The following is a 57,671-nucleotide window of genomic DNA, read 5'->3' as shown; positions in this document are numbered from 1 at the left end:
GGAGTTATTCATTTTGCAGCCAGTAAGGCTGTAGGTGAAAGTATTGAAAACCCTTTATTGTATTATGAGAACAATCTCAATACGCTTATTTATATGCTTAAAGAAGTGCTTAACTTAAGTGCATCTAATTTTATTTTTAGTTCATCATGTACCGTTTATGGTCAGGCAGATGAAATGCCAATAACTGAAAATGCTCCAATAAAGCCAGCTGAGTCACCATATGGAAATACTAAGCAAATTGGAGAAGAAATTATAAAGGATACTTGTAAAGTAAATGATAATCTAAATGCTATTGCATTGCGTTATTTCAATCCAATTGGTGCTCATCCATCTACTAAAATTGGAGAATTGCCCATTGGTGTGCCACAAAATTTAGTGCCATTTATTACACAAACTGCAGCTGGACTACGTGAATGTTTATCTGTTTTTGGAAATGATTATACAACACCAGACGGAACATGTATAAGAGATTATATTCATGTAGTTGATTTAGCAAAAGCTCATGTGGTTGCTTTAGAACGTCTTTTAAATGATAATAATCAATCCAATTTTGAAACCTTTAATGTTGGTACAGGTGTAGGTAGTTCTGTATTAGAAGTTATTCGGTCTTTTGAGAATGTTTCAGGACAATCACTTAATTATAAGATTGCACCAAGGCGAGAAGGAGATGTAGTTAAAGCCTATGCAAATACTAAAAAAGCAAATACGATTTTAGGTTGGGAAGCCAAATCTTCACTTGATGATGCAATGTTATCTGCATGGAAATGGGAGAAAAATATTCGAAATATTGAAGATTGATTCTTGAAAATTATATAATAAAAAAAGCCTCTTCAATTTGAAGAGGCTTTTTTTAAAGTTATTATGAAGTTTGTTTTCTCCTTGAGGATATAAACCAAGTGTAGATTAACACAATCATTCCGAAAGTAACAGACATATCTGCCACATTAAAAATACCTGTTTTAAAAATGCCTCCTAAGTTTATATGGAAAAAATCAGTGACTTTGCCAAAAGCGAAACGGTCAAAAACATTGGCGATTCCTCCACCTGCAATACAACTTAATGCAATGGTACTCAATTTGTCTAAAGTCTTATTTACAATTATGTAATAGATAAGGTAACCTAGAACTAATGTTGGAAGAATTAATAACAGAACAAGTCTTAACGTATCGTTCATATCGCTTCCCATACCTAGAAAAGCACCCTTGTTTTCTACATATTGCATTAAGAATTTTTCTCCAATTAGTTGCTTGATTTCTAAATATTCAAAATTAGCACGAACGAGCACTTTTGAAACTTGATCAATTGCAATGTTGAAGATTATAAGCAAGGTAATGCTTACGTTTCTTGATAATTTCATAAAGTCTTAAGCGTTAGTTTCTAAAGTAGCTGAAGCAGTTTCAGATTCTCTATTGATTTTTTTAACAAGGCCTTGCAATACTTTTCCTGGTCCGACTTCAGTAAAATGACATGCTCCATCTGCAATCATTTGTTGTACAGATTGTGTCCAACGAACAGGAGCAGTTAATTGAGATATTAAATTTGCTTTAATTTCATTTTCATCAGTAATAGCAGAAGCCGTTACGTTTTGATAAATTGGACAGTTAGGTTTGCTAAACGTCGTGTTTTCTATTGCTGCAGCTAATTCTTCGCGAGCAGGTTCCATAAGAGGTGAATGAAATGCTCCACCAACAGGTAATACTAAAGCGCGACGTGCACCTTCTTCTTTAAGTGTTTCACATGCTCTATTAATGGCATCAACATCTCCTGAAATCACTAATTGACCAGGGCAATTATAATTTGCAGCTACTACAATACCTTCTGTATTTGTGCATACGTTTTCTACAATACTATCTTCCAGTCCTAAAACTGCAGCCATTGTACTTGGTTCTAATTCACAAGCTTTTTGCATCGCTTTTGCACGCTGTGAAACCAGTTTAAGTCCGTCCTCAAATGTTAAAGTACCTGCTGCAACTAGAGCCGAAAATTCTCCAAGAGAATGTCCAGCAACCATATCTGGTTTAAAGTTTTCACCAAGAGTTTTGGCTAGAATTACAGAATGTAAAAATATAGCTGGTTGCGTAACTTTGGTTTCTTTTAAATCTTCAGCTGAGCCTTCAAACATAATGTCTGTAATAGGAAAGCCTAAAATGTCATTTGCTTTTTCAAAGAATTCTTGTGCTAAAGGAGATTTTTCATAAAGGTCTAATCCCATTCCTGAGAACTGAGCACCTTGACCTGGAAATATATATGCGTTCATTTTAATCAAAATTTATGCTGTAAAAATAGGAATAATATTAAACTTATAAGTTAGAAGTTGCAGCTTCTGCACAACGTTCTCCATCCATGGCGGCAGAAACAATTCCACCAGCATAACCACCACCTTCACCACAAGGATATAGATTGGAGATTTCTGGATGAGCTAAACTCTCATTTCTTGGAATATTTACTGGTGACGAGGTTCTAGATTCTACACCTATTATATTAGCTTCTGCCGTATAATAGCCATGCATTTTTTCTCCAAATGCCTTAAACCCTTTTCGCAATGAACCTCCAATTAACTTTGGAAGTAGTGAGTGCAATGGTGCCGATTTTAAACCTGGTTGATAAGATGTTTCATTAAGGTCTGGAGATAATTTGCCTTCTACAAAATCGGTTAATCGTTGTGCTGGTGCAGATTGACTTCTTCCGCCAGCAGTAAAGGCTAATCGCTCTAAGCTTTTTTGATATTCTAAAGCTTTTAAAGCTCCAAAGTGTTCGTATTTATATAAATCTTTATCGACATTAATCTCAGTAACAATGCCTGAGTTGGCATACTTGTTATTTCGAGTTGAAGGCGACATTCCATTTACAACAACTTCACCATTTGCTGTTGCCGCAGGTACAATAAATCCACCAGGACACATACAAAAGGAATACACACCTCTGTCATTTACTTGTTGCACCAAACTATAAGCTGCAGCTGGTAATAATTCATCTCTTGGTTCACCTTCGCAGTGGTACTGAATACCATCAATTATTTCTTGAGGATGCTCAACACGAACTCCCATAGCAAATGATTTTGCTTTTAGTTGAATGTTTTTATCGTTCAATAAATAAAATATATCTCGAGCAGAATGTCCAGTTGCTAAAATGACTTTTTCAACATAGAGTTCATTTCCGTTTTTAAGCTGAATAGCAACGATTTTGTTGTCTTTAATGGTGAAGTCTGTAACTCTTGTTTCAAAATGAATTTCACCACCAAATTTCAGAATTGTTTCTCTTATATTCTGAACAACCTTAGGTAATTTATTAGTGCCAATATGAGGATGTGCATCGATCAATATTTGGTCTGGAGCACCATGAAATACTAGGTTCTCAAAAATTTTGCGAACATCTCCACGTTTTAAACTACGTGTATAAAGTTTGCCGTCACTATAGGTTCCCGCTCCACCTTCTCCAAAACAATAGTTTGAATCTTCATTAACAATGTGATCTTGATTTATAGCTTTTAAATCCCGACGACGATCTTGTACGTTTTTACCACGTTCTAAAATAATCGGTTTAAAGCCAAGTTCTATACAACGCAATGCTGCCCACATTCCTGCAGGACCAAATCCAATAATATGAATAGGTTTAGCTGTTGATACATCTTTGTAATCAAAAGTGTAATCTGAATTCTTTGGAACAGGCTCGTTGATGTAAACTTCAACTTTATAATTGAACATGATACGACGCTTGCGTGCATCAATTGATTTTCTAAGAATTTTAATTCCAGAAATCTGAGAAGGTTCAATATCCAGATCATAAGCTGCCTTATTAAGCAATCCGTCTGGTTTTCCTTCTTGATGTAAATTAATGCGAAGTTGCAATGCTTTTATCATACTGCGAAATTAGTTATATTTATTAGGTTTAAAAGTTTAACGAAAGAAATATAAAAACAAGATCGTATGGAATTTACATTAACAACTAAGATAAAGGCAACACCAAAACAGATTTATAAATCTTGGTTGAGCACACAGCGACATACTAAAATGATTGGTAGTCCGGCTTTTGTTTCAGATAAAGTAGGAGAAACTTTTACAGCAGGAGAGGGTTATATTAGTGGTAGTAATATCGAATTAGAACCATATAAAAGGATTGTTCAATCATGGAGAAGTAGTGATTTTAAAGATGATGAAAGTGATTCTCAAATAGAGATTTTACTTTCAGAAGAGGATGAAGAAACAACCTTAACTTTAAAACATACAAATGTGCCAGATTCTGGAGATCAATATAAAACCGGTTGGGAAGAACATTACTTTGCGCCTATGAAAGCTTATTTTGAAACTCTGAATAAAAATTAATTTCAATTAATAAATTATAAAAAAAAACACCTTTTCTATATATGAAAAGGTGTTTTTTTTAATGTGATGTTAGTAATGTTTTATTCTTCTAGACTTATACTTTTAATATTATCCTTAAAAACACGGTCTATCAAAATGTGTCTTGGATCAATAGCCGCTTTTACTGGTAATGAATCTAATTGAACCGTAATTGAAGATTTATCTTTATTAAATTTCACTCGTTTTTGCTGGTATAATCGTTTTTCATCACTATCCATAAAGAATCCAATGTCAATCCAATCATTTATCGCAACTTTTGTTTCGTTACCCAAACTGTCAGATTTTATTTTAGAACTTTCTATTTCCATTGTGATTTCAAACTTACCATTGTCTAGAGTTTTATAAGTAGCTTCTTTTAAACGGTTGTCATACAATGTGATTTCTTTAAACCAGTCTTTAATCAAATAGTTTAATGAATCTGGTACTTGCGGTTCTAAATAACGTAAGAAATCATGCGAACTAGGGTAAGGAGGTGCTTTGTAACGGTATTCTTCTAAAAAGCCTTTCATTGCTGTATTTACTTTCTCTTCTCCAATGTAATCTTGTAAAGCATACAAAATGACACTTCCTTTTCCGTAGTGAATATAGCCTTGGTTTTCTACTTGATATAAAGGTAATTCTTTTTCACGTTCACCACTACGTCCACGTAAATAGCGATCGTGATTGTATTTAAGGAATTCACGCATTTTCATAGGATTATCATTGATGTTTTTTAAAGTCATTAATGATGAATACTCTGAAAAACTTTCACTTAACATGGTGCTTCCTTGCATATAAGCGCCACAGACTTGATGTGCCCACCACTGGTGTCCCATTTCGTGTGCAATAACTGCATCAATAACATTATTCTCAGTTTCATCTTCGAGATTAATTATAAATCCGAAAGACTCTGCATATGGCATTGTTCCAGGAAATGCTTGTGCGAAATTTGAATACCTAGGAAACTCAATAATACGAGCTTGCTTGTGGTAATAAGGACCAAAATTTTGTGTAAAATATTTTAATGAACGTTCAACAGCATCAAGCATCATTTCAATATTTACATCATGCTTTTCATCATGATAGATTTCAATATCTATTCCATTCCATTTGCGTTTTGCTATTTCAAATTTAGCAGACATAAATGAATAGAAGTTGAATGAAGGCGTATCAGTTTTGTAGTGGAAGTAATTACGTCCATTCTCTTCCCATTTTTTAATTAATGAACCAGGAGCAATTGCAGTTTGTTCTTTTGAAGTTGACACTACAGTTTCAACATTTATATAGTCAGATTGTCCTCTAAAAATATAATTACCCATATGCAAGTCAGTAACACCTTCTGTAAGTTCAGGCATTCGTTCTTTTTCGGGTAAATCATATTTTTTACGAGTGTTTTTATCACTAATTTCATAGCTGTCATTATAACCCATAGTTGGTAAAATATCACCATTATTAATAAAGGTTCCATTCTTAACTATCATTGTGCTTCCTCTACCGTTAGCAAACCCTTTGGTAATATATTTGTTATTTACCGTCATTGTGATTTTTTCTCCTGGTAACAAAGGAGGACTCAATTTATAGATTGTAAATAAATACGTCGTGTCTTTATAAACTACTTTTGAGTTTGGAATAATTAGCTTTGTATCCCAACCAACATTATTATAAAAATGAAGTGAATCGATAGGTTGATCAGTCGTATTCGTTAATTCTAAATCAGCTTTTACATGGATATTTCTTTTATTAGGAAAAAGATCTAGGTAATATTTGGCATCAGTAACTTTAGGAGATACAATATCTTTGTATTTACTATATTTTTTTTCGTAATCTGCTGACAGTTGTTCTTGAGTATCACTAGAGTAGTAAGGGTTTAAAACTTGTGTGTTATAGTATACAAAAGAAGCAACGCCTAGCCAAGAAACAGCCGTTATAATTATAATACCTCTATAACTTTTTGGCACTTCTTTTCTAGCTGTTTTTATGCGACTCCATAATGAGTTTTTAGAACCTCTACTCCATAAAGCTCCAGCAATTAATAATCCTAAAAAGGATAATAAAATCCAATATAAATTAAACCATAATGTGCTTTTTAGACCAGGACCAAATCCATTCATGTCTGAATAAAAAACTGAAGCACCTCCACCAATACTTAGCATATTAGAATTAATATCTAAAACACTTAAGATGATATCCCAAACTAGTAATACTAATATGGAAATAAAGTAACCAATGTATTTATTACTTGAAAGTACCTGAATCATAATCATGATGCCACCAAAAACAATGTAAAGCGCAAGGTTTTCGTAGAAGAAATCTAAAAGATATACATCTAATTCAATTCGTGTGAATCCATGAAGCAATTGATAAATAATTGCAATACCGATAAAAAACAGGTTTAATATTGAAGTAATACAAACTAATGATAACGCTTTAGCGGCCATTGAAATGAATGACGTATGTGCAGTAGCATCAACAACTTCATTTATTTTATGATCTCTATCACGCCATATTAATTCACCACTAAAGAATATGAGAATAATTATGGTAAAGATGTTTGTATTGCCTTTAATTGAGTCTATAAGTTTATATGTAAGCGGATAAGACTGTAGTCCAAAAAACTCGAATCCACCACTTAAGTCTGCAACTAAAATAATAATACAGAAGAGGAATAGAATTTTGAAAGTGACACTTTTTATAATACTCAAAAAATTAGTGTAGAAAAAACTCTTAAACTGTATCCAATTAGTAGATGCATTATAAGTTGGATTTAACTTTGGAAGTGCAAATACAATGTCTTTTTTTGAAGTACTTACTTTTTCTTTCTTGATTTTTTTATTCTTCTCTTTGAAAGAAAAGCTAAAGTAAGAAATCATTAAAATGATCAATCCGACACTTATCCAAATCAGTCGATTCCAAAATAGAATCCCTGAAAAACCTGGACTTATCGTGTTTTTTTCAATAGGTGTAAAATATTTGGTTTCTATTCGATATGTGTTTATTCCAAAAATATCAGATAAGGCAGCTATAGTTTCATTGTCAACGTCAGACATTAACGAACCAGAAACAATATAAGCTACAATAATTAACAGTCCTCCTACAAAAGAGATTACTGTGCTTTTCCATTTGTTTGCCATAGCAAAGATGACAGCTCCTGCAAGGAACATATTTGGTAAAACAAACAATAAGTAGTTGTTTAAGAATGTTTCAAAATAGAAAGGGCCAAAGCGTGCTGGATCTATCCACTCAAAAACTGAATTTAAAGAAGTTCCTAAAAGCATTCCAATAAAAATACCCAGAAGCGGTAAGGTTGAAACGAATAGAGCACCTAAAAAGCGGCCAAAAAAGTAACCTGGTTTGCTTAAAGGTGTTGTGAATAGTATTTCATTAAACTCATTATTATGGTCACGTAATGCTGCATTATTAAAAAAGGCAACTGCCATTAATAAACTAAATATGCAAAAAATAGTAATGTGAATTGTAATGGTATATGGTGAATTACGATAGACATTTCCAATAGCTCCTCCAATTTGCACATTATCACTAACTGTTGCAAAGAACTCCATTAATGCCAATACGAATATGAAAATATACACCATAGGTTGCTTGAGTGTATATTTTAATTCTGATAAAAAGAATGTTTTAAACATGATTAAAATGGTTAGTAATGATTAGACAAGTACGTTTGATGTGTTGATTTTAGAAAAGAAAACATCCTCTAAATTAGGTGTTACTTGTTCAAATCCGTTTTGCGGATTGTCTTCACTATATATATGAATTAGTGGTTTTCCACCAACCATTTTATTTGAGATAATTTTATACTCTTTTGCATAGTTTTCGAGTTCGTCTCTACTCACAATTTTATGGAATACTTTACTTCGCAAGTCATCAATTGCTGTTTGAGGAGATCCATGAAAAACGATTTCACCCAAATTCATTATAGCCATTTTAGTGCATAATTCTCTTACATCATCTACGATGTGAGTTGATAAAATAACAATGACATCTTTACCAACATCTGCTAATAAATTATAAAAACGGTTTCGTTCGCCTGGATCTAAACCAGCTGTAGGTTCATCTACAATTATCAACTTTGGGTTTCCAATTAACGCCTGAGCAATCCCAACACGTTGTTTCATTCCTCCAGAAAATCCTTTTACAGATTTATTTCGCTTGTCGTATAAATTAACTTTATCCAATAAATACTTAACCAGTTCTTTTCGTTCAGAAGCATTTGTAATTCCTTTTAAAATTGATAAGTGATTCAATAATTGTTCTGCGGTAATTCTTGGATACACACCAAATTCTTGAGGTAAATACCCTAAGACTTTACGAAGCTCTGCTGGTTGATTTAAAATGTCTATATCATCTAAGGTTGCAGTTCCAGTATCAGCTTCTTGAAGCGTGGCTAGTGTTCTCATCAAAGATGATTTCCCAGCTCCATTTGGTCCTAAAAGACCAAACATTCCGTTTTCTAATTCTAAATTAACATTGTCTAATGCTTTAACACCATTAGCATATGTTTTTGATAAATTGCTGATTTTTAATGTACCCATTGGAAAGTGATTTTTGATTGGTTAATGTAAATAAGACGACCTACAACGAAAAGCGTTACATTTTAGTTGTTTAGCCCTACAATATAGTACTTATATAATTAGACGTAATTTTTGGGCAAAAGGTTGCCTGACTAAGAAATGAGACTTTAGATTTTTATAATCTTCTGAATAAAAAAATGAAAATAAAAAACGGTTTATGTTCTTAAATAAGTAACAAAAGAAAACGCATGAGCATGTTTTTCATCCGCATCGTGAGTAGATCTGCCAACTTCTTTCCATTGCGTTTCATCAATTTCCGGGAAATAAGTATCAGCATTTTCAAAACTAGAGTGTACGCGTGTTAACTCTATTTTATTGGCTAAAGCCATCGACTGTTTATAGATTTCTCCACCTCCAATTATAAACGGTTGTTTGTCGCTTTTTGCAGCATCAATTGCATCGTCTAAATTGTTTACGATAATAACACCTTCTGGAGCCTGATAATCACTTTGTCTTGTAATAACGATATGAGTTCTGTTTGGTAATGGTTTTGGGAAACTTTCGAAAGTCTTTCGTCCCATGATGATATGATGACCATTAGTGAGTGACTTAAATCGTTTAAGGTCATCACTTAAATGCCATATAAGATCATTGTCTTTTCCTATGGCATCGTTTTCTCCAGCAGCTACTATTATAGTGAGTTCAGATGTTTTTTTTTCTGAAGTTGTTTTGCTTTCTAAAACGTCGTTATAAGCTTGAGATTTAGCAATTACTTTTTCTTCTTTGATATACTCTTGTTTGAGTTGTTCAATACGTTCTTGTTGTTTGGCGACTAAAGCTTCACGTTGTTGGTCTTCCCATTGCTTATCCATAAATTTATGAGTAATAAATACCGTTATAAAATGGTAAATAAATAAGAATAGCCATAAAACAATAGCAATCACAAACCAATCAAGGCCTGCTATTTTAAAATCTTTACCTATACCAAGAATGGTATTTGCCAAAATTAAAAAGACAGCACCAATAAGAAAAAACACAAAATGAATGTACAAACGCTTTTTTTGTGAAATGCGTTTTTCCGCAGCTTTAATTAGCGCTAATTGCTCTTGATCTATACTTGGAGTGGTTTTCTTTTTCCCGAACATAATTATAAAATATATACAAATATAAAGTTATGATTTTTAACGCAAACCTTGACATGGTTTTAATTTAAAAATATACTGTGGCTGTTAAAATTAGTGTTCTAAATGTATCGTTAATTTCGTTTTACGACATTAAAAAAGAGCTTTCAATTATGAAAGCTCTTTTTTGGTTTGAAATGAGTTTTTACTTTTTTATAAAGCGTTTCATTCCTTTTTTATTGTCTCCTGTGAGCTCAATAATATAAATGCCTGCTTTTAAATTTGAAACATCAATAGTAGTCTTGTCAAGAGTAGCACTTACTATTTGCTGACCTAATAAATTAATAATCTTATAAGAAAGATTAGTGTTGTTATCTTTAATCTTAATATTTAAACTAGATGCTACAGGATTAGGATAGATTGAGATGCTATTACTAATATCATCAAAATCATTAACGCCAAGCGAAGGAGAAAGTACAGCTTCATACATCCCATTTCCAAATGTTCCAATTAATAAATGATTGTCTGAATGTCTATAAGCTAATGAGCTTACAAGCGCAAAACCAATTTGGCCTGGAGCTTCTCGTATCCAATCTTCATTAGTAGGATTTCCAGTACTGTATAATCCTCTTGCTGTTCCAACAAAGTAAAGCGTTTCACCATCTTCTTCTGTTATAGCTGCTGAACGTATAGAATGTGCTGATAAATTACGTTCAACTAAGGTCCAAGTAGGATTGTTACTAGTAGCATCAGCAGTGATAAAGATGCTATTCGTCCCATAATTTGCATAGGTGGCTAAAACAATATCATTGTTTGTTGGGTGTACTGCTAAACCTGTTACAAAAGAAGGGAACCCAATTGTTGCTCCTGATGGTGTAATATCTATGGATTGTGAAATGTTTGTTACATTCCATGGATCATTGAGTTTATAAATTCTTCCTTCGTCTCCACCCATTAAAAGGTAGCTCGTAGATGGGTTGTAAACCCCTTTTGAAGTTGAGAAGGTTTGAAACCAATCATTAACACCAAGATCATCATTAGTATTTCCTGCATTTTCCCAAGTACTAGATGTAACATTTGAAGCATTGCTAGTTTTGTATAATGTATTTTGACCAGCATAATACAAGGCATTATTATTGTCTGAATCTAAATAAAAATACGTTACAAACTGACTATTAGATCCTTGGGGTGTTATATCGGCTGAACCAACTACACAGTCAGCTCGAAGAAGAAACCCATTTTGTGATCCCATAAACCCAAAGCAATTACCTTCATCTCTTGAAATATCTACTGCGACTCCATCACCTCCTAATACTCCTTGTTGTGTTGTTAAATCTGGCAAACCAAAATCTGTGCCGCCAACTTTCGTGCCATTGTCTTGTGTTCCGCCAAGAACAATATCTGAGCCATTTAATGGATCTATGGCTACGTGCCAAAACTGATAAGTCTGGTAATTATTATTAAGATTTTGCCAACCTATTGTTGTTGCGGTCACATCATCGGTTTTATGGATTCCGCCATCGGTTGCAGAAAAAAGTGCATTGTTATTTTGTGGACTAAACACTAGATATTGAATGTCTGGATGATGTGGATCAATTGTAATGGAACTATAACTTGAATTTGGTGCGCCAGGTGATGATAAATAACCACCTATTTTTTTAAAACGAGTACTGTTATCTGTGATATCCTCTTTGACATAAGCACTGGTGCCACCAATTGCCACAAAATTCTCATCGTTTGGTTTCACACTCACACACAAATCCCAGCCGATTTGAACATTAAGAGGTTCAGGATTTGAGCAGTCTCCTTCAAAGGGCAATATATTACTATAGTTGATGTAGATTTGACTAGATTGATCCCAAAGCCATAAATCTGCTTCTTGCACAGGATCATTTAAACCTGTACAGCCTCCCGTGTTCTCATTAACAAATAAAGTATACAATTTATTTTGGTTAGAAGGCGCTAAAGCTAAAACCACTCTGCGTGAAGGAGTAAAGAACCCATTATTAATCCGCGTCCAATTACCAATACCATCATCTGATGTCCAAACACCTTCAACACTAGCATCGCTATCGCCAGAAAGCGCAGCATAAACTCTTCCTCCACTAGTAATGACGACATCTGTAACACCGTTAAAATTTGTCAGATTAGTTGGATTTGCAATTTCTGTATTCCAGACTGTTCCATTAAATCTTGCTATTTCACCATTGGCAGCTGCATAAAGATCACCAGTTATAGGATGCACAGCTAAACGGGTTACATAATCAAATGGTGAATCAAATGCTTCTTGAGTTGAGCCAGTTGACGGCATTTGTATCCAAGTAACTCCACCATCTGTCGATTTCCAAACGCCTTGACCCAAATATGGAGAGCCTGCAAACCCTCCTGCTGATACATTACCAAACCAAAATTCACCAGTTCCGTAATACCATGTATTCTCAAAACCAGTTCTTGGATCTTGTACTAGACAAGTTGCATTATGTATTTCGTCATAGGATGAAACTTTGTCCCAACTGTCACCACCATTTGTTGTTCTAAAGACACCACCTGTAACTGCTGCTGCAATCATTGTGTTTCCAGACGTATCACTTTTATCAATAACTAAACTTCTGGTTCTGCCACCAAAATTAGTTGGGCCTCTGTTAATATAATTGGATTCTAAGTTTCTTCCTGCCAAAGCACCACTATTTAATTGCGCATTTCTAGCCTGCTCAAACTCTTGATTTTTATCACTTTTGCTTACTTCTCCAGTTATTGGGTTTACTTGTCTGTAGTATTCGTGCATGAGTCTAGCTTCACTAAATTCAGCACGTTCATCCATAGTTTTCTTTTCTCCTTTTTGAGTTGGTGTAAATACTTTGCGCTCCACTTTACTAACCAGTTCTTGTTGGTTTGTGAAAGGAACAAGAACAACGAGTAAGATTAAAATTAAGGCACCTAAGAATAATTTTTTCTTCATGATTACTGTTTTAAAAGTTTATGATACACAGAACGTTTCTGTGTACATAGTATTAATTAAAACCTAGGGAAATTTAAAAACTAATAGCTATGTGTAATATACTGATAATTAGGTTTATCACGAAATTAGTAAGGATGAAAGTGCTGTTTTAATGTCCGAAAGTTTGGTTATAGTTATCAACCAAAAAGAGCTTTCAATTATGAAAGCTCTTTTTGGTTTGAAAAAAAAATATTTAATAAAAATCTAGTGTCATTAACAGTTTGTAGGGTGTATCTACTGCAACACCTTCCCAAATGCCAGGTGCTTTAAATTTCGGAAGACGTTTGGCAACATTAATGGCTTCAATTGCTATGGCTTTGTGGTTTGCTTTAGCATTGATGTTTTTTATTTTCCCGTTTTTACTAATTGTAAATTCTATAAGAAACTGGGTTGATTTTGCTTGAGGTAAGGCACGACTTGCCATTTCAATATCAAAACTCATTTTAATAAAGTTGGTGATTTTTCGTTTAGAACATGCTTCTAATTCTGAATTTGTAGTCTTTTTTTCACAACCTCTATAAACAGGATATCTTGTTTTGCCTTCGTTTTTATTAAGTGTAAGGTTAACATTTAATGGGAGTGAATAAGGAACAATAACTAGTTTCCCTCTTTGCATTCCTGGAGTCATTTGAGGAATTAATTTTGCAACTCTAATGGCTTCAGCTTCTAAATATTCATCATCAGCTTTAGCTCTAATATCGATTACTTTTCCGTCTTTATTTATTTTAAAAATAACAGAAATACGTATCATTCCAGGTTCAAGATCTGATTCCTCATGCATTTCTGTATTGAAATTATCTCGATAGAGTTCAGCGATTTTTTGAGACATGCAGTTTTTCTTTTCTGCATTACTTTTTTTCTTCTTACATCCTTTGTAAATAGGAACATTTTCAATAACCTCGAAGGTCTTAGCGTTTTCTGTTTTTGATATAGAATCAATTTCAGGTTGGTTCGTTGTAATCTCTTGACCATAAAGGAAGAATCCACATAACATAGAAATAGTGATAACGAGGTATTTCATGAATATAGTTTTTAAACAGCAACAGCGCCTTTAATGTGTGGGTGCGGATTGTAATCAACTAAAGTGAAGTCTTCAAAATCGAATTCGAAAATATCTTTCACATTAGGATTTAATATCATTTTTGGTAATGGTCTAATGTCACGTGAGAGTTGCAATTCTAATTGCTCAAAATGATTGCTATAAATATGAGCATCACCAAAGGTGTGGATAAATTCTCCAGCTTCGTAACCACAAACTTGAGCCATCATCATCGTGAATAAGGCATAAGAAGCAATGTTAAAAGGCACGCCTAAAAATGTGTCTGCACTACGTTGATATAACTGACAAGACAACTTGCCATCAGCAACATAAAACTGAAAAAAGGCATGACAAGGCGGAAGTGCTGCTTTGCCATTAGCTACATTTTCGTCAAACGACTTAGAAGTGTCTGGAAGAACCGAAGGATTCCAAGCAGAAACGAGCATACGACGACTATTAGGATTAGTTTTTAGTGTTTCTATAACGTCTTTTATTTGATCAACATCATCGCTGTTCCAGTTACGCCATTGATGACCATAAACAGGTCCGAGGTCACCATTTTTATCAGCCCAAGCATTCCAGATTTTTACACCATTTTCGGTAAGGTAATTAGTATTAGTATCACCTTTTAAGAACCAAAGTAATTCGTAAATAATTGATTTTAAATGTAGTTTTTTAGTGGTTACCATTGGGAAACCTTCACTTAAATCAAAACGCATTTGGTGACCAAAAACACTTTTTGTTCCTGTACCTGTGCGATCTCCTTTTTCGTTTCCTTGTTCTAAAATGTGTTTAACTAAGTCGTGATATTGTTTCATAATATGTCCCGTGAAAACAGGAATCTCTTTAAATTGTACGTCTATTTTTCAGAAAATAAAAATAAAAATTAGGCTTGAATCTTGATGATTTCAGGCGTTGATAATATAAAAAGTTATTAACTATTTATGATTCAGTATTATCCGATAATCATACCAGCAATTGTTGCAGAAATCAATGATGCAATTGTACCACCAATAAGTGCTTTCATACCAAATTTTGATAATTGTTTTCTTTGCCCTGGAGCTAATGATCCAATACCACCAATTTGAATACCTATAGATGCAAAGTTTGCAAAGCCACAAAGCATATAGGTTGCCATGATTATAGACTTGTTATAGGTGAGGTGTGTTGAGTTCGCTACATTCTTTAAATCGGCCAATTGAATATAACCAACAAATTCACTAGCTGCAAGTTTAATGCCTAATAACTGACCCATTAATGCCATGTCTTCTTTTGCGATACCAATTAACCACATTAATGGAGCAAAGGCATAGCCTAAAATTAATTCTAATGAAAGGCTTTCGTATGGTGTATTGCCAGCAATAGCATCATTTAGCGAAGTGACATTACCAACCCAACCTAAAAGACCATTAATCATAGCAATAAACGCAACAAATACTAATAACATAGCACCAACATTTACAGCTAATTTTAAACCTTCTGTTGTTCCGTTTGCAATGGCATCTAATATATTAGATCCTATTTTTTCTTGAGATACTGAAACGTCAGTATTTACTTTTTCAGTTTGAGGATATAATATTTTTGAAATTACAATTGCTCCTGGTGCAGCCATAACAGATGCTGCTAATAAATGTTTAGCAAATTTCAGTTTTAAAACTGGATCATCTCCACCTAAGAAACCAATATATGCTGCTAAAACAGCTCCAGCTACAGTAGCCATTCCACCAATCATTACTAATAAGATTTCAGACTTATTCATTTTTTCTAAATAAGCTTTAATCAGCAAAGGAGCTTCAGTCTGACCTAGAAATATATTTCCAGCTACACTTAAACTCTCAGCACCAGAAATTCTTAATGTTTTAGATAATAACCAAGCCATAGCTTTTACTACTTTTTGAATAATACCTAAGTAAAATAACACTGAAGTTAATGCAGAAAAGAATAGTATGGTTGGTAATACTTGAAACGCAAATATGAATCCATAAGAGGTAACATCCATAAATCCACCAAAAAGGAACTCACTTCCTGCTCTTGTGTATTCTAATAAATCAATAAATTTTTGACCTATGAATTCGAATATATTTTGGATAAAAGTTACTTTTAAAACACCTACGGCAATAAGTAACTGAAAACCTAAGCCAATACCGACTGTTTTCCAGTTTATCGCTTTTTTATTACTACTAAATAAGAATGCAATAAATAATAACGTAATCATTCCTAAGACACCTCTCCAAAGACTGTCTATTGAAAATCCTTGACTAGGAATAATAACATCTTGTGCTGCTGTTGCTATATTTGAAACTGTCGAATTATTGGTGACAGATTCTGAAGTTTGCGCTATTGTTGTTGTGATGCCAAAAAAAATAGCTGCAATAGCTAGTACAAAATGTTTCATCTGAAAGTGTGTTTAACGTTTAGAAATTTCGTCTCGTATTTTAGCTGCTTTTTCATAGTCTTCATTATTTACAGCTTCATCTAAAAGGGTATTAAGTTCTTTAAGACTTTTATCTTTGTAGTTTTCTTGTACGCTAGCTTCTATTTCTTCAGCAACAAAATCATCTACTAAAATACTATCTTGATCTTCTTCTCCTTTTTTAGGGTTCACTTTTAAATAAATACCAGCTTTATCTAAAATGTTTTTATAGGTAAATATTGGTGCTTGGAAACGCAATGCTAAAGCAATAGCGTCACTAGTTCTGGCATCAATAATCTCTTCAATTTTATCACGCTCACAAATTAAGCTTGAGTAGAAAACACCATCAACCAATTTATGAATGATAACTTGTTTAACAACTATATCAAAACGATCTGCGAAATTTTTAAATAAATCGTGAGTAAGTGGTCTTGGAGGTCTGATTTCCTTTTCTAAAGCGATAGCAATAGATTGAGCCTCAAAAGCTCCAATAACGATTGGAAGTTTACGGTCACCATCAACCTCATTCAGAATTAAGGCATATGCACCATTTTGGGTTTGGCTATATGAAATTCCTTTTATGTTTAATTTTACTAAGCTCATAATATATAAAACGTAAAGAACCGTTTAAATTAGGACTTTACCAACTGCAAAAGGCAGATTTATGCATAAAGAATCAAATCTAAACAGTCCTTTCAAAACACAATTTAAAAAAAATTATGCGTTTTGAGCTTTAAATGCTTTTAATTTTTCGATGAGTGTTGGTACAACTTCAAAGGCATCACCAACAATACCATAATCTGCAGCTTTAAAGAAAGGTGCTTCTGGATCTGTATTGATAACGACTTTTACTTTTGAAGCATTAATTCCTGCTAAATGCTGAATAGCTCCCGAAATACCAATAGCGATATATAAGTTAGATGCTACAGGTTTTCCTGTTTGTCCAACATGTTCTCCATGTGGTCTCCATCCTAAATCAGAAACTGGTTTAGAACATGCAGTTGCTGCACCTAAAACATCAGCTAATTCTTCTATCATACCCCAATTCTCAGGACCTTTTAAGCCTCTTCCTGCTGAAACAACAATCTCTGCATCTGCTATAGTTACTTTATCTGTTGCTCTATCTATTGACTCAACTGCTACTCCAGCTGCTGGAATTGCAGGAGAAAAATCTTCTGAAGTTGCACTTCCATTTGATTCAACCAAACCAAATGCATTTTTTGAAACACCAATAACTTTTACAGCTGTGTCAATAGTGGTCATATTAAATGCTTTGTTTGTAAACGCAGTACGTTTTATAGTAAATGGTGCTGTGCTAGAAGGCGCTTCAACAACGTTAGAAGCGAAACCAGCATCTAAACCAATTGCTAAAATTGGAGCTAAGTATTTGCTGTCTGCACTTGAACTAACAATCACAACGTCTGAACCTTCTTGCTTAGCAGCTTGCTCAATTGAACTCGCATAAGAATTAGCATTGAATGTGTTTAAATCACCATTATTTATATTTAATACTTTATCAACTCCATAATTTCCTAATTCTGAAGTGTCATTGGCATTTATTGTTACAGCAGTAACTGTAGTGCCCATTTGATCTGCAACAGCTTTGGCGTAAGAAGCCGCTTCGAAAGCTGTTTTTTTAAATTTTCCTTGTTCTGATTCTGTATATACTAAAACTGACATGTTTTTCTTTTTTTGGGTTAATTAAATCACTTTAGCTTCGTTGTGAAGTAAATTGATCAATTCATCAATATTATCTGCATCAACTAAAGTCACAGCACCTTTTGGAGCGGGCTTTTCAAATTTAACAGACGAAGTTTCTGCCGCAGCATTTGTAGGTTCAACAACCGACAATGGTTTTTGACGTGCCATCATAATTCCTCTCATGTTAGGAATACGAAGGTCACTTTCCTCTACCAATCCTTTTTGACCACCAATGACTAAAGGCAAGCTTGTTGAAACGGTTTCTTTTCCGCCATCAATCTCACGCATTGCTGTAGCACTTGTGCCATCAACATCTAAACTAATACAGTTAGTAACAAAATTTGCATTGGTTAAAGCAGCTATCATTCCTGGTACCATTCCACCATTGTAATCAATAGATTCACGGCCAGCAATCACTAAATCGTATCCTCCATCTTTAACAACATTTGCTATTTCTTTAGCGACTTGAAAACCATCTTTGGCTTCTGTGTTTACTCGTATTGCTGCATCTGCACCAATAGCTAAAGCTTTACGAAGTGTAGGTTCTGTTTCTGGTCCACCAACATTTATAACAGTAACGTTTGCGGCTTGTTTTTCTTTAAACCACATGGCACGAGTTAAACCAAATTCGTCATTTGGATTAATTACAAATTGGACACCATTAGTGTCAAATTTAGTATCGTTTTCGGTGAAATTAATCTTTGAAGTCGTATCAGGTACGTGACTAATACATACTAATATTTTCATATCGAAATAATTTATTTTGAGTGTATATTTTTTCTAGTGCACGAAGATAATTATAATAATTTGAATTTTACTATGCACGCATAGTAAAATTCATAAAAACTTTAGTTTTAATCATTATGTCTAAGAATTCTTCAGAATTATTGGCATATATCACTAATTATTCAATTTTTTGTGCTCAAAAAAATATTTCGCGGCCTTGCTTTTAGAATTGAATAGGCTGAAATCTCTTTTAAATAACTGACAGTAAAGTTTTGATACCATTTTCGGGCTTAATTTTATGTAGATTTATTATCAATAATTATTACTTTTGCTATTCGATTAAAAAACTGATACATGAAGACAATTCAATTTAGAGAAGCTATTTGTGAAGCCATGAGTGAAGAAATGCGCAGAGATGAGAGCATTTACTTAATGGGAGAGGAAGTTGCAGAATACAACGGAGCATATAAAGCTTCAAAAGGTATGTTAGATGAGTTTGGCGCAAAACGTGTTATTGATACACCAATTGCTGAACTTGGTTTTGCTGGTATAGCAATTGGTTCTACAATGACAGGGAATCGTCCTATCGTAGAATACATGACCTTTAACTTCTCGTTAGTTGGTATTGATCAAATTATAAATAACGCAGCCAAAATTAGACAAATGTCTGGTGGACAATTTAAGTGTCCAATTGTATTTCGTGGTCCTACAGCATCTGCTGGTCAGTTGGCAGCAACACACTCTCAAGCATTTGAAAGCTGGTTTGCAAACACACCAGGATTAAAAGTGGTTGTTCCTTCTAATGTATATGATGCAAAAGGCTTATTGAAATCTGCTATTCGTGATGATGATCCAGTAATTTTTATGGAAAGTGAGCAAATGTATGGTGATAAAGGAGAAGTTCCAGAAGGAGAATACACTATTCCGTTGGGAGTTGCAGATATCAAGCGTGAAGGTACAGATGTCACTATTGTTTCTTTTGGAAAGATTATTAAGGAAGCATACAAAGCAGCAGACGAATTAGAAAAAGAAGGTATTTCTTGCGAGATTATCGATTTGAGAACTATTCGTCCTTTGGATAGAGAAGCTATTGTGAAGTCTGTTAAGAAAACAAATCGTTTAGTGATTTTAGAAGAAGCTTGGCCTTTTGGAAATGTTTCAACTGAAATTACATACCTTGTGCAATCTGAAGCCTTTGATTATTTAGATGCTCCAGTTGTAAAAATTAATACAGCAGATACACCTGCGCCATATTCGCCAGTATTGCTAGAACAATGGTTGCCAAACAAAGATGAGGTTATTAAAGCTGTCAAAAAAGTAATGTATATAAATGCATAATAGGTTTTTATAAACCATCTAATAAATCGTAATTTTTTGCGTTAATAAACTTCAATAACACCTTTTTACTTGATTGCTGATGAAGTTTTTGCCTATGAATTTTAAACTACTTCTTTTTTTCTTTTTCTTCGGAATACTTTTTGGTTTCTCACAAACCAAGGTTAGTGGCCTTGTGTTTGATGAAAACAACGAGCCTGTAGCATTTGCAAATGTGATATTTAAAGGCTCAACTGAAGGTACTATAACAAATGAAGACGGACGTTTTTATTTAGAATCTGAAAACACTTGGGATACTGTTATCATCTCGTTCTTAGGGTACGAAATAAAGGAAATAGTACTTGATAAAAAGGTGAACTATGACTTGAGGTTTATCCTTAAAGAAGAAGCTTCAGCACTTGACGAAGTTGTTATTGTATCTGGAAAACAATCAAAAAAAGCTTCAGAAAATCCTGCCATTAGAATCCTAAAGAAAATATGGGAGCGCAAACGGCAAAATGGCTTGAGTCAGTTTAAACAATACGAATACGATAAATACGAAAAAGTAGAATTTGATCTTAATACCATTGATAGTGCTCTTATAAAAAGTAAGCTATTTAGAGGTATGGAATTTGTTTTTGAAGAAGTTGATACCTCTAGCGTAACTGGTAAAACTTATTTACCAATTTTTATAAACGAAGCAGTAAGTACAGTTTATGGAGATAATCAATTAAACAAAGAGAAGGAAGATCTTAAAGGAAATAAAAATTCAGGATTTAATAATAATCAGGTAATTATTGATTTTATAGATGACTTATATGCAGATTTTGATGTTTATGAGAACTATCTAAAGTTTTTCGATAAGAGTTTTGTGAGTCCGTTATCACGAACAGGAATTCAAACCTATAATTATGTGCTTTCTGACAGTGCATTTATTGATAACAAATGGTGTTATAACATCATCTATTACCCACGACGTAAAAATGAACTGACTTTTAAAGGTGATTTTTGGGTAAATGATTCTACGTATGCGATTAAGGACATCAATTTGCAAGCGTCTAAAAGCGCAAACATAAACTGGGTAAAAGAAATTTATATAGAGCAAGAGTTTGAAGTTTTAAATGATTCTGTATTCTTAATTAAGCGTGATTACATGCTGTCTGATTTTGCTTTAAATAAAAAGGAAAAATCTCGTGGTGTCTACGGAAAGCGAACAACACTATACGAAAATTACGTATTTGACGAGCCTAAAGAAGAGTCATTTTATGATGAAGAAGTCTATTTTTTCGATGAAGATGTATACAATCGTGATGATGAGTTTTGGGAACAAAACAGATTAGAATCTCTAAATAAAGACGAAAAAGGAGTTTATAAAATGTTAGACACGCTTAAAACAGTTAAGAAGTTTAAGCGTCTTTATAATATAGGAAGTATTCTAGCCTCTGGTTATGTAGAATTCCCAAGTATTAATTTTGATTACGGACCAATTTTCTCCACATTTGGATACAATGATGTCGAAGGACTGCGTTTGAGAACAGGAGGAAGAACCTATTTTAGTCGAAATGATTTATGGAGACTAGAAGGTTTTGTAGCTTATGGTTTTAAAGATGAAAAGTTTAAATACGGAATTTCAGGTAAATGGTTACTGAATAAAAAGAGTAGGTTTATCCTATTTGGAGGTCATCGACGTGATGTAGAACAAATAGGAGCTAGTTTAACTAGTTCTACAGATGTTCTTGGACGAAGTCTCGCATCTAATGCTGTGTTTACTGCAGGAACCAATGATAAGTTAACCAGTCTCAATTTAACAACAATTGGTTTTGAGATGGAACCAGTACGAAATTTTGGTTTCAGATTAAATGCCAGTTATCGTACTTTAGAATCGGCTTCACCAACATTTAGTTTGGATTATAACGATCCGTCAGCACCAAATGGAGTGTCGTCAGAATTAAAACAGTTTGAAACACGATTTTCACTAGCCTATTATCCAAAGCGTCAAATGACAGGTTATGGTGTAGAGCGTAAGGAAAAGAACGAGAATTTTGCAAGATTATTTACTCAGGTTAGTCAAGGTATTGAAGGTGTAATGAATAGTGATTTTGACTATACTAAAGTTCAGTTCTCTTATATTCAACCATGGCAAGTTGGAGGTTTTGGTCGTTTGACAACGTCTTTAGAGGCAGGGAAAACTTTTGGCGAAGTGCCTTTAGGATTATTAAGTGTCGTACCAGGGAATCAGACCTATTTTTCAATTTACAATACCTTTCCACAACTTGATTTTTATGAGTTCGTAACCGATACGTATACTTCGATGCATATTGAGCATAATTTTAATGGACGCTTATTTTCGAGAATTCCGTTTTTAAAGAAGTACAACTTAAGGTTTGTTCTTGGTTTAAGGGGTGTTTGGGGAGATTTGTCTGATGAAAACATAGCTTTAAATACGACTGGAAACCCAGTTGAAATTCCATTAATTGCACCGAATAGTCGTATTTATTATGAATACAGTTTTGGTGTTGCTAACATATTTAAAATACTAAGAATCGACTTCAATTTTAGAGGTAACTACTTCGATAATACTGATGCTAGACGTTTTGGAATAACGGGAAGTTTTGGTTTTTATTTCTAGCAGTTTTTTATTCTCTAAATAGAAGTTTGGACTAACAATACTGGTTGTTGGTAATTGTGTAACCTATCTATTCAGTAATTTATCTGAGATTTTATATTTGGCTGAGTACTGAAGGTCAGTTTGGGTTTTTTTGAATTCAAAAAACGCCCTATTGTACCATTTTGGATCAGTGGCTTTTTTTCTATAGTCTTCATTTAGTTTCACATCAAAGGATGCTCCTTTCAGACGAGGTTCAATTTCATAGATACCAATTCCAAATTTCTCGATTCGTTCTAAGACAATTGCAAAATCAGCTTCGGAAAAATAGGATATTGAATCAGAGTCAGATTCTTTATTTAGGTTTTCTAAGTTTAGAAAGATATTTTTTGCAAGAAATTCTGTTTTTTCCATATTGTAGTTAACTGATTAAATCTCGATAAAGATACACATTATCTGTTTCCGTCTTCCAGATTTCCGGAACTTTTGCACACGGTTCTTAAATTTAAAATCATAGGTGTTTTTAATTGCCCAACGCTCAACAAAGCATTATCTTTGTACCCCAAAAATTTAAGATATGACACCAGCAGGAAAACTAACGTTTGATGTATTGATAGAAATCCCAAAAGGGAGCCGAAATAAATATGAATACGATTTTGAACTCAATAAAATACGTTTTGACCGTATGCTATTTTCATCCATGATGTATCCTGGAGATTATGGGTTTATACCAGAAACTTTAGCCTTAGATGGTGATCCTTTAGATGTGTTGGTAATGGGTTCAGAACCTACTTTTCCAATGTGTGTGATGGAGGTAAAGCCAATTGGTGTATTCCATATGGCAGATGAAAAAGGACCAGATGAAAAATTAATTTGTGTACCAGTTACTGATCCTATTTGGAATACTTACAATGATATTGACGATTTAAATCCACATAGAATAAAAGAAATTACACACTTTTTTCAAGTGTATAAGGACTTAGAAAAGAAGAAAGTAGATGTTGGTGGTTGGGGAAATGCTGAAGAAGCTTATGACATTCTCAATAAGTGTATAGATAGATACGAAAACAGTGAACATAAAACAAATGGAGACTTTTCTATATAGGTAATAAATAGTAACTATTAGACAACCCTTTTGTAATAAAACAAAAGGGTTTTTTAGTTTTAATGGTTTTCACTACTTTTGCCCAGCTAATTAATAAATCAAATAAAATTAAAATATGGAATCACTAATGATTTACATGCCAATAGTTTTGGCGCTTTTAGGATTAATTTACATGCTTGTAAAGAAATCTTGGGTAATGAAACAAGATGCAGGAGATGGTAAAATGAAAGAAATTTCAGATCACATCTACGAAGGAGCACTTGCTTTCTTAAATGCTGAATATAGATTACTAGCTGTTTTTGTTGTAATCGTATCAGTTTTACTAACTGTTGTATCTTTTATAGTACCAACAACACACTGGTTAATTGTAATTGCTTTTATCTTTGGAGCTGTATTTTCTGCTTATGCTGGAAATATGGGTATGAAAATCGCAACGAAAACAAACGTTAGAACAACTCAAGCAGCTCGAACAAGTTTACCAAATGCACTTAAAATCTCTTTTGGAGGTGGAACCGTAATGGGTCTTGGTGTTGCAGGTTTGGCTGTATTAGGTTTAACAGGTTTCTTTATCTTTTTCTACAATTACTTTATGGGTGGAGCAGATGGAGTTTTCTCTGTTGATAAAATGACTATTGTCTTAGAAACTTTAGCTGGTTTCTCTTTAGGAGCTGAGTCTATTGCACTATTTGCTAGAGTAGGTGGTGGTATCTATACTAAGGCTGCCGATGTTGGAGCTGATTTAGTTGGTAAAGTTGAAGCTGGTATTCCTGAAGATGATCCTCGTAATCCTGCTACAATTGCAGATAACGTTGGTGATAATGTAGGTGATGTTGCAGGTATGGGAGCCGATTTATTTGGATCTTATGTTGCTACAGTATTAGCGGCTATGGTTCTAGGGAACTATGTAATTAAAGATATGGGTGGATCTATTTCTGATGCTTTTGGAGGTATTGGCCCAATTTTATTGCCAATGGCAATTGCTGGTGTAGGAATTATTATCTCTATTATCGGAACAATGTTGGTGAAAATAAAAAGCAATGATGCTAAAGAGTCCCAAGTAATGGGTGCTTTAAATGTAGGAAACTGGGTGTCTATAGGTTTAGTTGCTATATCATGTTTTGGTTTAGTCACTTGGATGTTACCAGAAACTATGCAAATGAACTTCTTTGGTGAAGGTCTACAAGAAATTTCTTCGATGCGTGTATTCTATGCTACGCTTGTTGGATTAGTCGTTGGAGCAGGAATTTCTTCGGTTACTGAATATTATACAGGATTAGGGAAAAGGCCAATTTTAAAAATTGTACAACAATCAAGTACTGGAGCTGGTACAAACATTATTGCTGGTTTAGCTACAGGTATGATATCTACATTCCCTTCAGTATTATTATTTGCTGGAGCAATTTGGGCATCTTATGCTTTTGCTGGATTCTACGGTGTGGCATTAGCAGCTTCTGCAATGATGGCTACTACAGCTATGCAGTTAGCAATTGATGCATTCGGACCAATTTCTGATAATGCAGGTGGTATTGCTGAAATGAGCGAACAAGAACCAATCGTTAGAGAACGTACAGATATATTAGATTCAGTTGGAAATACAACTGCTGCAACAGGTAAAGGATTTGCTATTGCTTCTGCAGCATTAACGTCATTAGCATTATTTGCTGCTTACGTAACATTTACAGGAATTGACGGAATTAACATCTTTAAAGCACCAGTATTAGCAATGTTATTTGTTGGTGGTATGGTACCAGTAGTTTTCTCTGCTTTAGCAATGAATGCTGTAGGTAAAGCTGCTATGGAAATGGTAGAAGAAGTACGTCGTCAGTTTAGAGACATTCCTGGAATTATGGAAGGTACTGGGAAACCAGAATACGATAAATGTGTTGCGATTTCTACTGAAGCTTCTTTAAAAGAAATGATGTTACCAGGTTTATTAACTATTGGATTCCCATTAGTAATTGCATTTGTGCCAATGTTATTTGGTATGGATAATTTAGCTATCGCTGAAATGTTAGGTGGTTATATGGCTGGTGTTACAGTTTCAGGTGTATTATGGGCTATCTTCCAAAACAATGCTGGAGGTGCTTGGGATAACGCTAAGAAATCTTTTGAAGCGGGTGTTGAGATTAATGGAGAAATGACTTTTAAAGGTTCTGAAGCACATAAAGCAGCTGTTACAGGAGATACTGTTGGAGATCCATTTAAAGATACATCTGGACCATCAATGAACATCTTAATTAAATTAACATGTCTTATTGGTTTAGTAATTGCTCCAATATTAGGTGGACATGCAGAAGAAACTGTATTAACTAGTACAGATGTTGAGGTTGAAACTGTAATTGGTTCTTCTAGAGATTTAGCACAAGCTACTATTACGTATACAACTGTTGAAAATGGAACTGAAGTTACCAAAGAAGAAATCTTCAAAGGAACTAAAGCAGAAGTTGAAGCACACCTAGAAGCGTTTGAAAAAACGACAACTAATGTTGAAGGTGAAGTTGAAAAAGTAATTACAAAGATGGACGTTACTAAACAATAGTTTATACATTACATAAATATAAAAAAGCCACGTTAATCGTGGCTTTTTTTATTAAATTTAGTTTTTAAATTCTAATCGTCTTAGATGAACTGGTTCAAAAAAGATCCTTTACAAATTGTAATCTTTCAAAGTTATGGCACTGAAACGCATTTTTACATGCGTGGAAGAGCTTTAGAGGACGAAACGATTAACTTAGAGCAAAAGGGTTTGTTTGGATTGTTTGTCAATTCATGGAAGCGTTTTGAAACCGATGAGATCAAAAATACTGAGCTCAAAATTACCTTACCAAATAAAACCATTTTAAAAGCAACGACAGATGATCATGGTTATTTCAAGATAGATGAGCGGGTTGAAGGGTTAAATGCTTTAGCTAACGATGAAGGTTGGCTCAACATTGAAGCATCATATGACGATGTCAATATTAAGCGGAGTATTCAAAATGATAATAGGTTTCCCGGTGAATTATTGATTCCTTGTCCTAATGCAGATTACGGTGTGATAAGCGATATTGACGATACCATAATTCATACTGGTGTTGTGTCTACATTAAAGTGGAAGGTACTTCTTAATAGTATTTTTAAAAATGCCGCAAGCCGTATTCCCTTAGAAGGTGCTGCAGAGTTTTACCATAAATTGCATCGAGGTCCTACAGGAACAAATGCCAATCCCATTTTTTATGTGAGTCATAGTCCATGGAATTTATATCGCTACTTAGAATTCTTTTTAAAACAAAATACCTTTCCTAAAGGCCCAATTTTATTACGAAGTTTTAAAGATATCTTTAGAAAGAAATCTGGAGACCAACCTCAAAAACATATTGAAATTATAAATATCCTAAAAACCTATCCGAAGTTAACCTTCATTTTAATTGGAGATAGTGGTGAACATGATGCCGATATTTATATTGATGTAGCTAAAGAGTTTCCGGCTCAAGTTGCTGCAATTTATTTGCGCAGCGTAACCCATAAAAAGAAAATGCAACGTGTCATTTCTTTATTTAAAGATTATAAACAAATACCTGTTTTATTGGTGGATAGTAGTTCTCAAGCAATTGAACATGCCAAAACACATGGATTTATTAAGTTATAAATTTGTTTACTATATTTTAATAAATCTAAGTAAACAACAATATTATAACTGAGCCGCTAATCTTGCTCCTTGATTAATTGCTCTTTTAGCATCCAATTCTGCAGCTATATCTGCACCACCAATTATATGAACATTTACTCCTTTTTCTTTTAAAGGATCTAAGAATTCTTTCAAAGGTAATTGTCCTGCACAAATAATTATATTATCTACTTCCAATAATTTATGTTCTTCGTTTTGAATATAGTGAAGCCCTTTATCATCAATCTTGGTGTATTGTACTTCATTAATAAATTGAACTTTTTTCTTTTTCAAAGTCGAACGATGAATCCATCCAGTAGTTTTTCCAAGTTTACCTCCAAATTTGCCTTTACTTCTTTTAAACATAAAAACCTCTCTAGGAGAATGTTGTTCTTCTGCTTTTATGCCTTCTATGCCACTTCGAGAATTTAAGGTTTTATCTATTCCCCATTCTTTTAACCAGGCATCAATATTCAATGCAGTTGACTCTCCTTCGTGCGTTAAATATTCTGACACATCAAATCCTATTCCACCTGCACCAATAACAGCAACGCGCTTTCCTACTGGTTTTTTTAATTTTAATACATCAATATAATTTAATACTTTTTCATGCTCAATTCCATCAATTTTCGGTGTCCTAGGTTTAATTCCAGTTGCAAGAATTACCTCGTCAAAATTACCCTCGGCAAGATCATTTTCCGAAACTCTAGTATTTAATTTTACAGTTACATTATGTAATTCTATTTGTTTCTTGAAATAACGAATTGTTTCGTAAAACTCTTCTTTTCCGGGAATTTGCTTTGCAATATTAAATTGTCCACCTATTTCTTTATCTGCATCAAAAAGAGTTACTGTGTGTCCTCTTTGCGCTGCAATAGTTGAAGCTGCTAATCCTGCTGGACCAGCTCCTACAACTGCAATTTTTTTCTTTCTATCTGTTGGAGTATAATTTAATTCTGTTTCGTGGCATGCTCTTGGATTTACCAAACAGCTTGCAACCTTTTGTTCGAAAACATGATCTAAACATGCTTGATTACAACCAATACATGTGTTGATTTCATCAGCACGTTCTTGCTCTGCTTTATTAACCCATTCTGGATCAGCCAAAAATGGTCTTGCCATAGAAATCATATCAGCATGTCCATCTGCTAAAACCTTTTCGGCAGTTTCTGGCATGTTTATTCTATTTGAAGTAATTAATGGAATTTTAATCTCTTCTTTCATTTTTTTAGTAACCCAGGTAAAAGCTGCTCTTGGAACAGAAGTTGCAATAGTTGGAATTCTTGATTCATGCCAACCAATTCCCGTATTGATAATTGTTGCACCTGCCTTTTCAATTTCTTTACCTAATTGAACTACTTCTTGCCAAGTACTACCTTTCTCAACCAAGTCAAGCATGGATAATCGATAAATGATGATAAAATCTGAACCAACGGCTTCTCTTGTTTGCTTTACCAATTCAATTGGCAAACGCATTCTATTTTCATAATTTCCACCATAATTATCGGTTCTTTTATTGGTTCTTTTCGCAATAAATTGGTTGATTAAATAACCTTCAGAACCCATTATTTCCACACCATCATAACCTGCTACTTTTGATAGTTTCGCACAGTTCACAAAATCTCGAATGGTTCTTTTAATACCAGATTGATTGAGTTTAAAAGGTTTGAAAGGTGTTATTGGTGATTTAATTTTTGAAGGCGCTACACTAAAAGGATGATATCCATAACGTCCTGCGTGTAAAATTTGCATACATATTTTTCCTCCTTCTTTATGAACCGCTTGTGTAATTGCTTGATGATGACGTGCATGTTTTTTTGAACTCATTCTTGCAGAAAATGGACCTGTCCATCCTTGAATATTTGGTGCAATACCTCCAGTTACTATTAAGCCGACACCGCCTTTAGCTCTTTCGGCATAATAGGCTGCTATTTTATCTATTCCATTTTTCTCTTCTTCAAGTCCTGTGTGCATAGAACCCATTAAAATTCTGTTTTTTAAGGTTATAAACCCTAAATCTAATGGCTCGAAAATGTGTTTGTACTTCATGATTTTTGTTAAATTAATTATTATGCACGCATAATAATTACAAGATACAGAAATAAGTTAAAACAAAAAATGCACTGCTAAATTTTGGAGGATTAATTACGTTTATTATCGAAACATATAAGTCAAGAGCAAAATAATTTAATATATAGAAGATGTTTCATTTAACTCTAGGATGTCTGAAACCTTAATTTTTAGAAGAAACCAATCTTCCATTTTTTCTACAGTTCCAGTGATTTCAGATGGTTTTCCTATAAAAGGAAGTATATCTTGGTTTATAGGATTGCCTTTTAAATCAGTAATTAAGTAATATTGAGATATATTATTATTGTCCGTTGTTGCTAAAACGGGAGGAATTCCGCCCGAAATACAGCGAACAGCACAGCTTCTATGAATTTTCCCTTTGCCTGGTTTCATAACACCAAAATAACATTTAGGATCAATGATTTCACCTCGTAGAGTCATTTTGCTAATAGCGACTTTAGATATTGGTTTTTGTTTTATGCCTTCTTCTAAAATCACTTTTTCATCATTAGTAATTTGAATTAATGTTTTTCCATTGTAATAAATCAAATTGCCTTCTATGCTTAAAGTCTTTCCATTTAAATCTTTTACTTCATTCTGTATACGTTCTAAAAAAGGATTAGCACTCGACTTGCCAAACCCGAGAAGTAGAATGGTTTTATACGTGTTTTTTGCAACTTCTACACGAAGCATTGGATATGGATTCTCATGAAATGTTCCAGTTATTTTAGTTTCACTCAGCAATTCAAAAGTGCTGTTTTTAAATGGTTTTTGAGAAAAACTAAAGAGTAATGCAGAAACTACTATTAGAGCGATTGAAGAGATCGCAAAACGCTTTATGACTTGTTTTGTTTTAGAACCTAAGCTTCCGTCTATATATGGTACATAAAAGTCGTCGTTTTTTTTCATTTTTTAAAAATTACAAGGTTCAACTTCAGTGCCTTCGTCAAAAGCTTTCGGGTTAATAAAAACGGTGTCACCCTCAAGTTTTAGTTGGTAGGTGGAAACTTTTTCGGTAAATGGAGGAGGAGATTGACCGTTATGAGGTAAATATTGATAACCATGCCAAGGACAAGTAATGCATCCGTCAATAATTTTTCCTTCACCTAATGGACCTCCTTGATGTTTACACACATTATGGATAGCAGATAGTTTTCCGTCGTATTTAAAAATAGCAACGCGTTCATTTTCCACTGTAAAAATTTTAGCTCTGTCTTCTTCTATTTCAGAAATATCACAAACGTGAAGCCAGCCTTCTTTTTCTTCAGTTTTAGTAGTATCAATTTTTCGTTCTTTAAATGCTGTAATTAGATGTAGACTTGCAACAATTAGAAAGCCAATGATCATGATTCCAATTGTAAACAAAGAGGTTTCCTGTTGAAAAGCACCTAGAAATACATGAGCAATTATTAAAGCATACGCAAAGTAGACCATCATATGAAGGCGTTTCCAGACCTTTGCCGAAAGGTTTCCGAGGAAAAAATCATGGCTAGTTGATGCCATTACAAATAAAATAATTAATGCTAAAAACCCTAAAACTTGAAATGGAAAGTTGGTTAATGAATCATAATCCATATTAGATGTAAAAATTGAATATATAGGATTTACATCACCTAAAGAATGAAATTGAAATATAGAAAAACCACCATGAATTAAGGCAGCAATAAACATACTAACGCCTAAATGTCTTCGGTTATAAAGTATGGGCAAAAAACTAGAATTTAATCTAGCTAATGGACCAATTACTAAAATAATATGAAGCATAACAATTGCTAATGACCCAAACGCTCTAATAACTAATGTCTCTATACTTGTTTGAGAATTAAAAACTAAGGTTATAGCAGCAAATAAAATAATATATAACAACATGCTACCTGCGATTATTTTATCGTAAGTTTTCTTGTCTTTGTTCCAAAGTACTAATTGATAATCTAATCCCATTGAAATGAAAATTTGGTTATTTCTATGTTTTTTAAATCATCATAGATTATGATTCCTTTAGGTAGATTTTTAATTTCGAAATTGTAGATGCCAGCAGTTGTTATTTGCCCAATAACACTGGGCTTATTTCCTTTTTCATCCATTTCATAAACTACAGATGATGAATTTTTTAAAGTAGACTTTAAAATGATTTCTAAATGACTTTCAAAAACTGAGGTTTTCACGATATCATTTTCAAAGGATTTGAGGTTCACTTTTTTTGAACCTTCAAGTGTTGACGAAGTGTTGTCTTTTGATGAGAAAACATCTAAATCTTTCACTGATAAAAACATGATTACTGGAACAATAATGATAAGTAATAACCAAATAAATTTATGTGCTTTTCGTAAACCTGATGTCATAATTATGTGGTTTTTGATTTAAATAGTCGTCCAATTAAAAAAGGCCAAGTTGCAATTACTCCTGGTAATAATAAAATGCGCACTTTCTTTTGAGTGTCTTTCATTAAAGGGTCTAATTTAGTTGCGCCTTTAAAGAGAAAGTACAATCCAAAAAGTAATCCTATTGCAAAATAGATTCCTAGAAACGCTAGAAAAATAGTGATGATTATTTCCATATTATATCAAATTTCCAAATAAAGCGTGACAACCAACAAACGCAATCACAGATAAAATAATTCCAATTAAAAAGATATTAAACGATTTACGAAGTAACTTAAATTTACGGTCTATCGTTTTTCCTAGATAGTAAGTATCTTTAGCAATAGTTTTATATAATTCATCGCCTTCATTCATTAAATTAGTAATCTTATTTACATACTCATCTTCTTCCATGTCTTGAAAATTACCATAAAACATTAAGTTTTTTGCTTCACTTTTTCCGTGAACTAGTTCAGGACGTGTGGCAAAAATCGCAAAGGTAATTGAAGCTAAATTCGTTATTAAAATCATTATTATTGGATAAATAAGATGAGGATCACTACTTAATTGACTCATTACAGTACCAAGTATTAAAGATAAAATTAAGGCATTAATAGATATTAAAATATTTGATTTTGTATCTATCATTGTATTCAAAGTGTATTGATTTTTAGACAATAACCTGAATAAGGTTTCTACTCCACGTTCTGATCGAGGAGCAACTTTAGCTAATTTCTTTTTTAATTGTTTTAACCCTTCTCTATCAATATCTAATTCATTCATTAAATATTCATCTTTCGCCTTATCATTTTTTTTATCACTCATGATGCCTATTAATTTATTTGTATTATATCAAATTAACGTCTGCCATTATTTCTAAAACGCCTGCTCTAGGTTGTGAGAATAATTCTTGCATTGCGTTTTCTAACTCTTCTTGTTTTTCAACACGTTTTCCCCAAGCACCACATGACTGAGCAAATTCTGAAAAATTCGGATTTGATAAAGATGTTTTCCAAACATCAAATTCTCCAGCGCGTTGTTCTTTCGATATTTTTCCTAATTCATGATTGTTAATTATGATCAACTTTACAGGCATGTTATATTTTACTAGTGTTGTAATTTCAGCTAGATATTGGCAAATACCTCCATCTCCAGCAACAGCAACTACAGGTCTGGCGTCTCCTACAGCAGCCCAAGCTCCAATTGCTGCAGGTAAAGCAAATCCTATTGATCCTAAATATCCAGACATTAGAAAATCTTGATTTTTTGGTTCAAAATAACGGCCAAAAGAATAGGCATTATTACCAACATCAACACACATCACAGCATTTTCAGGAGTGAGTTTGTTCATGGTTTCAAATACAGCTATTGAGCTTATACCATTATCTGACGTTTCTAATAAACGTTTTTGCTTTTCAGTTTTCCAAATTTTCCAACGCTCAGCTATTTCACCTCGTTGATCATCTGTGTTAATTTGCCCTTTTAATTCAGAATTAAATATGTCTAAGGTTCTTGAGATTTCTCCCCAAACAGCCACTTCAACTTGATGAAATTTACTTAATGCTAGAGGATCGAAATCAACTTGAATGATTGGTTTTTTTGGTGTAATTCCTGTATGATTAGAAAACGAAGCTCCAAATACAATGAGTAAATCTGCTTCATTCATAAACCATGACGCTATTGGTGTTCCGCTTCGACCTAAAACGCCTCCGCCAAGTGGATGATTATCTGCAATTAATCCTTTCCCTTTAAACGTCGTTACAACTGCTGCATTTAAACTTTCGGCAAATTTAACAACTGCTTTTTTGTGCTCACGAGAACCATGTCCCATAATAATTACTGGTCGCTTAGCTTTTTTTATTAAAGAAATTGCATCATTAACAGCTTCAATTGGAGGTGCGATTTCTAAAGATGTAATTCTGTTTTCGGGACCTTTAGCTTTGGAATTTGGATTTACTTTTTTCTCTTGTACTTCATCTGGGAATGTTAAATGAGAAACATCACGTTTTAAAATAGCATGCTTTACTGCTAATGACATGAGCTCAGCATGTCGACTATCACTTTGCACACGTTGATTAAATTCGGCAACCGTATTAAAACCTTGTACTAAATCGACTTCTTGAAAATTTCCAGTACCAACAACTTGAGTTTTTACTTGACCAGTTAAAGCTAGAATTGGAGCGCGATCTACTTTGGCATCCCAAAGTCCAGTATACATATTGGTAGCTCCTGGACCAGCAATAGAAAAGCATGCTGCTGGTTTACCTGTGAGTTTCCCGTAAGCTGACGCTGCAAAAGCTGCTGCACCTTCATGGCGAATACCATAAAAATTAAGGTTTCCTTTTTCTTCTTGACGTCTCATGGCATCTGCAAAACCAAGGTTTGAATGACCAACCATTCCAAAGACTTTATTTACGCCCCAATTTACCATGGTTTCTACCATGATATCTGATACTGTAGGTTCGTGTGCATCTTCTTCTTCAACACCAACATAAATGGCATCACCATCTTCTTTTACCGGAAATGTATCTATACCATCGTCGAAACCTCCAGGCGGTTTTCCTGAACATGGATCAAAGTCCCAACCATGCCAAGGACATCGTAGTAATCCGTTTTCAATCGAACCTTCTCCTAATGGACCTCCTTGATGAGGACAGCGATTATCAAGTGCTGAAAATTTCCCTTTGTAATGTGTTAAACAAATGCCTTTATGATTTGCAGTAACTGTTTTTACGCGACCTTCAGGTAGCTCATTTTTGTTACTCAATACTTTATGCCAAACGATTTTTTTTTCCATTAGTTCTATTTTAATAGTTTTGAAACTAGTTTTTCAATACTTAGACCTTGGGCAATAATTGAGAATACCACAACTACGTAGGTTGCATAGACTATAATGTCTTTTACTTCACCTTCAGGTAGTGATAGTGCAAGTGCGATAGAAATTCCACCACGTAGTCCAGCCCAAGTTAATATTAAAGCTTCATTTTTATTTACTCGATGTGATTTTTTAAGGAACAAATTCGATAATTTAATGGAAATGAACCTAGCTAGAAGGACCAGTACAATAGAAACAATTCCCAATATTAAATGATAAATGTTAAAGTCTAAGGTGATCATTACAATACCAATCAGCACAAATAAAACGGCATTAAATATTTCGTCTAATACTTTCCAGAAGATATTCATGTGGGTTTTTAAATCTGCAGAAATAACTTTAGCATGTAAACTGTTACCAATGATAAGTCCAGCAACAACCATTGCAATTGCTCCTGATATGTGAAGCATATTAGATAGCACATAACCACCCAATACAATGGCTAAAGAAATATGCACTGCTATGACCGATTGTTTGTTGACGCTTACAATACATTTTTTTCCTAAATGCCCTAAAACGATTCCCATTAAAAATCCTCCTCCTGCTTCTTTACCAAATTCGGAAGTAATATGTGAGAAATCAAACTCATGCGCCATTGTAGCTATGGAGAGGACCGACAAAAATACGACAATACCAACGCCATCATTGAATAGTGATTCTCCAACAATTTTAATTTCCATATGTTTTGGAGCACCAGCTTTTTTCAGTAATGCCAATACAGCAACAGGATCTGTAGGTGAAATTAAAGCACCAAAGACCAGGCTATATAGATAATTTATGTTTAGTCCAATAAGTGATGCGACATAGTAAAATGCCGTACCTATAATAAACGTTGATACAACAACACCAAACGTAGCATAGATAAAGACAGTAAATTTTTCTTTTAATAATCCTTTTAAATTAACGTGAATAGCACCAGCAAAAAGTAGAATGCCTAATAAGAAATCGAATAAGATAGTTTTAAAATCTATGCTTCTTGCAAAGTCTGTAACTTGATCAAAATAAGTTTGATTGATAAAATAACTAGCTGCAAACAATAGTGATACAAGTATTGAAAGAATCATAACGCCTATTGTTTCTGGTAGCTTTAAAAACTTTGCATTTAAATAGCTTAAAAAAGCTGCAAGGGCAATAATACCAACAAATATTTCGAACATTATTTTATTGAATTTAGATATGTATTAATAGCAATTTGGCAAAAATCAATTGCCGCATGCTCTTCAAGCTCACTTATAGAGTTAGCAAAACCTTGCCAACCATTATTGTAATACGTTTCTTTATTTATACTGTTTGATAATTCTATGTCTATGGGGTCTTGGCCGTTATAGCCACTTATATAAAAATAAAAGTCATCAATTAATGAATCTGGAATAGACATACCTAAACCAATAGAAAGCGTTTGGTTGATATTAATAAATGCTCCTGTATCAAAATGATGAGGCCAAATCCTAATTAGCGATTTATAGTTGTTAGATTTTAATACACTAGAAATAACATTTTGTGCTAAATCTCTATTTGATATTAATACATTAAGGTCCTTTTGATTAGTTAATTTAAAACGTATTGTATTTGTAATCTCATCATATGGAAGGTCATAATGTAAACTGTAATTGTATGTTTTATTTATGCCGTTATTTTTACTTGTTTCAGAGATCCAATCAACAACCTCTAAATGAGTAGTTTCATTTAGTATATGGTATTCTTTGTTACCATTGTGATGTGTCCATTCTAGAGAAAAGGTCTCATAATTTAAACCAAGTGTGTCACCATTAGGGAATTTATGTGTTTCGAGTGTATGGTTTCTCCAGCCCAAATTTGTATGACTATCATCGTCTTTGTGGTCAATAAAACTAATGGCTGCAGTTGCTAGGTACTGAGCAGCTATGTGCATGGTTTTTTTCATCACTTATAATTTAATTCCAGCGTAGTTAATCCCTGTAAGTTTATGCATGTCTGTATCAAATGTAGATAAGTCATTATGATTAAACTTTGTGATATCATCATAGCCACAAGACCTTGCTACAACCTTAATGAGGTCGTTAGTTGCATCAAAATAATTATGTAATTGTTTCGCTGATGATTCTATAATTAATCTACTACGTAAAGATTCTTTTTGAGTTGCAATTCCAACAGGACAATTATTTGTGCCACAAGCACGCATTCCCAAACATCCAATAGCTTGCAAAGCTGAATTAGAAACTGCGATGGCATCTGCTCCAAGCATCATTGCTTTAGCGAAATCTTCAGCAACACGCAAGCCTCCAGTAATTACTAGTGTGATATCTGAAGCACCAACTTTATCCAAATATTGTCGAGCTCTTGCTAGAGCTGGAATTGTTGGCACATTAATATGGTCTCTTAAAATAGTTGGAGCAGAACCAGTTCCTCCTCCGCGACCATCAAGTATGATGTAATCTACTCCAGAATCGAGAGCAAACTGAATGTCTTTTTCAATATGACTTGCTGCAATTTTAAATCCGATAGGAATTCCACCTGTACGTTCTCTTACTTTATCTCCAAAATCTTTATAGTCTTGAGCCGAATGAAAATTAGGATTTGCTGCTGGTGAAATTGCTGTTTCACCTTCTTTTAACCCACGAACTTTTGCTATTTCCGCACTTACTTTGCTTCCTGGTAAATGACCTCCTGTTCCAGTTTTAGCGCCTTGACCACCTTTAAAATGAAAGGCTTGAACGTGGTCTAATTTATCCCACGAAAACCCAAACTGAGCAGAAGCTAATTCATAAAAGTATTTTGAATTGCTCGATTGTTCTTCTGGAAGCATTCCTCCTTCGCCTGAACAAATTCCTGTTCCTGCTAGTTCTGCGCCTTTACTTAGTGCAATTTTTGCTTCTCGTGATAATGCGCCAAAACTCATGTCACTCACAAATAAAGGAATCTCTAATTCCATTGGTTTTTTTGCATTTGGTCCAATGATAACTTTAGTGGCTACAGCTTCATGATCTAATAGCGGACGAGTTGCCAATTGTGCTGGTAAAAATTGAATATCATTCCATTTAGGTAATGTATTTCTATCAACTCCCATAGATGCTGAAAATCCATGATGACCAATGTTTTTCAAACCATTTTTTGCTAATTCTTTTATATAACCAGTATAAGGTTCTGTGTCTTCTGGATGTGTATCTGCATATGCACCTAAATATTCATCACGATTAAATGGTTGTGGGTGATTAGCGACATAGGCATCAACTTCAAACGCATCTACCATTAAATTATCGCCTTCAATTTTAGTAGAAAACTTATGAAGCACTTCTTTGTTATTGTATTCTGAAACTCCAGAATCTACTCTATAATCCCAACCATGAACACCACAAATTAGATTGTGACCATCGACATGACCATCAGACATTAGAGCACCTCTATGAAGGCATCTTCCGTAAAGAACAGATATGTCTTTATCAAATTTTACTACAACTAAATCTAATCCATTTACAAGAGCATGTTCTGGTTGTTTATTTTTTAATTCACTTACTTGAGCAATTACAATTGGTTTTTTCATGTATTTGATTTTGATTTAATGTGAAGTGTGATTGAATATTGTAAAAAGCATGTACCTAACCCAACTAAAATAGAAGCAAGAAAGTCTAAAGAGCCTAGAGTTTTGGTTAGTTTCATTTTGTTGTCAATCGGTTAGTTTTTATTTTGTCGAAATATGTTAAAATTACTTTCAATTTAGACTATGGCAACGATCAATGTGTTTATAGCCTTTTATATATCTGCCTTTTCTGTATACGAAATGATTTGCGTATTGTAATCTATCAACCCTTTTTTTCGCATTGAGCTTAAGACATTGCTAACAGTTTGTCTTGATGTGTTCGTAAGGTTAGCAATCTCTTTATGTGATAAAAGGTTTTTTGCTACAAACTGATCTGGTTTGCTTCCTTCATCAAATTCTTTAATGAATTGAATAATGAATTCTTTTATTCGTGTTGCACTGTCTTTATATAATAAATCACTTAATCGTCTTTCGAGTTTCTTGATGCGAAGTCCATAAATTTTAAGAACTCCATTTTTAAGAGATTTATGCTTTTCCATAAGTTTCTCCATTTGATCAGTTTCGATATAACAGATTATGCTATCTTCTAAAGCGTATGCTATTTCTTCTTTAGCAGCTTCTTTATTATAAAGGGAAAGTTCGCCAAAAATATTACCTCGTTTCACTATATATTTTACTGAGTCATTTGCGGTGTTTACAATCTTTACACTTCCTTTTTTTAAAAAGAAAACACTTCTGTCACTTTCATGTTTAAGTGATACTAAATCCCCTTTATTGAAATTATCCATTTCTAGAATTTCACAAATGCGCATCATATTATGAATTCCAAGTTTTTTAAAAAGGTTAAACCCTTCTAAAAACCAATATTTAGTGATTGCTTTCAAAAAAGAATAGTTATTAAATCAAATGTAGCTAATTAAACAGCTTTAGAATTACATTAATTTTTTGAGAGTTACTTCATACGACACGTACGTTTCTTTTTCAAAGTAATTATAGAAATTATTAAAAGGTGGTATAAGAAAATTCAGTTTGAACTGAAAAGACTAGTAACGGTTGTCAATTAGTTTGTTACTAAAGTTACAACGTTTGGGTGACAAAACATAGACGCAGTGCCAACTATATTGTATGCGTATAGTTTATGTATGGTTTTGAAACCAACAAGTTTAAGTGTAATTAAAGAAAATAAGCGGAAATTGAGTTTTAAAACAAACCGTTAATTTGTGCATCAATTCTGTTGATGATATCTCCTAAATCTTCAGGATTTGCAACAAAATCAAGATTGTCAACATCAATAATTAATAAGTTGCCTTTATCATATTTAGTGATCCAAGCTTCGTAACGTTCATTTAATCGGCTTAGATAATCAATACTAATTGTATTTTCATAATCACGTCCCCTTTTATGTATTTGAGCCACTAAATTTGGAATAGAACTACGTAAATAAATCAATAAATCTGGACCTTCAACAAAAGATTCCATCAAATCAAAAAGCGAACGATAGTTTTCAAAATCGCGATTGGTCATTAAGCCCATTGCGTGCAAGTTAGGTGCGAAAATATGCGCATCTTCATAAATGGTTCTATCTTGAATGATGTCTTTACCGCTCTTACGAATTTGCGCGACTTGACGAAATCTACTGTTTAAGAAATAAACCTGTAGATTAAAACTCCATCGTTCCATCTGGTTGTAAAAATCATCGAGATAGGGATTGTCCACAACATCTTCAAGTTGAGGCTCCCATTTGAAATGTTTAGCGAGTAATTTTGTAAGTGTTGTTTTACCAGCACCTATATTTCCAGCAACTGCAACGTGCATATCTAATTGGTTTTTAGTTGGTATTTATGGAGTTTTTCAAGATCGTAAATATACAAGGTTTCATTGGTCAATAAAAACTGATTTATTAACAATTTTGGAAGATTTATAGGTGTGATGTCTTCTTTTTTCTTGTGTTTAAAGTATAAAGTGTCTTCTTTTTTTAAAATAAGATGCCCATTACTTTTAGATAATTCGGTAAAGCCTGTGTTTTCAATTTTAGAAATCATACTTCCAAAATAATTATATTGATACAAATAGTTTTCGGTAAGTAGCCAGCAATAGTTGTAATCACTTTCTAAATCTAATACTAAAGATTGCACAGGAACTGCAGAAAAACGTGTTTTGTTTGTTTTGTAATCGTATAATTCTAACTGCTGAAAATCGACATTAAATACCCAAAGCGTATTGTCAAATCCAGTGGAAACAAAATTCACATTTTTATAAGGTTGGACAGTATTGAAATCAACTTTAAAAATTTCAGCAAGTCGATTATCTAGAATAACAACCAAATTAAAATCCTGATAAAATAAATTAATTTTTAAAGGATTGAAGGCGTTGGCTGTTGAGATTTCACCTAATTGATAATTACTGTAATTTATTGAAGTACCATCCTTACTTTCTTTATAAAGGATGTTATTTTGTAAGTAATAAAACGTTTCAAAATTATCTATGGAAACAATCTGATCTATTTCAAGATCTGTAGAACTTGTCAATGTAGCATCAATAATTTCCTGACTATTGGTTGAAATTGAAAGAAAAAAGAAGATGTAAATAAAGTATCGCATAATGATTTGAAAAGTACAAAAATCAAACCACTTTTAGCATATTAATTTGTACCCAAAACCTCTAACGTTTAAAATTTGAATTGAATTGTCTTTGCTTAGCTTTTTACGAAGCTTGGTAATAAAGACATCCATGCTTCTGGCATTAAAAAAATCATCACTTCCCCAAAGTTTAATAAGGATTAAAGAACGTTCAAGAACACTATTTTTATTTTTCACCAAATGAAATAGCAAATGTGCTTCACGATGTGTGAGTTGTATAGGTTCCTCCTTTTGAAATTGCAGAATTTGCTTAGGGAAATCAAAAGTGTATTCGCTTAACTGTAGTATTTCTGATGTCTTTTGAACTTTAGTTCGGTTGAGCAAATTGTTGATTCGAACAATAAGTTCTTCCATACTGAACGGTTTTTTGAGATAATCATTACCACCAATTGTGAATCCTTCAACTACATCTTGAGTTTGTGATTTTGCAGTTAAAAAAATAATGGGAATAGCATCGTCAATAGCCCTAATGTCTTTAGCTAAAGTGAAGCCGTCTTTTTTTGGCATCATTACATCTAGAACGAGGAGCTCTGGACTTTTTGTTTGATAGGTTTCTAATGCTTTTTCTCCATTATCACATAACAACACATTAAAGTCTCTAGTCTCTAAACTTTCTTTAATAATTTGTCCTAAAGCTGGTTCGTCTTCAGCAAGTAAAATGGTTGTTTTATGCATATGGCAAGACGATTTTAAACGTCGTTTTATTTTTGTCTAGTTGAATTTGAATTGTACCGCTGTGCTTTTCAATGATTTTTTTGGTGTAATATAATCCTATTCCAAATCCTTTAATATCATGTGTGTTGCCTTTTGGAACACGGTAAAATTGTTCAAAGACCCGATCTTTATTCGCTTTTGATAGTGATGTTCCAGTATCTGAAACTGTTATTTCTATTTGTGATGATTTACTTTTTAGCAAAACCTCAATCTCATCGCCTCCATACTTAAATGCATTATCGATAATATTATTAATAGCATTTTCAAAATGAAACACATCTACATTAATAAATACGTTGTCATCGAGATCATAAGTTATCGATTTGTCATTTTGCATTTTATGCTTTTCAACTACAGTAGTTATGACTTCTGAAATATTATAACGGTCTTTATTAAGTTCTAAATTCTCACTGTCTAGTGTGGCTGTTTCTAGAAGTTTCTCAACCATAGTATTTAGTTTAGATAATTGTGTGCTAGACATATCTAAGTAAGTTTTTGTTTTTTCTTTATCGTCAATAGCATTAAAACTCTTAATGCTTTCTAAAGCAACACCAATGGTAGCAATTGGTGTTTTAAACTCGTGTGTAATATTGCTAATTAAATCGTTTTTAACTTCAGACAATTGCTTTTGATATTTGATAATCTTTAGCAAATAAAATAAGCAACTTATAACTGCAAGAACAATTAAAAGCGAAATGATCATGCCGCTTAAAATGCGTTTAAAAACAAGCCATGTTATATTTTTAAAATAGATATGTAATTCACTGTTTTTCGGTAAAAACGCAGAATTAGAAACTGCCCTTAGTTGATTTTTATCTATCAATTCTTCTTTGTCATATTTGATGATTTGACGATTATCAAATAGTTTATTTTCAACAGACTCTAGATAATCTAAGCTAAAATCAAAATTCATCTTTTTTAGACCTAAATCTTTAGTGATTAAACTGTCAATAGTATTAAGATTTAATGTGTCACTTGTGATTGAAATCATAACTTTAGAAGTTAGCATTTCAAAATTTGTGAGGTTCGTACTGTCATTATTTTTTCTTAATTCCCTAAACGGATCATCTAAATCTCCACCAATCCAAACATTTCTTTTATGGTTTTTATGATTCATTAGAGAGTCGGCATCTAGTCCTCTTAGTATAGTAACACCATTTATTTCGCTAATACTAATTGAATCTAATCCATCTAGCTGGTTTTTGCTTTCGTCAATTGTTTTTGTTATTTGCTCTAAAACACCATTCTTTCTAAAGACCTCTTGTTGTGCATTACCTTCAAATTTTAGAGCAAGAGTAGTTTGGTGTGCTAGATCTGTATAATAATCATCAACAGCTTTATCTAAACTTGATTGAACATCAGAAATTAATTGCTGCTTACTAGACAAGTAGTTTTTGTAATTCCAATAGGTTTGTATTGCAATCGTAGATAGAATTACAACGATGATAATATATAATATGTATCTGAATTTCGAATCGTTCATGATTCAAATGTAAATGTTAAAACCTATAAAAGCTAATCGGTTAACACACGTTAACACTGGTTAACTAATTGTGCTAGTAGTGACTTATATATTTGTAGTGTATTAATCATAAAACAATTATAAAATGAAAAATGTATTTAAAATCTTAATGCTATTTCTTGTAACAGTTAGTTTTGGTCAAACCAATAGAGTTACAGGAGAAGTGACTACAGATGATGTTAGAGTTAGTAATATTGATGTGTCTGTAACAGTTGATTCTGCCGAAGATATTGAGTCTACATTTGTTGTTAAAGACATCAAAGAGATCATCGGTTTATCAGAACGAAATGAACCCTTGTCATTTGAAATTATATGTAATGGAGATGAGATGTCTAACGGTGAAAGTACTACATTGTCTTATAAAGTAAAAGGAAATACGAATGATACAAAAGGCTTTCTAAAAAGTGTAAAGACAATAAGAAAAGCAGCAATTAAATATTATAAAAACAAACAATAACCATGAACTCATTAATTAAAATTATAGTTGTAGGTATAACACTACTAATTTCATCAAGTATTAGTGCACAAGATTTCCAAGGGGAAGCAACTTACAAATCAAAGCGTAAAATCGATATTAAACTAGATAGCACTCAAATGGCTTCTGGTATGGCAGACCAAATGATGGAAATGCTAAAAAAGCAGTTTGAGAAAACCTATATATTAAACTTCAATAAAACAGAATCCATTTATGAGGAAGAAGAAGCATTGTCGGCTCCAAATCCACAAGGCATGAATATGGTAATGATTATGTCTGGCGGTTCTGATATATTGTATAAAAACATAAAAGAGAAACGTTTTGTCAATCAAAATGAATCATTCAGTAAGGTGTTTTTAATAAAAGATGATTTAGAAGATATTGAATGGAAGTTAGAATCTGAAACCAGAAATATAGGAGATTATACTTGTTTTAAAGCAACAACAACACGAGAGATTGAAGATATTGAAAGCGGAATTAGTTTTAATGGCGATAAAGATTTGAATACTGCTAATAAGGAACCGAAAATGAAGGAAATAACCATTACAGCTTGGTATACACCTCAAATTCCAGTTAGTGTAGGGCCAGGAAATTATCATGGATTGCCAGGATTGATTTTAGAAGTTAATGATGGTACCGAAACCGTTATATGTAGTAAAATTGTTCTCAACCCTAAAAATGCATCTGAAATTGTTGTGCCTGAAAACGGCAAAGAATTAACCCAAGAAGCTTATGATAAAATTATGGAGAAGAAGATGAAAGAAATGGAAGAGCGTTATAGATCGAATGATAGAGGCAGAGATGGTGAGAATATTGAGATTAGAATTGGAGGTTAATTATCTGTAAAAGTTTAAGAAAATTTTAACCTTTTCGAATTTAACTATTATTTGTTTTTGAAGTCATATGTGTTTAATTAAAGTATTTTTGAATGTTAATTATATTATAAATAAAATAATTTCTGTTTAATACTTTTATAAATTTGTTAAACACATCAAACTTCAGTTAACATGAAAACATTATTCTCAAGACTAAGTAGTATCGTATTAATGCTATTTGTATCCCTAAGCCTTAATGCTCAAGAATTTCAAGGTCAGGCCACTTACCATACTAAAACCACTATGGATATGGGTGATTTTGGAGGAGGTCAAATGAGTGATCAGCAAAAAAAGCAAATCGCTGAGCGAATGAAAAGTATGTTAGAAAAAACCTATGTGCTCAATTTTAATCGTAGTGAATCGACATACAAAGAAGAAGAAAAACTTGATGCTCCAGGTTCTGGAAGTAGCCCTTGGAGAGGAATGATGAGTAGCTTCACTGGTGGTCCTCAATATAAAAATGTTAAAGATAATGTGATTTTGCAAGAGCAAGAGTTTTTCGGAAAACAGTTTTTAGTAAAGGATTCTCTGCCAACATTAGAGTGGAAACTTGGCAGTGAAACAAAGAAAATTGGACAATACACTTGTTTCAAAGCGACCACAACAAAGCCTGTTGATGAAATGGATTTTATGAGCATGCGTAGAAGAGGTAGAAAAGATAATGATGAAAAGAAAGAAGGTGAAGAAACGACAGATACGACAAAAACTGAATTTGACAATCCTCTAGATGAGCTTGAAGTTCCCAAGTTTGTAATAGTTACAGCTTGGTATACACCTCAAATTCCAGTAAGTACTGGACCAGGTGAATATCACGGACTTCCAGGCTTGATTTTAGAAATTCAAGCAGATAGAACCGTTATTCTTTGTACTAAAATAGTGATGAATCCGCAGGAAAAAGAGGAGATAAATAAACCAGATACAGGTGAAGTCGTTACTCGTGAAGCATACAATACCATTATGAAAGAGAAGATTGAAGAAATGAGACAAATGTATGGTGGCGGAAGAGGCGGAAGAGGCCCAAGACATTAATACTAACTTTTAAAGTTTCAATTTTCCAAAGAGAAATAATCAAAGAAACATAATCCAACAAATGAGAAATTTTATATTACTAGCGTTACTGCTTGTAACTAGCATAACTAGTGCACAAATTACAGTTCAAGGAGTTGTAAAAGATAGTATTGGTGGCCCTTTAGAATTGGCAAATATTATTGCAATTAATAAAGCAACAAAGTCTATGGCTTCTTATGCCATATCCAATGATAAAGGTCGATTTAAGCTTGATTTAGATAAGAATACTACCTATACGATACAAGTCAGTTATATAGGTATGAAAACACTTTCTGTTGAGGTAGCAACCAAAGAAGAAAACATTAATAAAGACTTTAATCTTGAATATGATAATGCACTTGCTGCAGTAGAATTAACCTACGAAATGCCCGTAACCATCAAAGGAGATACCCTAATTTATAATGCAGACTCTTTTAAGGATGGTTCCGAACGTAAACTAGAGGACGTTCTCAAGAAATTACCTGGTGTCGAAATTAATGACGACGGACAAATAGAAGTCGAAGGTAAAGTCGTCAATAAATTAATGGTTAATGGAAAAGATTTTTTTGATGGTGATTCAAAATTGGCAACAAAAAATATTCCATCTAATGCCGTTGATAAGATTCAAGTTCTTCGTAATTATTCAGAAGTTGGTCAGTTAAGGGGTGTTCAAAATAATCAAGATAATGTTGCAATTAATATCAAACTTAAAGAAGGAAAAGAAAATTTCTGGTTTGGTGATATTACTGCAGGAGCGGGAACCGCTCCAGATAAAGAATTATACCTAGTGCAACCCAAGTTGTTTTATTACAGTCCAAAATATAGTATTAACGTCATAGGAGATTTAAACAATATTGGAGAAGTTGCCTTAACAAATCGTGACATTAGAAACTTTGGTGGTGGATTTAGACGACCTAGCCAAAGCAGTGGGACAAGTATTAATTTAGGAGATAACGGACTTGGTGGATTAACGAATCTTGGTAATGCTCAAGAGATTGAAACAAAACTTGCGGCAGGTAATTTTAGTTATTCTCCTAATAAAGCACTTGATCTCAGCGGATTCTTAATCTATAATAGCACACGTTTAAGAACTCGAGAACAAAATTTTGTTACTTATACAGATTCTGATTTAGGAATCCCTGACGAAGAAACAGTTGAAATAGGAAAAGAAGCAACTAATCAAGGAATTGCAAAGTTAAGCGCGTCTTATAAACCAAACTTCAATAATCAATTAGATTATGATCTACTTGGTCGTCTTTCTAGTGATTCAGAAAAACAAATTCAAGCCTCTTCTGTTGTAGGAATTACAAAAGAATTAGACGAAGTAAAACCATTTAGCATCAATCAAAACCTAAACTATTATTATACGTTAAATGAGAAAAATATTTTTGCGCTTGAAGCGCAACATTTAATAAAAGACGAAGATCCATTTTATAATGCTTTACTAGTAAATGACCCAACAAATAATGATGATCCTCCTCAAGCTCAGGATGCTTTTGATAATACCGCATTAGCGTTAGGATTTGATAGAGATCAATTTGGATATAACCTAAACCAAGATAGACGCATCAAGTCTAATCAATTGGACGCTAAAGTAGATTACTACTATATCTTGAATAACAAGAGTAATATTAATCTAACCTTAGGTACTATTTTAAGTAACCAAAAGTTCAACTCTAATATTTTTCAGTTTTTAGATAATGGTTCATATTTTGATCCAGTAGCAACTTTAACAGATGGTGAAGGAGATCTCTTGAGAAATGAAAATGATACTGAGTATAATTTTAGTGATGTGTATTTAGGATTTCGTTATAGAGTTAAAACAGGGAAATTTACTATTACGCCTGGACTTTCATTGCACTCCTACGGAAACAAGAACACACAGTATGGTGTAGAAAATAAAGATAACTTCTTTAGAGTAATGCCAGAGCTAGAAACGCTCATTCAATTTAAAAAGAGCGAAAGTTTAACTTTCCGTTATAATATGAGTAACTCTTTTACTGATGTTACAAATTTAGCCGAAGGACTAGTTTTAAATAGCTTTAGCAATATTAGTTATGGAAATCCTGAATTACAAAATTCATTATCTCACAATTTGAGTTTGCGATATTTCAGTTTTAACCTTTTTAATTATACCAACGTATTTGCTATTGCTAATTATAGTAAGAATATTGATCAAATAAGAAGTACAACAAATTTTGAAAATGTGATTAGAACAAGCTCTTATTTCAACTCAAATTTTGCAGACGAATCTGCTAGTGTGTTTGGACGAGTTGAGCGAACGTTTAAAAAGATTAGAGCGCGATTAGGTGTTAATTTATCGTATTCTAAACAAAACCAAATTGTTGAGGATAGACGAACAGTAAGTGAGAATTTCACGCAAAGATACACACCAGAATTACGTACAAATTTTAGAGAAGCACCAAATGTGAGATTGAGATATGCGTATTCAATAACAAACAACGATCAAGGTTCTACATCTACAAAGTTTATAACAAATTCACCTTCAGTAGAATTTGATGCATACCTATGGAAATCTGTAACATTTAGAACAGATTACACATATACTAATCAAGATGATGGTGTTAGACCTTCTCAATCTTTCCAGACTTGGGATGCGAGTTTAGCCTATAGAAAAGATAAAGATGCCAATTGGGAATTTGAAGTTAAAGCATCAAACTTATTAGATATTGATTCTAAGGTGAGTAATAGTTCAAGTAATATTTCTGTATTTAGTTCAGAAACATTTATTCAGCCAAGATTTATAACGTTTAGGATGATTTATACCTTATAATATTTGGGCGTTACCAACTTACGCTTATGCTTCAGTTGGTCAGGCTCTCGGCAGTCGCTCTCTTCGAGGAGCTTCAACAAAGCCTCTATCCTTAACGCATAAAAAAGCCTTCTCATTTGAGAAGGCTTTTTCTTTAGTAACCTCTATAATAGATGCTTGTTGTTAATTTTATGGTAAAGACACATGTATTGTTTAGCTTTTTGTTAAATTTGTTAAACAATTAACCAACAGTTTACCATATTATGAGAGTACTAATTTCAAAATTGACCTTTATTGCATTTATATTTTTAATGACATTTAATTTAAATGCTCAAAACTTTCAAGGACAAGCCATTTATATCTCTAAATCTACAATGGACTTAGGTAATTGGGGAAAACGACTTAGTGAAGCTCAAAAAAAGCAAGTCATGGCAAATCTGAAAAACAGATTAGAAAAAACCTATGTTTTAAACTTTAATAAAGAAGAATCTTTCTTTAAAGAAAATGATAAACTAGATGCCATGTCTGGCGCAACAGATTCTTGGGGCAAAAATTTTGCTGCAGGAGATCAATACAAAAATGTGAAGACCAATACGCAAATCCAAGATCAAGAATTCTACGGAAAACGCTTTTTGGTTAAAGATAAATTACAGCCTATCGAATGGGTCATGGGAACCGAAACCAAACAAATAGGAAACTATACCTGCTTTAAAGCTACGGCTTCTATTCCATCAGATGAGTTAACTTGGTATTCATTTTCTTGGAATAAAATTCGAAGAGATAATACTACTGAAACTGCAGAAGGAGAAACGATAGAGCCAGAGATTCCTATGACTGAAGTAGAAACGTGGTATGCACCACAAATTCCTGTAGGTCATGGACCATCAGAATTTTGGGGGCTTCCTGGATTAATATTAGAAGTGAGTGCAGGAGATACAACAATGTTGTGTTCTAAACTTGTTTTAAATCCAAAAGAGACTTTAGAAATTGAAGCACCAGATAAAGGGAAAGAAATAACAAAAGAAGACTACCAAGCAACCCTTATTAAGAAGATGAAAGAATTTCGTGATAACCGAATGGGACGAAGTCGAGGATAATGGTTTTAATTTCAACTAATTTATAAAAAAGCCTTCTCAACTGAGAAGGCTTTTTTTATTATGAAATATATATATGTGGATCAATCTTTTAAAACACCGTTACCCCTAAAAATGTTTTAAACAACTTCGTTTTTGTTTATTAGATGCAAAACATTTAAAATGGTTGCGTGTGTTCTCTTTAATATATTGAGAATTAGGTAACATTCCGTAAATTAGTGCTATTCAAATTCACACAAATTCATTTATTAGTTTGTTATAGCCTATGAAAAAGTTAACTGTATTATGTTCTATTTTATGTTTAGTCTCATTAGTTTCATTTTCACAAAATCAAGAGCAGCAGAAGGTTATTGATAATATGATTCAAGGAGCTGTTGTGAATTCACAACTCGAAATACTTGCTCATCAACTTATGGATGTTATTGGACCTCGTTTGGTAGGAACACCGCAAATGAAGGAAGCTGGCGACTGGATTGTTGAAACATATCAAGGTTGGGGAATTTCAGCTAAAACAGAACAATGGGGAACATGGAAGGCTTGGGAACGAGGTGTTACACATATTGATATGTTGTCACCTAGATTAGAAACATTGACAGGAATGCAATTGGCATGGAATCCTAGTACAGGTTCAAAAGGTGTTACAGCAGAAACTATTGTAATGCCAAAAGTGATCGATTCTTTGCAGTTTGCTAATTGGTTGCCTAATGTTAAAGGCAAATTTGTTTTGCTGTCCATGAAGCAACCTACAGGAAGACCTGATGACAACTGGAAAGCATTTGCGACTGAAGCATCTTACAAAAAAATGAAGGATGAACGAAATGATCAGGTTTCAGGATGGTATGCTAATTTTAGAAGGGCTGGATATAATTCAAGAAGTATTGTTTCAGTATTTGAAAATGCAGGAGCAGCAGGAATCATAGATTCATATTGGTCTAAAGGTTTTGGGGTTAACAGAATTTTTAACGCGAAAACAAAGAGTATTCCGCATGTAGATTTAGAACTTGAAGATTATACAATGCTTTATAGATTGACTGAATCTGGAAATATTCCAAAATTAAAGATAGTTGCTGAATCTAAAGATTTAGGCATTGCTCCTGCATTTAATACGCTTGGAGAAATAAGAGGTTCTGAAAAACCAGAAGAGTATGTTATTTTATCTGCGCATTTAGATACTTGGGATGGTGCTACAGGAGCTACAGATAATGGCACAGGGACAATAGTAATGATGGAGGCTATGCGTTTACTTAAAAAGTTTTATCCCAATCCAAAACGCACCATTTTAGTTGGTCATTGGGATAGCGAAGAACAAGGTTTGAATGGCTCGAGTGCATTCGTTGAAGATCATCCAGAAATTGTAAATAATATTCAAGCACTTTTTAACCAAGATGATGGTACTGGTCGTGTTGTAAATATCTCTGGAGCTGGTTTTTTACATTCATATAAATATTTAACGCGATGGCTTGCTGCTGTACCTAATGATATCACACAACATATTAAAACAGAATTTCCAGGTTCACCTAAATCCAGTGGCTCTGATAATGTTTCTTTTTTAGCAGCTGGAGCTCCAGCCTTTGATCTAAGTGCTTTAGGTTGGTCGTATCACGATTATACTTGGCATACCAATAGAGACACTTATGATAAAATAGTGTTTGATGACGTGCGTAGTAATGCTATTTTAACAGCAATTTTAGTTTATATGGCTTCTGAAGATCCAGATAAAACTCCGACAGAAAAAATAGTTTTACCAATTAATCCAAGAACAGGCAAACAAGAAAAATGGCCTAAACCTAGAACTCCAAATCGAAAAGGAAATCAAAATTAAAAACATAAAAAAACCTCTAAATTTTATACTTAGAGGTTTTTTTAATTCTATTTTTTAAAGTCTATATGCCAAATGCAGTCTTAACTTTATCTACATAATCTAGTTTTTCCCATGTAAATAATTCTACATCAAGAGTAATAGGTTCTCCATTTGGTTGCTCAAAAGTTTTGCTAACTGTTTCTGGATCCCTTCCCATATGGCCATATGCTGCGGTTTCACTATAAATAGGCTTACGCAGTTTTAAACGAGTTTCAATTGCTGATGGTCGCATATCAAAAATCTCAGATATTTTTTCAGCAATTTCTCCATCAGTGACATTAAAAGGACAAGTTCCATATGTTTCAACAAATATTGATGTCGGTTCAACAACACCAATAGCATAACTTACTTGAACTAAAATTTCTTCGCAAATTCCTGCAGCTACCATGTTTTTAGCAATATGTCTAGTTGCATATGCAGCACTACGATCTACTTTACTTGGATCTTTACCTGAGAAAGCTCCACCACCATGAGCGCCTTTACCTCCATAAGTGTCTACAATAATTTTACGACCGGTTAATCCTGTGTCTCCATGAGGTCCACCAATTACAAATTTACCAGTAGGATTAATATGATAGGTGATATCATTATTGAATAATACTTGTATGTTTTCTGGTAATTTTGCAACCACTCTTGGAATCAAAATGTCAACAATATCTTTTCTGATTTTTGATAACATATCTTCATCATTATCAAAATCATCATGTTGCGTAGACACCACAATTGCATCTATACGTTGAGGTAAATTGTCATCACTATACTCAATTGTAACCTGACTTTTAGAATCTGGTCGTAAGTATGTAATTTCTTTGTTTTCGCGTCTAAGATCAGCAAGCTCTTTTAAGATTCTGTGAGATAAATCTAAAGCTAAAGGCATATAGTTTTCAGTTTCGCGAGTTGCGTAACCAAACATCATTCCTTGATCTCCTGCACCTTGTTCTTCTTTACTAGCTCTATCTACACCACGATTAATGTCTTCAGACTGCTCGTGAATGGCAGAAAAGACACCACAAGAATTTCCGTCAAACATATATTCACTCTTTGTATAACCAATCTTGTTAATGGTATCACGAGCAATTTTTTGAACATCTAAATAGGTTTTCGATTTTACTTCACCAGCAAGAACTACTTGACCAGTAGTCACTAAGGTTTCGCAAGCAACTTTTGATTCACTATCAAAAGCTAAAAAATTGTCTATTAAAGCATCACTAATTTGATCTGCTACTTTATCTGGATGTCCTTCAGAAACACTTTCTGAAGTAAATAAATATGCCATAATCTCTTAAATATTTGTTTCTATATTTTTGTTGAGATTGCTTGGTCGCTAGAGAAGTTATAAACTAACTGCATTAGCATTTTTAGTATACTGAGTTTTCAGTATAAGAGGTTGCAATCAGAACAAATTTTTCCTCTTTTTTTATTGATGACAAAAGTACATATAATATTGAAACTAAAAACGCAAAACTAAAAGGAAATTAAAAGCTAATAAGATAAGTATTAAGACGCTCTTAATCTTGACTCTATTATTAGACATTTATCAAAATATATTTTTCTGTTGTCTTATGAATTTATACTTTGGTTATTTATTACTGTTTTTGTTTAACTTGACATTATAAATCAAATTTTATTTGATGACCAAAGACCAAAAAGACAATTTATTTTTATTGGTTAAATCCTTAACCAAATCTGAAAAACGACAATTTAAATTGTATGTTGGTCGCTTAGATGTAAACCAAGACTCAAAGTTTTTAAATCTTTTTAATTTTTTAGATAAATCAAAAACCTATGATGAGGCTGCTATCCTAAAACGAGGCATAGTTAAAAAACAACAATTGGCTAATGTAAAAGCACATTTGTACAAGCAAATTTTAATAAGCCTTAAACTTAACCCTTCACATCAAAATATAAGATCCCAGATTAGAGAGCAATTGGATTTTGCGTCAATATTGTATCATAAGGGATTGTATAAACAAAGCCTGAAAATATTAGATAAATCAAAGGAAGTTGCAATTCAAAATGAAGAAAAAACCTTGGCTTACGAAATTGTAGAACTCGAAAAAATAATTGAGTCTCAATATATTACCAGAAGAATTAACGCAAGGACTGACGAACTGATAATACAGGCAGAAGAGTTGAGTTCTTTAAATGAAATTGCCAGTAAATTATCTAATTTATCACTGCAGCTATATAGTATAATTCTTAAAACTGGTTATGCGAAAAATGAAAATGAAAGCAAAGATATTATCAATTATTTTAACGATAGACTTCCAGAATTCAATATAAAAAATCTCGGATTTCGAGAAAAATTATGGTTATTTAATGCGTATTTATGGTACAGTTTCTTATTACAAGATTTTAGAAATTGTTATAGATATGCACTAAAATGGGTGGATTTATTTTATGAGCAACCTCAGATGATTACTGTCAATCCAGTTTTTTTTTTAAAAGGAAACAACTATTTATTGGAGGCTTTATTTTTTGTGGGTAATAAAGAAAAGTTTCAATATCATTTATTGAAATTTCAAAATATCAGTTCAGAAAAAAAATTCCCTAAGGATGAAAACGTTGAAGCTTTAACCTTCCTTTATCTAAATCTCAATTCTATTAATCTGTATTTTATTGATGGTAGTTTCCAAGAAGGTGTTCGTATAATACCAAAAATCGAAAATGAACTTGATACATTTAAAGATAGATTAGATGATCACCATGTCATGATTTTTTATTACAAATTTGCTAATATTCATTTTGGTTATGGCAATAATAAAGAATGCATTTTTTATTTAGATAAGATCATTAGTAATAAGTCATTTTTGATACGTGAAGATTTGCAATGTTTTGCTCGTATATTGAATCTAGTTGCACATTATGAGGCAGGTTTAGATACTAATATTGAGCCTTTATTGAAAAGCACTTATAAATTTTTAATAAAGACCAATGATCTGTACGAAGTTCAAAAAGAAATGATTAAATTCTTAAGAGGCCTTCAATATATTTATCCTCAAGACATAAAAAAAGCTTTTGAAACCTTACGAGATAGTCTAAAAAAATATGAAGATCATCCTTACGAACGTAGAGCATTTTTATATTTGGATGTTATTTCTTGGTTAGAATGCAAAATTCAAAATGTGCCAATTGGAGATATTATTCGTCAAAAATATTTAGAAAAATAAGCTGGTCTAACTTTCAGTTTTGTTGTGCTATACATGAATTGAAAGTTTTATATTGTATATACTCCAATGATATGACTTCAAATTAAGAATCTCATAAAAAAAGACCAAAATTGTATAATAAATTAGGCATTCTAATTTTTCTGTTGCTATATTTGTGTTCACAAAGTTCAAGAACTTACTGAAATGTTATCAAGAAAGGTGGAGGGATTAGACCCTATGAAACCTTAGCAACCCTTTGAATTTATCAAAGAAGGTGCTAAATTCTACTTAGACTTTCGATTCATTAATCGAAAACTGGATAGATAACCCAAACGTAATTACTCACCTGTTTTTACGCATTTTCTTTTTAACATTTTCTATTAAGTACACTCGACAAAAAGTCTATTTGACTTTTGGTTTAATTACGCTACCTATAAAGCGAGATTTATTTTGAGGACCTTGATAAATTTTTGATGTATAAGAAAAATGCTCATGAGTACAATAAAAGAAGAAATACAACAACGAATTTTAGTTCTAGATGGAGCTATGGGAACGATGTTGCAGCGCTATAACTTTTCCGAAGAAGATTTTAGAGGAGAACGCTTTAAGGACTATCCAACATCTTTAAAAGGGAACAATGATTTGTTGTCATTGACACAGCCAATTGCAATTGCTGAGGTGCATCGAAAATATTTTGAAGCAGGAGCAGATATTGTTGAAACCAATACCTTTTCAGGAACAACAATCGCTATGTCAGATTATAACATGGAAGATTTGGTCTATGAACTAAATTACGAATCTGCGAAAATAGCCAAACAAGTTGCCGATGAATTTACCAAAGCAAATCCTGAGAAACCTCGATTTGTGGCTGGTAGCATTGGACCAACAAATAAGACAGCAAGCATGTCTCCAGATGTTAATAAACCAGAATACAGAGCCATTACTTTTGAAGAATTACGCGTTGCATATAAACAGCAAGTTGAAGGTTTGTTGGATGGTGGAGTAGATGTTCTCCTAGTAGAAACTATTTTTGACACGCTCAATGCAAAAGCAGCATTATTTGCAATTGAAGAAGTGAAAGAAGAACGTCAAATAGATATTCCTATTATGGTGTCTGGAACGATAACTGATGCTTCAGGTCGTACATTATCTGGCCAAACAGTAGAAGCATTTTTAACTTCTATTTCTCATATACCTTTATTAAGTGTTGGTTTTAATTGTGCTTTAGGAGCAGAGCAATTGAAGCCATATTTACAACGACTATCACACGAAACAGAGTTTTATACTTCTGCACATCCTAATGCAGGTTTACCAAATGCTTTTGGCGAATATGACCAGTCAGCACTTCAAATGCAAGTATTAATAGAAGATTACCTTCAAGATGGATTAATAAATATTATTGGAGGTTGCTGCGGAACAAATCCAGATCATATCAAAGCCATCGCAGAAGTAGCTCAAAATTATAAACCTAGATCAATTAAAGTTCAAGTATAATGGCAGACAGTGATTATAAAAAATATCTAACCTTATCTGGTCTTGAGCCTTTAGTGGTAACGCCAGAAAGTAACTTTATTAACGTTGGAGAACGCACCAACGTCACAGGTTCAAGAAAGTTCTTAAGATTAATAAAAGATGAAAAATACGATGAAGCCCTATGTGTTGCAAGAGATCAAGTTGAAGGTGGAGCACAGATCCTAGACGTCAATATGGACGAAGGAATGCTAGATGGTAAATATGCGATGGTTAAGTTTTTAAACCTTATCGCATCAGAACCTGATATAGCTCGTATTCCATTAATGATTGATAGCTCAAAATGGGAAATCATTGAAGCTGGCTTGCAAGTAGCTCAAGGAAAATGTGTAGTCAACTCTATAAGCTTAAAAGAAGGTGAAGCCGAATTTATTCGTCAAGCAAAACTTGTAAAACGCTATGGAGCAGCCGTAATTGTTATGGCTTTTGATGAAACTGGACAAGCTGATTCCTTCGAACGACGGATTGAGATTTGCAAACGTTCTTATGACATTTTAGTCCATGTAGTTCACTTTAAACCACAAGACATTATTTTCGATCCAAATATTTTTCCAGTCGCTACAGGAATGGAAGAACATCGCCTAAATGCTCTAGACTTTTTTAATGCCACCAAATGGATTCGAGAAAACCTACCCTATGCTAACGTTTCAGGAGGTGTGAGTAATGTGTCATTTTCATTTAGAGGGAATACAACGGTTAGAGAAGCAATTAATTCTGCTTTTCTCTATCATGCTATTCAACACGGAATGAATTTAGGAATCGTAAATCCTACCATGTTAGAAGTATATGATGAAATTCCGAAAGACTTACTAAAACATGTTGAAGATGTTTTATTTAATAGAGGTGAAGATGCTACTGAGCGTTTATTGGAGTTTGCTGAAACTGTAAAAGGAAACAAAAAAGAAGATGCTACTAAGGTTTTAGAATGGCGAAGTGAATCAATTCAAGACCGAATTACACATAGTCTTGTTAAAGGAATCGATGCCTTTATTATTGAAGATGTAGAAGAAGCTCGATTAGCCTCTAGCAAACCAATAGATGTGATTGAAGGTCACCTTATGATTGGAATGAATGTCGTTGGAGATTTCTTTGGAAGCGGAAAAATGTTTTTGCCACAAGTTGTAAAGTCAGCTCGTGTTATGAAAAAAGCAGTTGCCTATTTACAACCATACATAGAAGCCGAAAAAGATGGTAAGCAAGAATTTGCTGGTAAAATTCTAATGGCTACTGTTAAAGGCGATGTCCATGATATTGGTAAAAATATTGTGAGTGTTGTTTTGGGTTGTAATAACTATGAAATCATCGATTTAGGAGTCATGGTTCCTCCAGAACGAATTATTGAAGCTGCCATAAAAGAACAGGTTGATGTTATTGGCTTAAGCGGTTTAATTACGCCATCATTAGATGAGATGGTATACCTTTCCAAGGCTATGACCAAAGAAAATTTAACGATTCCATTAATCATTGGAGGCGCTACAACATCAAAAGCTCATACTTCAGTAAAAATCGCACCTAATTATAATCATACTGTGGTTCATGTTAATGATGCCTCCAGAGCTGTAACGGTTGTTGGAAATTTATTGAAAAAAGATAATAATACGTATAAAGAGCAAATACGTGAAGAATATGATAA

General features: G+C 33.2%; 46 protein-coding genes and 1 riboswitch (2 of these 47 only partly in view). Of the genes, 16 read left to right on the top strand and 30 right to left on the bottom strand.

Annotated elements, in window-relative coordinates:
- A protein-coding gene (gene galE, locus RH81_RS13635) for a UDP-glucose 4-epimerase GalE (protein WP_033961243.1) crosses the window boundary here: on the top strand, positions 1–798 show its 3' portion. It extends 231 nt beyond the left edge of the window; the window shows 798 of its 1,029 coding nt (coding positions 232–1,029); its start codon lies beyond the left edge, outside the window; its stop codon occupies positions 796–798.
- A 61-nt stretch (positions 799–859) separates the two neighbouring features.
- Here the strand turns inward: galE and lspA are convergent, their stop codons facing one another.
- Genes lspA through RH81_RS13620 form a run of 3 tightly spaced genes read right to left on the bottom strand, consistent with a single transcriptional unit; the run spans position 860 to position 3,860 of the window.
- Positions 860–1,357: a signal peptidase II gene (gene lspA / locus RH81_RS13630; RefSeq protein WP_033961240.1), complete on the bottom strand. Its 498-nt coding sequence runs from the start codon at positions 1,355–1,357 to the stop codon at positions 860–862.
- Between the two features lie 6 nt (positions 1,358–1,363).
- Positions 1,364–2,257: an ACP S-malonyltransferase gene (gene fabD, locus RH81_RS13625; protein ID WP_033961239.1), complete on the bottom strand. Its 894-nt coding sequence runs from the start codon at positions 2,255–2,257 to the stop codon at positions 1,364–1,366.
- A gap of 43 nt (positions 2,258–2,300) precedes the next feature.
- Positions 2,301–3,860 (bottom strand): NAD(P)/FAD-dependent oxidoreductase, encoded by a 1,560-nt coding sequence (locus RH81_RS13620; RefSeq protein ID WP_033961238.1) that lies wholly within the window; start codon positions 3,858–3,860, stop codon positions 2,301–2,303.
- 66 nt (positions 3,861–3,926) lie between these two features.
- Between RH81_RS13620 and RH81_RS16590 the strand changes: the two genes are divergently transcribed.
- Entirely contained in the window at positions 3,927–4,322 is a 396-nt protein-coding gene (locus tag RH81_RS16590; protein ID WP_052172555.1) for an SRPBCC domain-containing protein, read from the top strand.
- 80 nt (positions 4,323–4,402) lie between these two features.
- Here RH81_RS16590 and RH81_RS13610 read toward each other — a convergent pair whose 3' ends face one another.
- The 10 genes from RH81_RS13610 to RH81_RS13565 form a co-directional block, all read right to left on the bottom strand.
- Positions 4,403–7,984 (bottom strand): M1 family aminopeptidase, encoded by a 3,582-nt coding sequence (locus RH81_RS13610; RefSeq protein WP_033961237.1) that lies wholly within the window; start codon positions 7,982–7,984, stop codon positions 4,403–4,405.
- A gap of 21 nt (positions 7,985–8,005) precedes the next feature.
- Entirely contained in the window at positions 8,006–8,890 is an 885-nt protein-coding gene (locus RH81_RS13605) for an ABC transporter ATP-binding protein (protein WP_033961235.1), read from the bottom strand.
- Positions 8,891–9,084: 194 nt separating this feature from the next.
- Complete coding sequence (locus tag RH81_RS13600; protein WP_033961232.1) at positions 9,085–10,014, bottom strand: dihydrofolate reductase; 930 nt, start codon at positions 10,012–10,014, stop codon at positions 9,085–9,087.
- A 181-nt stretch (positions 10,015–10,195) separates the two neighbouring features.
- Complete coding sequence (locus RH81_RS13595) at positions 10,196–12,949, bottom strand: T9SS type A sorting domain-containing protein (RefSeq protein ID WP_033961225.1); 2,754 nt, start codon at positions 12,947–12,949, stop codon at positions 10,196–10,198.
- Positions 12,950–13,181: 232 nt separating this feature from the next.
- Positions 13,182–14,009 (bottom strand): energy transducer TonB, encoded by an 828-nt coding sequence (locus RH81_RS16585; protein ID WP_052172554.1) that lies wholly within the window; start codon positions 14,007–14,009, stop codon positions 13,182–13,184.
- 11 nt (positions 14,010–14,020) lie between these two features.
- Entirely contained in the window at positions 14,021–14,845 is an 825-nt protein-coding gene (locus RH81_RS13585) for a thymidylate synthase (protein WP_033961222.1), read from the bottom strand.
- Positions 14,846–14,982: 137 nt separating this feature from the next.
- Positions 14,983–16,422 carry a NupC/NupG family nucleoside CNT transporter gene (locus RH81_RS13580; RefSeq protein ID WP_033961219.1) on the bottom strand — a complete coding sequence of 480 codons (1,440 nt, stop codon included), beginning with the start codon at positions 16,420–16,422 and terminating at the stop codon, positions 14,983–14,985.
- A gap of 12 nt (positions 16,423–16,434) precedes the next feature.
- On the bottom strand, positions 16,435–17,043 hold the full coding sequence (locus tag RH81_RS13575) for a bifunctional nuclease family protein (protein WP_033961216.1): 609 nt from the start codon (positions 17,041–17,043) through the stop codon (positions 16,435–16,437).
- Positions 17,044–17,157: 114 nt separating this feature from the next.
- On the bottom strand, positions 17,158–18,120 hold the full coding sequence (locus tag RH81_RS13570) for an electron transfer flavoprotein subunit alpha/FixB family protein (protein ID WP_033961215.1): 963 nt from the start codon (positions 18,118–18,120) through the stop codon (positions 17,158–17,160).
- A 21-nt stretch (positions 18,121–18,141) separates the two neighbouring features.
- Entirely contained in the window at positions 18,142–18,888 is a 747-nt protein-coding gene (locus tag RH81_RS13565) for an electron transfer flavoprotein subunit beta/FixA family protein (RefSeq protein WP_033961214.1), read from the bottom strand.
- Between the two features lie 333 nt (positions 18,889–19,221).
- Between RH81_RS13565 and RH81_RS13560 the strand changes: the two genes are divergently transcribed.
- Positions 19,222–20,205, top strand: coding sequence for a pyruvate dehydrogenase complex E1 component subunit beta (locus tag RH81_RS13560; protein ID WP_033961213.1), 984 nt, complete (start codon positions 19,222–19,224; stop codon positions 20,203–20,205).
- Between the two features lie 94 nt (positions 20,206–20,299).
- Positions 20,300–22,810: a DUF5686 and carboxypeptidase-like regulatory domain-containing protein gene (locus RH81_RS13555; RefSeq protein ID WP_033961212.1), complete on the top strand. Its 2,511-nt coding sequence runs from the start codon at positions 20,300–20,302 to the stop codon at positions 22,808–22,810.
- Between the two features lie 63 nt (positions 22,811–22,873).
- Here RH81_RS13555 and RH81_RS13550 read toward each other — a convergent pair whose 3' ends face one another.
- Entirely contained in the window at positions 22,874–23,200 is a 327-nt protein-coding gene (locus RH81_RS13550) for a hypothetical protein (RefSeq protein WP_033961211.1), read from the bottom strand.
- 163 nt (positions 23,201–23,363) lie between these two features.
- Here RH81_RS13550 and RH81_RS13545 point away from each other — a divergent pair, with 163 nt between their 5' ends.
- The 3 genes from RH81_RS13545 (at position 23,364) to RH81_RS13535 (ending at position 27,519) form a co-directional block, all read left to right on the top strand.
- Complete coding sequence (locus tag RH81_RS13545; RefSeq protein WP_033961209.1) at positions 23,364–23,891, top strand: inorganic diphosphatase; 528 nt, start codon at positions 23,364–23,366, stop codon at positions 23,889–23,891.
- Positions 23,892–24,006: 115 nt separating this feature from the next.
- Positions 24,007–26,430: a sodium-translocating pyrophosphatase gene (locus tag RH81_RS13540; RefSeq protein ID WP_033961206.1), complete on the top strand. Its 2,424-nt coding sequence runs from the start codon at positions 24,007–24,009 to the stop codon at positions 26,428–26,430.
- 84 nt (positions 26,431–26,514) lie between these two features.
- Positions 26,515–27,519, top strand: coding sequence for an App1 family protein (locus RH81_RS13535; protein ID WP_033961204.1), 1,005 nt, complete (start codon positions 26,515–26,517; stop codon positions 27,517–27,519).
- A 42-nt stretch (positions 27,520–27,561) separates the two neighbouring features.
- Here the strand turns inward: RH81_RS13535 and RH81_RS13530 are convergent, their stop codons facing one another.
- From RH81_RS13530 to RH81_RS13460, 15 genes are all read right to left on the bottom strand, one after another.
- Entirely contained in the window at positions 27,562–29,586 is a 2,025-nt protein-coding gene (locus RH81_RS13530) for an NADPH-dependent 2,4-dienoyl-CoA reductase (RefSeq protein ID WP_033961202.1), read from the bottom strand.
- A 138-nt stretch (positions 29,587–29,724) separates the two neighbouring features.
- A complete protein-coding gene (locus tag RH81_RS16580) occupies positions 29,725–30,516 on the bottom strand; it encodes a hypothetical protein (RefSeq protein ID WP_052172553.1) in 792 nt (263 codons plus the stop codon).
- Between the two features lie 3 nt (positions 30,517–30,519).
- Entirely contained in the window at positions 30,520–31,548 is a 1,029-nt protein-coding gene (locus RH81_RS13520; RefSeq protein ID WP_033961199.1) for a Rieske 2Fe-2S domain-containing protein, read from the bottom strand.
- Positions 31,539–31,949: a hypothetical protein gene (locus RH81_RS13515; RefSeq protein WP_033961190.1), complete on the bottom strand. Its 411-nt coding sequence runs from the start codon at positions 31,947–31,949 to the stop codon at positions 31,539–31,541. Before RH81_RS13515 ends, RH81_RS13520 begins: the two co-directional genes overlap by 10 nt.
- A 2-nt stretch (positions 31,950–31,951) precedes the next feature.
- Positions 31,952–32,164 carry a hypothetical protein gene (locus RH81_RS13510; protein ID WP_033961189.1) on the bottom strand — a complete coding sequence of 71 codons (213 nt, stop codon included), beginning with the start codon at positions 32,162–32,164 and terminating at the stop codon, positions 31,952–31,954.
- Between the two features lies 1 nt (position 32,165).
- Positions 32,166–32,792: a Pycsar system effector family protein gene (locus RH81_RS13505; RefSeq protein WP_052172552.1), complete on the bottom strand. Its 627-nt coding sequence runs from the start codon at positions 32,790–32,792 to the stop codon at positions 32,166–32,168.
- Positions 32,793–32,814: 22 nt separating this feature from the next.
- Entirely contained in the window at positions 32,815–34,764 is a 1,950-nt protein-coding gene (locus tag RH81_RS13500; protein ID WP_033961188.1) for a thiamine pyrophosphate-binding protein, read from the bottom strand.
- Positions 34,765–34,769: 5 nt separating this feature from the next.
- Positions 34,770–35,999, bottom strand: a complete 1,230-nt coding sequence (locus RH81_RS13495) for a cation:proton antiporter (protein WP_033961187.1) — start codon at positions 35,997–35,999, stop codon at positions 34,770–34,772.
- Positions 35,999–36,745: a hypothetical protein gene (locus RH81_RS13490; protein WP_033961185.1), complete on the bottom strand. Its 747-nt coding sequence runs from the start codon at positions 36,743–36,745 to the stop codon at positions 35,999–36,001. Before RH81_RS13490 ends, RH81_RS13495 begins: the two co-directional genes overlap by 1 nt.
- Positions 36,746–36,748: 3 nt before the next feature.
- Positions 36,749–38,362 (bottom strand): glutamate synthase-related protein, encoded by a 1,614-nt coding sequence (locus RH81_RS13485; protein WP_033961182.1) that lies wholly within the window; start codon positions 38,360–38,362, stop codon positions 36,749–36,751.
- A 209-nt stretch (positions 38,363–38,571) separates the two neighbouring features.
- Positions 38,572–39,243, bottom strand: a complete 672-nt coding sequence (locus RH81_RS13480; RefSeq protein WP_033961179.1) for a Crp/Fnr family transcriptional regulator — start codon at positions 39,241–39,243, stop codon at positions 38,572–38,574.
- 316 nt (positions 39,244–39,559) lie between these two features.
- Positions 39,560–40,174 carry a deoxynucleoside kinase gene (locus RH81_RS13475; protein WP_033961177.1) on the bottom strand — a complete coding sequence of 205 codons (615 nt, stop codon included), beginning with the start codon at positions 40,172–40,174 and terminating at the stop codon, positions 39,560–39,562.
- 2 nt (positions 40,175–40,176) lie between these two features.
- Entirely contained in the window at positions 40,177–40,959 is a 783-nt protein-coding gene (locus tag RH81_RS13470; RefSeq protein ID WP_033961174.1) for a hypothetical protein, read from the bottom strand.
- Between the two features lie 33 nt (positions 40,960–40,992).
- Entirely contained in the window at positions 40,993–41,673 is a 681-nt protein-coding gene (locus tag RH81_RS13465) for a response regulator transcription factor (protein WP_033961173.1), read from the bottom strand.
- Positions 41,666–43,195 (bottom strand): sensor histidine kinase, encoded by a 1,530-nt coding sequence (locus RH81_RS13460; protein ID WP_033961172.1) that lies wholly within the window; start codon positions 43,193–43,195, stop codon positions 41,666–41,668. Before RH81_RS13460 ends, RH81_RS13465 begins: the two co-directional genes overlap by 8 nt.
- A gap of 124 nt (positions 43,196–43,319) precedes the next feature.
- On the opposite strand from RH81_RS13460, the gene RH81_RS13455 reads away from it, so the two are divergent.
- From RH81_RS13455 to RH81_RS13430, 6 genes are all read left to right on the top strand, one after another.
- A complete protein-coding gene (locus tag RH81_RS13455) occupies positions 43,320–43,691 on the top strand; it encodes a hypothetical protein (RefSeq protein WP_033961171.1) in 372 nt (123 codons plus the stop codon).
- Between the two features lie 2 nt (positions 43,692–43,693).
- The gene (locus RH81_RS13450; protein ID WP_033961170.1) at positions 43,694–44,545 is read left to right on the top strand and encodes a GLPGLI family protein; all 852 of its coding nucleotides are present in this window, start codon (positions 43,694–43,696) and stop codon (positions 44,543–44,545) included.
- A gap of 171 nt (positions 44,546–44,716) precedes the next feature.
- On the top strand, positions 44,717–45,613 hold the full coding sequence (locus tag RH81_RS13445) for a GLPGLI family protein (protein WP_033961169.1): 897 nt from the start codon (positions 44,717–44,719) through the stop codon (positions 45,611–45,613).
- 61 nt (positions 45,614–45,674) lie between these two features.
- Positions 45,675–48,425, top strand: coding sequence for a carboxypeptidase regulatory-like domain-containing protein (locus RH81_RS13440; protein ID WP_033961167.1), 2,751 nt, complete (start codon positions 45,675–45,677; stop codon positions 48,423–48,425).
- 242 nt (positions 48,426–48,667) lie between these two features.
- Positions 48,668–49,501, top strand: a complete 834-nt coding sequence (locus RH81_RS13435) for a GLPGLI family protein (RefSeq protein WP_033961164.1) — start codon at positions 48,668–48,670, stop codon at positions 49,499–49,501.
- Between the two features lie 262 nt (positions 49,502–49,763).
- Positions 49,764–51,320 (top strand): M20/M25/M40 family metallo-hydrolase, encoded by a 1,557-nt coding sequence (locus RH81_RS13430; RefSeq protein ID WP_033961163.1) that lies wholly within the window; start codon positions 49,764–49,766, stop codon positions 51,318–51,320.
- Positions 51,321–51,381: 61 nt separating this feature from the next.
- Here RH81_RS13430 and metK read toward each other — a convergent pair whose 3' ends face one another.
- Complete coding sequence (metK, locus tag RH81_RS13425; protein WP_033961157.1) at positions 51,382–52,635, bottom strand: methionine adenosyltransferase; 1,254 nt, start codon at positions 52,633–52,635, stop codon at positions 51,382–51,384.
- Positions 52,636–52,990: 355 nt separating this feature from the next.
- Between metK and RH81_RS13420 the strand changes: the two genes are divergently transcribed.
- The 3 genes from RH81_RS13420 to metH all read left to right on the top strand — a co-directional run.
- Positions 52,991–54,529, top strand: a complete 1,539-nt coding sequence (locus tag RH81_RS13420) for a hypothetical protein (protein WP_033961154.1) — start codon at positions 52,991–52,993, stop codon at positions 54,527–54,529.
- 183 nt (positions 54,530–54,712) lie between these two features.
- Positions 54,713–54,838: riboswitch (SAM riboswitch) on the top strand.
- Between the two features lie 162 nt (positions 54,839–55,000).
- Entirely contained in the window at positions 55,001–56,002 is a 1,002-nt protein-coding gene (locus RH81_RS13415; RefSeq protein WP_033961152.1) for a homocysteine S-methyltransferase family protein, read from the top strand.
- On the top strand, positions 56,002–57,671 hold the 5' portion of the coding sequence (gene metH, locus RH81_RS13410) for a methionine synthase (protein WP_033961150.1). It continues 1,012 nt past the right edge of the window; 1,670 of the gene's 2,682 nt are visible here — the first part of the coding sequence; the start codon lies at positions 56,002–56,004; its stop codon lies beyond the right edge, outside the window. Before RH81_RS13415 ends, metH begins: the two co-directional genes overlap by 1 nt.

This window comes from Psychroserpens jangbogonensis, from assembly GCF_000797465.1.
Lineage (GTDB): Bacteria > Bacteroidota > Bacteroidia > Flavobacteriales > Flavobacteriaceae > Psychroserpens > Psychroserpens jangbogonensis.
Note: the sequence above shows the minus strand (reverse complement) of the source record. Positions and strands in the feature narration are given on the sequence as shown.

Excerpts from the sequence above, each read along its gene's own strand:
- lspA (WP_033961240.1), bottom strand. The coding sequence starts at position 1,357 with ATGAAATTATCAAGAAACGTAAGCATTACCTTGCTTATAATCTTCAAC.
- fabD (WP_033961239.1), bottom strand. The coding sequence starts at position 2,257 with ATGAACGCATATATATTTCCAGGTCAAGGTGCTCAGTTCTCAGGAATG.
- RH81_RS13620 (WP_033961238.1), bottom strand. The coding sequence starts at position 3,860 with ATGATAAAAGCATTGCAACTTCGCATTAATTTACATCAAGAAGGAAAA.
- RH81_RS16590 (WP_052172555.1), top strand. The coding sequence starts at position 3,927 with ATGGAATTTACATTAACAACTAAGATAAAGGCAACACCAAAACAGATT.
- RH81_RS13610 (WP_033961237.1), bottom strand. The coding sequence starts at position 7,984 with ATGTTTAAAACATTCTTTTTATCAGAATTAAAATATACACTCAAGCAA.
- RH81_RS13605 (WP_033961235.1), bottom strand. The coding sequence starts at position 8,890 with ATGGGTACATTAAAAATCAGCAATTTATCAAAAACATATGCTAATGGT.
- RH81_RS13600 (WP_033961232.1), bottom strand. The coding sequence starts at position 10,014 with ATGTTCGGGAAAAAGAAAACCACTCCAAGTATAGATCAAGAGCAATTA.
- RH81_RS13595 (WP_033961225.1), bottom strand. The coding sequence starts at position 12,949 with ATGAAGAAAAAATTATTCTTAGGTGCCTTAATTTTAATCTTACTCGTT.
- RH81_RS16585 (WP_052172554.1), bottom strand. The coding sequence starts at position 14,009 with ATGAAATACCTCGTTATCACTATTTCTATGTTATGTGGATTCTTCCTT.
- RH81_RS13585 (WP_033961222.1), bottom strand. The coding sequence starts at position 14,845 with ATGAAACAATATCACGACTTAGTTAAACACATTTTAGAACAAGGAAAC.
- RH81_RS13580 (WP_033961219.1), bottom strand. The coding sequence starts at position 16,422 with ATGAAACATTTTGTACTAGCTATTGCAGCTATTTTTTTTGGCATCACA.
- RH81_RS13575 (WP_033961216.1), bottom strand. The coding sequence starts at position 17,043 with ATGAGCTTAGTAAAATTAAACATAAAAGGAATTTCATATAGCCAAACC.
- RH81_RS13570 (WP_033961215.1), bottom strand. The coding sequence starts at position 18,120 with ATGTCAGTTTTAGTATATACAGAATCAGAACAAGGAAAATTTAAAAAA.
- RH81_RS13565 (WP_033961214.1), bottom strand. The coding sequence starts at position 18,888 with ATGAAAATATTAGTATGTATTAGTCACGTACCTGATACGACTTCAAAG.
- RH81_RS13560 (WP_033961213.1), top strand. The coding sequence starts at position 19,222 with ATGAAGACAATTCAATTTAGAGAAGCTATTTGTGAAGCCATGAGTGAA.
- RH81_RS13555 (WP_033961212.1), top strand. The coding sequence starts at position 20,300 with ATGAATTTTAAACTACTTCTTTTTTTCTTTTTCTTCGGAATACTTTTT.
- RH81_RS13550 (WP_033961211.1), bottom strand. The coding sequence starts at position 23,200 with ATGGAAAAAACAGAATTTCTTGCAAAAAATATCTTTCTAAACTTAGAA.
- RH81_RS13545 (WP_033961209.1), top strand. The coding sequence starts at position 23,364 with ATGACACCAGCAGGAAAACTAACGTTTGATGTATTGATAGAAATCCCA.
- RH81_RS13540 (WP_033961206.1), top strand. The coding sequence starts at position 24,007 with ATGGAATCACTAATGATTTACATGCCAATAGTTTTGGCGCTTTTAGGA.
- RH81_RS13535 (WP_033961204.1), top strand. The coding sequence starts at position 26,515 with ATGAACTGGTTCAAAAAAGATCCTTTACAAATTGTAATCTTTCAAAGT.
- RH81_RS13530 (WP_033961202.1), bottom strand. The coding sequence starts at position 29,586 with ATGAAGTACAAACACATTTTCGAGCCATTAGATTTAGGGTTTATAACC.
- RH81_RS16580 (WP_052172553.1), bottom strand. The coding sequence starts at position 30,516 with ATGAAAAAAAACGACGACTTTTATGTACCATATATAGACGGAAGCTTA.
- RH81_RS13520 (WP_033961199.1), bottom strand. The coding sequence starts at position 31,548 with ATGGGATTAGATTATCAATTAGTACTTTGGAACAAAGACAAGAAAACT.
- RH81_RS13515 (WP_033961190.1), bottom strand. The coding sequence starts at position 31,949 with ATGACATCAGGTTTACGAAAAGCACATAAATTTATTTGGTTATTACTT.
- RH81_RS13510 (WP_033961189.1), bottom strand. The coding sequence starts at position 32,164 with ATGGAAATAATCATCACTATTTTTCTAGCGTTTCTAGGAATCTATTTT.
- RH81_RS13505 (WP_052172552.1), bottom strand. The coding sequence starts at position 32,792 with ATGAGTGATAAAAAAAATGATAAGGCGAAAGATGAATATTTAATGAAT.
- RH81_RS13500 (WP_033961188.1), bottom strand. The coding sequence starts at position 34,764 with ATGGAAAAAAAAATCGTTTGGCATAAAGTATTGAGTAACAAAAATGAG.
- RH81_RS13495 (WP_033961187.1), bottom strand. The coding sequence starts at position 35,999 with ATGTTCGAAATATTTGTTGGTATTATTGCCCTTGCAGCTTTTTTAAGC.
- RH81_RS13490 (WP_033961185.1), bottom strand. The coding sequence starts at position 36,745 with ATGAAAAAAACCATGCACATAGCTGCTCAGTACCTAGCAACTGCAGCC.
- RH81_RS13485 (WP_033961182.1), bottom strand. The coding sequence starts at position 38,362 with ATGAAAAAACCAATTGTAATTGCTCAAGTAAGTGAATTAAAAAATAAA.
- RH81_RS13475 (WP_033961177.1), bottom strand. The coding sequence starts at position 40,174 with ATGCACGTTGCAGTTGCTGGAAATATAGGTGCTGGTAAAACAACACTT.
- RH81_RS13470 (WP_033961174.1), bottom strand. The coding sequence starts at position 40,959 with ATGCGATACTTTATTTACATCTTCTTTTTTCTTTCAATTTCAACCAAT.
- RH81_RS13465 (WP_033961173.1), bottom strand. The coding sequence starts at position 41,673 with ATGCATAAAACAACCATTTTACTTGCTGAAGACGAACCAGCTTTAGGA.
- RH81_RS13460 (WP_033961172.1), bottom strand. The coding sequence starts at position 43,195 with ATGAACGATTCGAAATTCAGATACATATTATATATTATCATCGTTGTA.
- RH81_RS13455 (WP_033961171.1), top strand. The coding sequence starts at position 43,320 with ATGAAAAATGTATTTAAAATCTTAATGCTATTTCTTGTAACAGTTAGT.
- RH81_RS13450 (WP_033961170.1), top strand. The coding sequence starts at position 43,694 with ATGAACTCATTAATTAAAATTATAGTTGTAGGTATAACACTACTAATT.
- RH81_RS13445 (WP_033961169.1), top strand. The coding sequence starts at position 44,717 with ATGAAAACATTATTCTCAAGACTAAGTAGTATCGTATTAATGCTATTT.
- RH81_RS13440 (WP_033961167.1), top strand. The coding sequence starts at position 45,675 with ATGAGAAATTTTATATTACTAGCGTTACTGCTTGTAACTAGCATAACT.
- RH81_RS13435 (WP_033961164.1), top strand. The coding sequence starts at position 48,668 with ATGAGAGTACTAATTTCAAAATTGACCTTTATTGCATTTATATTTTTA.
- RH81_RS13430 (WP_033961163.1), top strand. The coding sequence starts at position 49,764 with ATGAAAAAGTTAACTGTATTATGTTCTATTTTATGTTTAGTCTCATTA.
- metK (WP_033961157.1), bottom strand. The coding sequence starts at position 52,635 with ATGGCATATTTATTTACTTCAGAAAGTGTTTCTGAAGGACATCCAGAT.
- RH81_RS13420 (WP_033961154.1), top strand. The coding sequence starts at position 52,991 with ATGACCAAAGACCAAAAAGACAATTTATTTTTATTGGTTAAATCCTTA.
- RH81_RS13415 (WP_033961152.1), top strand. The coding sequence starts at position 55,001 with ATGAGTACAATAAAAGAAGAAATACAACAACGAATTTTAGTTCTAGAT.